Source organism: Achromobacter sp. MFA1 R4 (genome assembly GCF_900156745.1).
In the GTDB taxonomy this organism is placed as follows: Bacteria; Pseudomonadota; Gammaproteobacteria; order Burkholderiales; family Burkholderiaceae_B; genus Achromobacter.
In genome coordinates this window covers 508,115-564,892 of the sequence record NZ_LT707065.1, presented here as the reverse complement: position 1 = coordinate 564,892, position 56,778 = coordinate 508,115, and the positions used below count along the sequence as shown (strand labels likewise).

Here is a 56,778-nt window from a genome sequence, read left to right as displayed (position 1 = left end):
CGTCACGCAGCTGGACCTCGTAGCCCGGCACGGGCTTGCCCGTGGTGCCGTAGCGCAATTGACCCGCGCGGTTCGAGAGGAAGATGTGCAGCATTTCGGTGGACCCGATGCCGTCCAGGATTTCGCAGCCGAAGTGGCGCGTGAAGCGCTCGCCGATGTCGCGCGGCAAGGCCTCGCCCGCGGACGTGCAGATCCGCATCGCCACCTGGTCGCGCGGCGGCAGGGCGGGCGAGGCCAGCATGCTGGCATACAGCGTGGGCACGCCGTAGAACACCGTGGGGCGATGCCGAACCAGGCGCTGGAAAACCGCCTGCGGCGTGGGGCGTTCGGCCATCAGCACGACGGTCGCGCCGACCGACAGCGGGAAGGTCAGGCCGTTGCCCAGGCCATAGGCAAAGAACAGCTTCGCGGCCGAGAACACCACGTCGCTTTCGCGGATGCCCAGGATGGGTTTGGCATAGAGTTCGGCCGTGTGCCAGAGGTTGCCGTGCGTGTGCACCACACCCTTTGGCTTGCCGGTGGACCCGGACGAATACAGCCAGAACGCGATTTCATCAGACAGGGTGCGCACGGCCGGCGCGGGCGACGCCGCGGACAGCAGGGATTCGAATTCGTGGGCGCCGTCGGGCAGGTCCGTTCCCGGCTGCGAGACGACCAGGTGTTCCACGTCGGCCGGCGCCTGGGACAGCGCCGCCTGCAGGACGGGCAGCAGGGCGCCCGACACGAACACGGCGCGCACGCGGCTGTGCGCAATGATGTAGGCGTAGTCGTCGGCCGTGAGCAGGGTGTTCACCGCCACCGGCACGACGCCGGCGTGCAGGGCGCCCAGGAACACCACCGGCCAGTCGGCGGTGTCCTGCATCAGCAGCAGGATGCGCTCCTCGCGGCGCAGGCCCAGGCCGCGCAGCGCGCCCGCCATGCGGGCCACCCGCTGCGCCAGTTCGCCATACGTGAGCTGGCGGGTGTCGTCGATGTAGGCCGGCTTGGCGGCGCGAGGCGCGTTCAGCGCGGCCAGGTGGCTGGCGAAATTGAGTTCGGCGGGGCAAGGGTTCACGGTTGTCTCCTGGTGTCCTCGTGGGGCGGACGCCCTGCCTGTGTTTGTTGTGTGGCGGCAGGGCTTGCGAATGTCCGGACCGGTTGTCAGCCGGGGCGCGTGAATTCGATGGCCCCGCCGGGCAGCAGGTACAGCACCAGGGCGCGGCCCTGCGTCACGGTGGGGCTGTGGGCCGAGCCCGGTCCGTAGACCAGCCAGCCCGCGCCATGGCCGTCGAAGCGGGCGTCGCCGGTGAGCGGCATGATCATGTCGATCTCGCCGTTGGGGTGGGCGTGGTGCGGACCCGCCAGGTCGTCCATGTCGACCACGTCCACGGAACAGCCGCCCAGGTCGTCGGCAGGCTTGATCACGCGGCCGTACTTGATGCCGCCGCCTTCGCGGGCGCACATCCAGCCGTCGGCGACGCCCTGCCTACAGGTGGCGAAGATGTCCTGGAACAAGGCGCTGTGCGGCCCGGCCACGTCATTGAGCCGGGCTTGCAGCGCCGCATCCAGCGGCTGGCCGGCCGTCAGGCGCGTCACGTCGCGCATCAGGGCATGGAATTGGTCTGGCGTACTCACCAAGCGGCTCCTTTACACTGTCGGCGCTCCGGCAGTCCGTAGGTGGACTGCTGTTTTTTTGCACCGGGTCGGCTGTGGACTCGTTGGATGGAAAAATAGTGCTTCCTTTGATGTGGGTCAAGCACTATAGTGCATAAAAGAGCAGTAATCAGGGTTTTTGCGGAGTCAGTTGAACCATGAATCAAGCGCTAGACACGGCGCCCATCGAACCCCGGCGTGAGCCCTTCCTGGTGGCCCTGGGCGAGCGCGTGCGCCGCCTGCGCGCCATCCGGGGCATGACGCGCAAGGGCCTGTCCCAGGCGACGGGCGTGTCCGAACGCCACCTGGCCAATCTCGAGCACGGCGTTGGCAATGCGTCCATCCTGGTGCTGCTGCAGATCGCCCGCGCCTTCAACTGCGCGCTGGCCGAACTGGTGGGCGACGTGACGACGGAATCGCCCGACTGGCTGCTCATCCGGGAACTGCTGAGCGGGCGCACGGAATCCGACCTGCAGCGCGCGCGCGAGGCGCTGACCCAGCTCTTCGGGGTGGGCGCCGGCGCGCAGCGCCCCAACCGCACGCAGCGCGTGGCGCTCATCGGCCTGCGCGGCGCGGGCAAATCCACGCTGGGACAGATGCTGGCCGACGACCTTGGCTATCCCTTCGTGGAACTGAACCGCGAAATCGAGCGCGTGGCGGGCTGCGGCATCCTGGAAATCCACAACCTCTACGGCCCCAACGCGTACCGCCGCTACGAACGGCGCGCGCTCGAGGAAGCGGTGCAGATCTACCCGGAAATGGTGCTGGCCACGCCCGGCGGCCTGGTGTCCGAACCCGCCACGCTGAACCTGCTGCTGACCCATTGCTATACGGTCTGGCTGCGCGCCACGCCCGAAGAGCACATGGAGCGCGTCATGGCGCAGGGGGATTTCCGCCCCATGTCGGGCAACAACGAAGCCATGGCCGACCTCAAGCGCATTCTTGCCGGCCGCGAAGCCTTCTACGCCAAGGCCGACCTGACCTGGGTGACCAGCAACCTCGAGGTCTCCGAAAGCTTCGCCGGCCTGCGCACGCAGGTGCGCAAGGCCTGCGGACTGCCGCTGTAGACCCGATTACGCAGCGCGCCGCTCCCGCGCACGATTGCAAAAAGGCTGCCCGGTGCAGCCTTTTTGCTGGCCGGTCGACAGGCGCCGCACGTGCAGGCGTTCCCCTTGCGCCTGCACCGACCTGCATTTTTGTGCATCTTTTGCTTGACGCTCATTTTCTCCTGCACTAATCTGCATAATAATTCATGTCGTGCAGTATTTTTCCTGTCAGCGAACAGGGGTATGAGGAGACACACAATGAGCAGCCCCATCAACCGGGTCGATTTCCGCACCGATCCCGCCCAATACCGGCACTGGCGCCTGGCCTTCGACGGTCCGGTCGCGACGCTGGCCATGGACGTGGCCGAAGACGGGGGCCTGCGCCCCGGCTACAAGCTCAAGCTCAATTCTTACGACCTGGGCGTGGACATCGAACTGCACGACGCCCTGCAGCGCATCCGCTTCGAGCATCCCGAGGTGCGCAGCGTGGTCGTGACCAGCATGAAGGACCGCATCTTCTGTTCTGGGGCCAACATCTTCATGCTGGGGCTGTCCACGCACGCCTGGAAAGTGAACTTCTGCAAGTTCACCAATGAAACCCGCAACGGCATCGAAGATTCCAGTCGCCATGGCGGGCTGAAATTCATCGCCGCCCTGAACGGCGCCTGCGCGGGCGGCGGCTATGAACTGGCCCTGGCCTGCGACGAGATCCTGCTGATCGATGACCGTTCGTCCTCCGTGGCGCTGCCCGAAGTGCCCCTGCTCGGCGTGCTGCCGGGCACGGGCGGCCTGACCCGCGTCACCGACAAGCGCCGCGTGCGCCACGATCACGCCGATATCTTCTGCACCCTGGTCGAGGGCGTGCGCGGCCAGCGGGCCAAGGATTGGCGGCTGGTGGACGATGTGGTCAAGCCCGCCCGCTTCGAAGAAGCGGTCCGCGCCCGCGCGCTGGCGCTGGCGCAGGGCAGCGATCGTCCCGCGGGCGAGCAGGGCGTGGCCTTGACGCCGCTGGCGCGCACCGAGACCGCCGATGGCCTGTCCTACCGATACGTCGACGTGCGGGTCGACCGCGAGAAACGCCAGGCCACCTGGACCGTGCACGGGCCGCGGGCCGAGGTCGAAACGGCGCTGCCCGACATCCTTGCCGCGGGCGCCGCGTGGTGGCCGCTGCAGATGGCGCGCGAGCTGGACGACGCCATCCTGTCGATGCGCACCAATGAGCTGGACATCGGCACCTGGATCCTGCGGACCGAAGGGGACGCGCAGGCGGTGCTGGCGGCGGACGCGGCCATGGAACGCCACGCCGACCACTGGTTCGTGCGCGAGACCGCAGGCATGCTGCGCCGCACGCTCGCGCGCCTGGACGTCACGTCCCGCAGCCTGTTCGCGCTGATCGAGCCCGGCTCGTGTTTTGCCGGCACCCTGCTGGAACTGGCCCTCGCGGCCGACCGAAGCTACATGCTGGACGACGAGGACGTGCCCGCGCCGCCGCGCATCGTGGTGGGCGAGCGCAACTTCGGCGTCTACCCCATGGTCAACGGCCTAAGCCGGCTGCAGCGGCGTTTCCACGGCGAGACGCAACCGCTCGAAGCGGTGCGCGCGCAGGCCGGACGCAGCCTGTCGGCCGCCGACGCGCTGGACCTGGGCCTGGTCACCTACGCGCCCGACAGCATCGACTGGGACGACGAGGTGCGCATGGCGCTCGAAGAACGCCGCGCGCTCTCGCCCGACGCGCTGACCGGCCTGGAAGCCAACCTGCGCTTCGGCGGCCAGGAAACCATGGAGACCCGCATCTTCGGCCGCCTCACCGCCTGGCAGAACTGGATCTTCAACCGTCCCAACGCGGCCGGCGACAAGGGCGCGCTCAAGCTGTACGGCAAGGGCGAGCAGGCGGCATTCGACTGGAACCGCGTCTGAGCGGCCCCAATAGAACATCAGGAGAGAGACATGTCCGGCATCAACTACACCGATAAGATCCCCAACAACGTCAATCTGTCCGGCGACCGCACCTTGCAGCGCGCGCTGGAACACTGGCAGCCGAACTACCTGCAGTGGTGGCAGGACATGGGGCCGGACGGCTCGCACGGCTTTGACGTCTACCTGCGCACGGCGGTCAGCGTCGAGCCCGACGGCTGGGCACACTTCAACCACGTGCGCATGCCGGATTACCGCTGGGGCATCTTCCTGGCGCCGCAGGATGGACAGCGCAAGATCCACTTCGGCGAAAACATCGGCCGCGACGTGTGGCAGGACGTGCCCGGCGAACACCGCGCCAACCTGCGCCGCATCATCGTCACCCAGGGCGACACCGAGCCCGCGTCCATCGAACAGCAGCGCCACCTGGGCCTGACGGCGCCGTCGCAGTACGACCTGCGCAACCTCTTCCAGATCAACGTCGAAGAAGGCCGCCACCTGTGGGCCATGGTCTACCTGCTGCACCGCTACTTCGGCCGCGACGGGCGCGAGGAAGCCGACGCGCTGCTGCAGCGCAGCTCGGGAGATTCCGACAATCCGCGCATCCTGGGCGCCTTCAATGAAAAAACGCCGGACTGGCTGGCGTTCTACATGTTCACCTACTTCACGGACCGCGACGGCAAGTTCCAGTTGTGCGCCCTGGCCGAATCCAGCTTCGATCCGCTGGCGCGCACCACCAAGTTCATGCTGACCGAGGAAGCGCACCACATGTTCGTGGGGGAATCGGGCATTTCCCGCGTCATCCAGCGCACCTGCGAAGTGATGAAGGAACTCAAGACCGACGACCCGGAAGCCGTGCGCGCGGCCGGCGTGATCGACCTGCCCACCATCCAGCGCTACCTGAACTTCCACTACAGCGTCACCATCGATCTCTTCGGCGCGGACCAGTCGTCCAATGCGGCCATCTTCTATGGCTCGGGCCTGAAGGGCCGTTATGAAGAAAGCAAGCGCACCGACGACCACCAGCTCAAGAACGACACCTATCGGGTGCTGAACGTCAGCAACGGCAAACTCAGCGAAATCGAGGTGCCGATGCTCAACGCCCTGAACGAAGTGCTGCGCGATGACTTCATCCGCGACTCGGTGGCCGGCATCGGGCGCTGGAACAAGGTGATTGAAAAGAGCGGGCTGGCCTTTCGCCTGCAGGTGCCGCACAAGGCCTTCAACCGCCAGATCGGCACGCTCGCCGGCATCCGCATGTCGCCCGAAGGCGAGATCCTGTCCGAATCCCAATGGCAGGCCCACCAGCACAAGTGGCTGCCCACGCCCGAGGACCGCGCCTTCGTCGCGTCGCTGATGGGCCGCGTGACCGAGCCCGGCAAGTTCGCCAACTGGATCGCGCCGCCTGTCATGGGCATCAACCGCCAGCCGGTGAACTTCGAGTACGTGCGTTTCAACTAAAGGCCGCGCGGGCCGCAAGCCCGCGCGTAGGGAGGACGGCGATGAACGCCCCATTACCGGTGGAAGTCCTGAAGCAGCATCTGATCGATCCCGAGATCTGCATCCGCTGCAATACCTGCGAAGAGACCTGTCCGGTCGACGCGATCACCCACGACGCCAACAACTACGTGGTGGATCCCGACGTCTGCAACGGCTGCATGGCCTGCGTGCCGCCGTGCCCGACCGGGTCCATCGACAACTGGCGGCTCGTCGTGCGCGCCGAAGCCTATACCGTGCAGGAGCAGTTCGGCTGGGAAGAACTGCCGCAGGAGAAGTCCCTGCCGCTCGCCGTGGGCGCTTCGTCCGCGGCCGTTGACGCCGCAGGCGCTTCGCAGGTCGCGTCTGCCGGCATGGCCGCGATGCCCGCGCCGCCCGTGACGCCGCCGACGCCCGGCGCCGCCGTTCCGCCCTGGTCGGCCGCGCATCCCTACGTCAATCTCTACACCCACAAAACGCCCATCACCGCGACGGTGGTGGGCAACTACCGGGTCACGGGCGCCGATACCGAAAGCGACATCCACCACATCGTCCTCGACTTCGGCGAACAGCCGTTTCCCGTGCTGGAGGGCCAATCCATCGGCATCCTGCCGCCGGGGACCGACGCGCAGGGCCGGCCGCATCATGCGCGCCAGTATTCGCTGGCCAGTCCGCGCGACGGCGAGCGGGCCGGGTACAACAACCTGTCGCTGACCGTGAAGCGCGTCACGCAAGACCACGGCGGCGCCGCCGCGCACGGCGTCTGCTCCAACTACCTGTGCGACCTGGCCAGGAACGACACCGTGCAGGTGATCGGTCCGTTCGGCCACACCTTCCTGATGCCCAATCACCCCCGGGCCAACCTCATCATGATCTGCACGGGCACCGGCTCGGCGCCCATGCGCGCCATGACCGAACGCAGCCGGCGCCTGCTGGGCGCGGCAGACGTCGGCAAGCTCATGCTGTTCTTCGGCGCCCGCACCGAACGCGAGCTGCCTTATTTCGGCCCCTTGATGAAGCTGCCGCGCGACTTCATCGACATCAACCTGGCGCTCTCGCGCGAGCCCGGGCAGCCCAAGCGCTACGTCCAGGACCTGATCCGCGAACGGGCCGAGCCCGTCCGCCAGTTGCTGTCGGACCGCAATACCTGCATCTATGTCTGCGGCCTAAAGGGCATGGAAGTCGGCGTGCTGGACGCGCTGCGCGACGTGGTGGTGCAGTCGGGCGAGGATTGGTCTATCCTGCATGATGCGCTGCGCCGCGAAGGCCGGCTGCATTTCGAGACGTACTGATCCAACAACAGATGCGTGACGAACGGCGCGCCTGGGCGCGCCGTTATCGTTTTCGTCGCAGGGGAAAATACATGAAGTTCGCCGAATTCAAGGACGGCATGGTGATCAAGGCGGGACCGATCACCGTGACGGAGCCGGAGATCCTGGAGTTTGCCCGTAAATACGATCCCCAATGGTTCCACACCGATCCGCGGCGCGCCGCGGAAGGCCGCTGGGGCGGGCTCATCGCCAGCGGCTGGCACACCTGCGCGCTGGCCATGCGCATGGCGGTCGACGCCGCCCTGCACGATTCCGAATCCTTCGGCTCCCCCGGCCTCGGAGAAGTGCGCTGGCGCACGCCGGTGCGTCCCGGAGACACGCTGCGGCTGGAAGCGCGCGTGCAAGGCGCGCGACATTCGTCATCGCGCCCCGACCTGGGCATCATCACGTGGGCCTGGACGGTATTGAACCAGCACGACGAAAGCGTGCTGGAGATGGACGCGACCAGCTTGTTCGATCTGTCCGGCAACAACTAGGCTGCGTGCCTACCGCTTGCCGGCCTGCTTGACGATGGCCGCGGCCTCGGGGCCGGCGGCCGTTTTCCAGGCATTGATCGCGTCGGCCGAGGCGTCTTTCAACGCTTTGAGCACCGCCGGCGGCACCGCCGTGTTGATCGCGACGCCGTTCTTGCGCATGTTCGCGTAATTCTGCTGCAGGCGGCCCTCGATGCGTTTCCATTGCTCGGCCTCCGTCTGCGCCGCCGCCTGGTCAATGGCCTTGCGCGAGCGTGCATCCAGCGCCTCATAAGCCTTCAGGTTCATCGTCGCCACCGAAATCGGCATCGCGTAGTTGATCTCCGCGAAGTGGGGCAGGTATTCCCACAGCTTGCGGCCGGCGCCGCCGTCGCCGGAAGACAGCACGGCGTTGACCTCGCCGGATGCGATGCGCGGCATGGCATCCGCGAACGAGATGTTCTGCGCCTGGGCGCCCGCCCTGCGCATGACCTCCTGCGACGTCGCGTCGTAGGTGCGGATGTTCAGGCGCTTCAACGCGGCCACGCTGTCCAGCTTCTGTTTGGACCAGATGCCCGAGGCCGGCCAGGGGGTGGTGTAGAGCAGCTTCTGGCCGTGCGCGGCGAGCAGCTTCTCGTAGGCCGGGCGCGCCGCCTTGTTGAGATTGCGCGCCTTGGACAGCGAGTCCGCCAGGAAGGGCAGGGACGACACGCCGAACAAGGGATACTTGGCCGCGAGCGCGCCCGCGAACGCATCGCCCGCGTCGACCTTGCCGGCCTGGACCGCGTCGATCATGTCGCCCGACTTGATGCCCTTGGCCGCGTCGAAGCTGGTGTCGATCACCACATTGCCGGCCGACTTGGCGCGCACCAGTTCCGCGAAGGTGGACACGCCCTGGCCGGGCATGGAGGTGGCCGGGTATTCGGTGGCCATGGTGAGCGTCGTGGCGGCATAAGCGCCATGGCCGATGAAAGCCATGGCGATGCCTGCCGCGAGGCGCAAAGGGGTAATGCCGTGCATGCGCGACTCCTGGTGGGGGGTAAGCCGGGGCCGGGGATGGTGGGACGCTGCAATCGCTCGTCCGACCAGCGCCTGGCCAATGCCGTAAAGCGTACGAGGTGTACAGGCGTACGCCTAGTCGGGAATTCGGCAATGCGCGGCGCTGCGGGATCGGGCGTATGGCGTATTGCGGATGCCGCAGAGGGAACTGTCAAAGAAAACCACGGGTGCTTCCCGGCATTTCGGACAACCCCTAAAGCCTGAAGAAACGAATGTCTTTAACCTACCGTTGGACTTCCCGTTCAACGCAAGACAGACCCAAAGGAAGATGCATGGCACGTCCATCTTTTGCTCAAGCATGGGCAGCATCGCAACGAATCTACGACCCTGCCAACCCCGCGGCCAGGGTGGCGAAGGTAATCGGTGGAAAGGTCGCGCTAAACATAAACAGCCCCGATCCCAAGGGACGCTGGGAAAATACTTGTGCGGTGCGCTTGAGCTACATCCTGAATCAAGCGGGGCTGTCGATACCTTACAAGCCAGGTCAAACCGTGTCGGGCGCAGATAAGCGCTGGTATTTTTATCACGTCAAAAATTTAATCGCCTTTTTGGAAAGCAGGTGGGGGAAGGCTGAAATCGTGAGGTTTCCGCCTGCGGGAGGAGGCGCACTTGCAGGCAAGAAGGGGCTGATCTTGTTTGAGATTTCCGGGTGGACAGATGCCACTGGCCATGCAACCTTGTTCAACGGCAATTCCTGCTACGACCAATGCTATTTCAATGAGCCGGGAGCAAACTACCGAACGGATCGCGCGAACTTCTGGAGCCTGCCTTGAAGAGCAAGCTGATTCGCAGGCTATTGCCGGTCTTGGTACTTTTTGCGTCTTTCACGCATGCAAATGATGAAGTTCCAACCTCGCCGCAGGCGGCGACGCGAACTTATGCCCAGAACTTCAAGGACATGGTGCTTGCGGAGTGCCTCGCCACAGCATACAAAAAAGATCAACAAGCCTCTACGGATGCCGGCAGCAGCGTCAGCGCTCTGCGAGACTGGACTTACTACGATTGGGATAAGCACCCATATGTGGAGGTTATCCCTCCGCTGGTGGAAAAGTATTTGGCGCGCGATTACCGCAATCCCCTGGCCGAATCAGAGATCAAGGGAGTCCAATTTGATTTCCTGAAATGTCTGGACCTATATCACGGCAAGGAGCTGGATTCCGTGGTCAAGCGCGTTGTCATTCATCCCAATCGCACGTACCGGCAAGACAATCCACTCCCGAAAAGACCAGAGTAGGCTACGGCTATGTGGTCATAGGGCAGGACAGCGACGCCAACGGCCAGCCTATTTCTACGCCAGTCGGCCTGCCCGATGACCAGCTCGATAGAATCCAGCTCGAATTGCTGGTTGATAAACCTGGCGTATCTGGTTTCGGCGTAGTTCAGCGGAAATGCCGCACTGGAGTCATGGCATGAAAAAGGCCGCCCCTTTGAACTGACCCCCAGAAGTTGGACGTCAGAAGCTAAAGCCCGAAGGCCTGAGCTCGGTATTGCACCGGGCTCAGGCCTTTTAGCTTGAGCTTGATGCGATCGTGATTGTAGTAACGGATGTACTGTCGGATGCCGGCCTGCAACTGGTCGACGCTCTCGAAGCGGTTCAGGTGGAAGAACTCAGCCTTGAGCGTGCCGAAGAAGCTTTCCATGGCAGCGTTGTCCAGGCAGTTGCCCTTGCGTGACATGCTCTGGGTCACGGACCGGGCCGCCAGCATTCGCCGGTAGATGGGCTGCTGGTATTGCCAGCCCTGGTCAGAGTGCAGCACGGGACGCTCCGTCGGCCGCAGCCGCGCCAGCGCCTTCTTCAACATGCTGCCCACGAGCTTGAACACCGGCCGGCGGCTGGTCTCGTAGGCCACGATCTCGCCGTTATACAGGTCCATCACCGGCGACAGGTACAGCTTCTCGCCGCGCACGTTGAACTCGGTCACGTCGGTAACCCACTTCTGGTTCGGACGCTCCGCTTCGAAGTCGCGCGCTAGCACGTTGACCGCCACGTGGTGCGACTGGCCTCGGTAGGAGCGGTACTTCTTGGCGCGCACGAGCGACTTCAAGTCCAGCATCTGCATCAGCTTCTGCACCGTCTTGTGGTTCACCAGTTCGCCCGCCTGGCGCAGCTCCGCCGTGATCCGGCGGTAGCCATAGCGGCCCTTATGGCGTGCGTAGACCGCGCCGATGCGCTGCTTGAGCTCGGCGTACGAGTCCACGGCGGCCGACGCCTTCAAATGGTAGTAGAACGTGCTGCGCGAGAGCTTCGCCGCTCGTAGCAGCAGTTCGAGCGGATGCTTGGGCCTTAATCCTTGGACTACTTGCGCTTTCCAGCGAGCGCTTTGGTCTTTTCCGCTTCGATTAAGGCCTTCATTTTTTTTAGATAGTCGTTCTCCGCGCGCAGATACGCCAACTCCTTTTGGAGTTCTTCCAGCGTCATCTCTTCGGATACGGGTTCGGGCGGGGGCTTGTGCGGCATGGCCTTTCTTCTTTTCGACTTGGGCTCCAACGCGCCCATTCCGTGTCCATCATACTGAGTCCGCCACCTGCCTACAGAGCCAGCACCGCGAATGTCATAGAGCCCGGCCACCTCGCGATCGGACAACCCTTCTCGGCGGGCATGGCTCAAAACACGCAATTTGAACTGCGCGTCATAGTGGCTGTGCTTCCTTGCCAGACCGGCCTGCCCATGGCTCTGGAATGCCGCGATCCATCGCCGCAGGTGGGAATGGTCAATCCCCAATGAGGCAGCGATCGCCTTGCTGCCCCCCTCTTGCGCCAGGTATCTCCTAACCGCGTCCAATTTGAAATGCACGTCGTACTTCGCCATGTAAAAACCCCCGAAGGTTGGATCTACGTCCAACTTTCGGGGGTCAGTTCATCGGGCGGCCCATTCAGCTACATCACGCAGTCGATCAATAGAACGCCTGGATCCCCGTCTGCGCGCGGCCCAGGATCAGGGCGTGCACGTCGTGGGTGCCTTCGTAGGTGTTGACCACTTCCAGGTTCACCAGGTGGCGGGCCACGCCGAATTCGTCGGAGATGCCGTTGCCGCCCAGCATGTCGCGGGCCAGGCGGGCGATGTCCAGCGCCTTGCCGCAGGAGTTGCGCTTCATGATCGACGTGATCTCGACGGCGGCGGTGCCTTCGTCCTTCATGCGGCCCAGGCGCAGGCAGCCTTGCAGCGCCAGCGTGATTTCGGTTTGCATGTCGGCCAGCTTCTTCTGGATGAGCTGGTTGGCGGCCAGGGGGCGGCCGAATTGCTTGCGGTCCAGCGTGTACTGGCGGGCGGTGTGCCAGCAGGCCTCGGCGGCGCCGACGGCGCCCCAGGCGATGCCGTAGCGGGCCGAGTTCAGGCAGGTGAAGGGACCCTTCAGGCCGGACACGCCGGGCATCATCTGGTCGGCGGACACTTCCACTTCGTCCATGACGATTTCGCCGGTGATCGACGCGCGCAGGCCGACCTTGCCGTGGATGGCGGGAGCCGACAGGCCCTTCATGCCCTTTTCCAGGATGAAACCGCGGATCTTGCCGTCGAAGTCGCCGCCGACGCACTTGGCCCAGACCACGAACACGTCAGCGATGGGCGAGTTGGTGATCCACATCTTGTTGCCGGTCAGCTTGTAGCCGTCGGCCGTCTTGACGGCGCGGGTTTCCATGCCGCCGGGATCGGAACCGTGGTTGGGCTCGGTCAGGCCGAAGCAGCCGATCCATTCGCCGCGGGCGAGCTTGGGCAGGTACTTCTTCTTTTGTTCTTCGCTGCCGAATTCGTTGATCGGCACCATCACCAGCGAGGATTGCACGCTCATCATCGAGCGATAGCCGGAGTCGACGCGTTCGACTTCACGGGCGATCAGGCCGTAGCTGACGTAGTTCAGGCCGGCGCCGCCGTATTCGACCGGGATCGTGGCGCCCAGGAGGCCCAGTTCGCCCATTTCGGAGAAGATTTCCGGATCGGTCTTCTCGTTGCGGAAGGCGTTGAGCACGCGCGGAGCCAGCTTGTCCTGCGAATAGGCGTAGGCGGCGTCGCGCACCATGCGCTCTTCTTCGGTCAGTTGCTGGTCCAGCAACAGGGGGTCTTGCCAGTGGAATGAGGGGTTCGAGGACATGCTGGGTCTCCGCTATGGATTTCCGTGATCGGAATCTAGAAAGTTTAAACTTAAAATAATTCGGGCGGCAAGTTGGGGTTTGCACGGCGGTGCGCCTGGGCGCGCCGCCGGTTTTGCCGCCCGTGCAGGGTTCAGTGCTGGGCCTTCAGCGCCGCCTCGCGGATCTTTTCGAGGGTCGTGGAGGGGGTGATGGTTTCGGGGTCGATGAAGCAGTGCAGGATGGCCGGCTTGCCGCTGGCCAGCGCCCGCTCGAAAGCCGGGGCGAACTGTTCCGTGGTCTCCACCCGTTCGCCGTGGCCGCCGAAGGCGCGCGCGTAGTCGGCGAAATCCGGGTTCTTGAGCTGGGTCGCGGACACGCGGCCCGGGTAGTGCTTTTCCTGGTGCATGCGGATGGTGCCGTACATGCCGTTGTCCACCAGGACCACGATGATGGGCAGGTCGTATTGCACCGCCGTGGCGAACTCCTGGCCGTGCATCAGGAAGCAGCCGTCGCCGGCAAAGCACACGACGGTCTTGTCCGGCCAGACGCGCTTGGCGCCAACAGCCGCCGGCAGGCCATAGCCCATGGAGCCCGACGTGGGCGCCAACTGCGTGCCAAAGCGCGTGAAGCGGTGGAAGCGGTGCAGCCAGGTGGCGTAGTTGCCGGCGCCGTTGGTCATGATGGCGTCGGCAGGCAGCGTCTTTTCCAGATAGGCCATGACCTGGCCGAGCTGCAGCGCGCCCGGCGTGGTGACGGTTTCGGGGTCGCTCCATTTCAGGTACGACTCGCGCATCGTCTTGGTGGCTTCGGCCCAGACGGGCTTGGCCGGGGCCTTCAGGCCGGCCAGCGAGGCCGCAAAGGCGGACGGCGAGGTGTTGATGGCGAGGGTGGGGCGGTACACGCGGCCCAGCTCGGCGGTGTCGGGATGCACGTGCACCAGCTTTTGCTTGGGCACCGGGATGTCCAGCAGCGTATAGGCCTGGCTGGGGTTTTCGGACATGCGGCCGCCGACCAGCAGGATCAGGTCGGCGTCGGCCACGCGTTTGAGCAGGGCCGGATTGATGCCCAGGCCGACGTCGCCGATGAAGCAGGGGTGGTCCGCGGGGAACAGCATCTGGCGTCGGAACGACACGGCGGTCGGCAGCGCATGCAGCTGGGCGAAATCAGCGAACTGCTGCACGGCGCGGGCATCCCAGCGCGTGCCGCCCAGGATGGCGACCGGGTTCTTCGCATCGGCCAGCAGCTTTTCCAGGTCGGCGAGCTGGCCGGCCGTGGGGGCGGATTCGATCACTTCGTAGCGCGGGGCGTCGGCCACCTTGGCGGCTTCGACCAGCATGTCTTCGGGCAGGGCGATCACGACCGGGCCGGGACGGCCCGAGGTGGCGATGTGGAAGGCGCGCGAGATCAGTTCGGGAATGCGTTCGACCTGGTCGATCTCGGTCACCCACTTGGCCTGCGTGCCGAACACGGCGCGGTAGTCCATTTCCTGGAAGGCTTCGCGCTCGCGCATGCCGCGCTCGATCTGGCCGACGAACAGGATCATCGGCGTGGAGTCCTGCTTGGCGATATGCACGCCCGCCAGCGCATTGGAGGCGCCCGGGCCGCGCGTCACCATGCAGATGCCGGGCTCGCCGGTCAGCTTGCCGTGCGCGTCGGCCATCATGGCCGCGCCGCCTTCCTGGCGGCACACGGTCACCTTGATGTCGGCGTCGTGCAGGCCGTCCAGCACCGCCAGATAGCTTTCGCCGGGGACACAAAATACATGTTTGACACCCTGGGCGACGAGCTGGTCGACCAGGATGTGACCGCCAAGGCGGGAATCTTGCTGAGGCATGGTGGTGTCGTGATTAGCCTAGGTTAGGACTCCTGAGCATATGTTCCCTGGGCGCACAACGCAATTGATAAAATTGCACATTCTGTTGATCCGCCGGCACGTCCCGTCTGGTGCGCCGCAGCAAGCGGGCGCGCGGGCGCGAGCCGGCATTCAGGCGCCCCCCGTCCATGAGAAACGGCATTCCCAATCTGAGCGCCCTGCAGGCGTTCGAGGCATCGGCCCGGCTGGGCAGTTTTTCGCGCGCGGCCGAAGAGCTGTCGTTGACGCACAGCGCGGTTTACCGGCAGGTGGCCAGCCTGGAGGCGCGCCTGGGCGTGCAGCTGTTCACGCGGGTGCGGCGCCGCATCGTTCTCACCGATCACGGGGCGGAATACGCCGGCCGCATCCGCCACCATCTGGACCAGATCGAGAAAGACACCTTTGGCCTCGTCAGCCGGACCGGGATGGGGCGCAGCATCCACATCGCCGTGGTGCCCACGCTGGCGACGACGTGGCTGATTCCCCGGCTGGCCGATTTCCAGCGTGAGCATGGGGACATCACCGTCAGCCTGTCCGTGCGCACCTTGCCGTTCCAGTTCAAGGACCAGCCCTTCGACGGCGCGCTCTATCACGGGGACGGACTCTGGCCCGGCACGCAGGGCGGGCTGCTCTTTCCCGAACGCGAGCTCGTGCCGGTCTGCGCGCCGCAGCTGGCCGCGCGGGCGGCGCAGCAGGGCGGCGGCGCACTGTCCGGCATGACGCATCTGCACCTGGCCTCGCGTCCGGATGCCTGGCGCCAATGGTATGCGGCCAATAGCCACCTGTACGGGCCCCAGGCGGCCGGCGGGCCGCGCTATGAGCTGTTCACCATGGTCATGGCCGCCGTGCAGGCCGGGCTGGGCGTGGGGCTGATGCCGCGCTTTCTGGCGCAACCGGCCCTGGACCAGGGCGCGCTCGCCATGCCGGTGCCGCAGTCGCTGGCAGTCAGCCAGGGGTATTACTTCGGCTATCCGCAGCGCAGCGAACGGTCCGAGGCCTTGAAGGCGTTCGAAGCCTGGCTCAAATCCGCGGCCGCGGGCGTGGGGGAGCGCCTCGCCGGCCGCGCGTAGCGGGCCGCATCTGGCCGGCACACCGCCGGCAGAATCCCGCCCGCCGCGCCTCGCCGTAGAATTCCGCCATGTCCACCGCCCGCCAGCCGCTCGCCTCCCAGGCCGATATCGACGCCTTCATCGATGCCGTCTGGCTCGAAGACGGACTTTCCGCCAATACTCTGGCCGCCTACCGGCGCGACCTGACCGGTTTCGCCCGCTGGCTAGAAGACCCGCAAGCCTACGCCCGCGAAATGGCCGATCGCCACGGCGATGACGCGCGCGTGGCGCCCCTGCCGGCGGGCCCGCCCAAGCCGATCTGCGAGGCCCAGAAGGCCGACATCGACGCCTGGTTCGCGTTCCGCCACGAGGAAATCCGCGCCACGACCGCCAACCGGCGGCTGGCCGCGCTGCGCCGCTTCTACGCCTGGGCGCTGCGCGAGCACCGCGCCGAGCGCGATCCGTGCCTTACGCTGGTCGCGGCCAAGCAGCCGCCTCGCATGCCCAAGACGCTGTCCGAACAGCAGGTGGACGCGCTGCTGCGCGCGCCGGACGCGAGCCAGCCACGCGGCCTGCGCGACCGCGCCATGCTCGAAACGCTGTACGCCACCGGCTTGCGCGTGTCCGAGCTGGTGGGGGTGCGCGCCCTGGACGTCAGCCTGAACGAAGGCGTGGTGCGGGTGGTGCAGGGCAAGGGCGGCAAGGACCGCCTCGTGCCCCTGGGCGCCGAAGCCGCGCACTGGATCGCGCAGTACCTCGGATCGGCCCGTCCCGAACTGGCGGCCGGCCGCGTCAGCGACGCGCTCTTCATCACCGCGCGCGCCGAGGCGATGTCGCGCCAGGCATTCTGGCAACTGGTCAAGAAATACGCCGTGCTCGCCGGCGTGCATGCGCCGCTGTCGCCCCACGTGCTGCGCCACGCCTTCGCCACGCACCTGCTGAACCACGGGGCGGACCTGCGCGTGGTGCAGATGCTGCTGGGTCACGCCGACATTTCCACCACGCAGATCTACACGCATGTGGCGCGCGAGCGCCTGAAGGCGCTGCACGCGGCCCATCATCCGCGCGGCTAGCTGCCGCCCATCATCCTATTTTCCAACCGGCAACCCCATGAGCAAAGCCCGCCACGTTTCCGAGACGCCCGCCACCCAGTTCCTCAAGCAGAATAAGGTGGCCTACACCGAGCACACCTATGACTACGTCGACCACGGCGGCGCTGGCGAAGCCGCGCGCCAGCTCGGCCTGGACCCGCACGCCGTGGTCAAGACGCTGGTCATGGAAGACGAATCGGCCAAGCCGCTGATCGTGGTCATGCACGGGGACCGCGAAGTCTCCACCAAGAACCTGGCGCGCCAGGCCGGCCTGAAAAAGGTCGAACCCTGCAAGCCCGACGTCGCCCAGCGGCATTCCGGCTACCAGGTGGGCGGCACGTCGCCCTTCGGCACCCGCAAGAAGATGCCCGTGTGGGTGGAGGCTGAGGTGCTGGAATATCCGGTGGTTTACATCAATGGCGGCCGTCGCGGGTATCTGGTGGGAATCGACCCCAAGGTGCTGGTGGATCTGCTGGGCGCCCGTCCGGTGACGGTGGCGCTGGAGTAGGGCGGTATCCCGTTACCACCCGGACCGGCGTCCTCGCGGGCACAATGGGACAAGAACACCAAGAACCGGAGCCCGACCGCGGGCAAGCAACCGGACTCCACCCCCATTCCAAGGAGACAATCATGAGCAAACGACTGCTGATGCTGGTAGGCGACTACGCCGAAGACTACGAAACCATGGTGCCGTTCCAGACGCTGCTGACGGTGGGGCACACGGTGCATGCGGTATGCCCGGACAAGAAGGCCGGGGACACGGTGGCCACGTCGATCCATGATTTCGAGGGCGCGCAGACCTACACGGAAAAGCGCGGCCACAATTTCACGCTGAATTACGACTTCGACCGCGTCGAACCCGCGTCCTATGACGGCCTGGTGATCCCGGGCGGACGCGCGCCCGAATACCTGCGGCTGAACGAAAAAGTGCTGGATATCGTGCGTGAGTTCGACAAGGCCAACAAGCCCATCGCCGCGGTCTGCCACGGTGCGCAGATCCTGGCCGCGGCGGGCGTGCTGAAAGGCCGCACGTGCTCGGCCTATCCCGCCTGCGCGCCGGAAGTGCGGCTGGCGGGCGGCACCTATGCCGAAATCGCGGTCGACCAGGCCTACACGGACGGCAACCTGGTGTCGGCGCCCGCCTGGCCGGCCCACCCCGCCTGGATGGCGCAGTTCCTGGCGGTGCTGGGCACGAAGATCACGCTCTGACGTAAGGCGGTTCGGTAAGGCGGTTCGCCGGACGATGATCGGCGTGACAGATGCCCCGGGGAAATACCCGGGGCGGCAAGCGCCGCGCCGGGCGTCCGTCTTAGGGCGTCCGTCTTATTCAGGGCGCCTTGCCCTGCGCGGCCGGTTCAGGCGAAGTCCAGCACGATGCGGCCTTCGATCTGGCCCTTCTTCATGCGGTCGAACACGCTGTTGATGTTTTCCAGCGTTTCCGTGGCGACGGTGGCGTGGACCTTGCCTTCTTCGGCGAACTGCAGGGACTCCTGCAAATCCAGCCGCGAACCCACGATGGAGCCGCGCACGGTCACGCCATTGAGCACCATGTCGAAGATCGACAGCGGGAAGTCGCCGGGCGGCAGCCCGTTCAGCGAAATCGTGCCGCCCCGGCGCACCATGCCAAGCGCCTGCTCGAAGGCCTTGGGCGATACCGCGGTGATCAGCGCGCCATGCGCACCGCCGATTTCGCGCTTCAGGTAGGCGGCCGGATCGGTGTTCAAGGCGTTGACGGTGACTTCCGCGCCCAGCCGGCGCGCAAAGTCGAGCTTGGCGTCGTCGATATCCACGGCGGCCACGTTCAGGCCCATGGCCTTGGCGTACTGCACCGCCATGTGGCCCAGCCCGCCGATGCCGGAAATGACGACCCAGTTGCCGGGCCGGGTGTCCGTCATCTTCAGGCCCTTGTAGACCGTGACGCCCGCGCACAGCACGGGAGCCACGTCGATGAAGCCGACATTCTTGGGCAACAGGCCCACGTAGTCGGCAGCCGCCAGCGCGTATTCGGCGAAACCGCCGTTGACCGAGTAACCCGTGTTCTGCTGCTGCTCGCATAGCGTTTCCCAACCGCCCAGGCAGTGCTCGCAGTGTCCGCAGGCCGAGTACAGCCAGGGAATGCCGACACGGTCGCCTTCCTTGACGTGCGTCACGCCGGAGCCCACCGCCACCACGTGACCGACGCCCTCGTGACCGGGAATGAAGGGGGGATTGGGTTTGACGGGCCAGTCGCCCTCGACCGCGTGCAAGTCCGTGTGGCAGACGCCGCACGCTTCGATCTTTACCAGGAGCTCGCCCGGACCCGGGCGCGGTACCGCGACTTCTTCGATTGCCAGGGGTTTGCCGAACGCGCGAGCCACTGCGGCCTTCATGGTCTTTTCCATTACTACCTCCGAAGTCTGATCAGTTTCACTATGCTCGAACGCGACGGCGTTCCAGACCATGATTTATATCAACCGGCGTTGGATAGGGTCTATGGGAATCCGACTGCTTTCAGGGACGCCGCGCACCGGCGCGCGCGTCGGGGCCATATTGCCCGCGGCGCGCCTGTCGTCGTACAGTCGGTCTCAGGCGCGCCGGCCGGGCGGGCGTGTCGCCCATGCCCAGGAGCTTTCCATGTGTGAAATATTCATCCGCGCCAGCGAACATTCCTACGCCTGCGAAACCCGATCCCTGCGCCTGCATGGCGTGGCGACCAGCCTGAGGCTCGAAAACCTGTTCTGGCAGGTGCTGGAAGAACTCGCCGGCCGCGATGGCATGCGCGTCACGCAGCTGATCGAACGGCTGTACGACGAGCTGGTGGCGTACCGCGGCGAGGCCGCCAACTTCACGTCCTTCCTGCGCGTGTGCTGCCTGCGCTATCAGTTGCTGCAGGCCGAGGGCCGGATCCCGCTGGACGCCAGCGTGCCCATCCGCTCGCTCAACCCGCAAGCCGTCCTTGACGGGTTGCCCCCGTCGCTGTGCGACGCGCAACCGGTCCCGGCAAAGCGCCGCGCGGCCTGATCGGCCCGGCTGCGTCCAAGCAAGAAAAAAGGCCCGATGCGATCGGGCCCTTCACCTGGTACTGCGGGGTGTTTATTCCGGCGTCAGCCGCCCGCGCCCGTCGACGCCATGGCCACTTCGCTTTGCACGATGCGGCGGATGCGCACGGCATCGCCGATGCGCGACAGCTTGCCCTGCGAATCCAGCAGCACGATGGCCAGATCGCGGCCATTGATGCGCGCCAGCATCACCAGGCACTCGCCCGCTTCATTGATGTAGCCGGTCTTGGACACCTTGATGTCCCAGTCGGGCTTGCGCACCAGCAGATTGGTGTTGCGGAACGTCTGCGTGCGGTTGTTGATCTCGACCTCGTATTCCGTGTCCGTGGAGTAGCGGTGGATCAGCGGACGCTGCGACGCGGCGCGCAGCAGGCGCGCCAGGTCATGCGGCGATGACACGTTGTTGCTGGACAGGCCGGTGGGCTCGATGAAGCGCGTGCTGGTCATGCCCAGCGACTGCGCCTTGGCGTTCATGGCAGCCACAAAAGCGGGCAAGCCGCCCGGATAGTTGCGTCCCAGCGCATTGGCGGCGCGGTTCTCGGAAGACATCAGCGCCAGATGCAGCATGTCGCCGCGCGACAGCTTGGTGCCCACGCGCAACCGCGACGTCGTGTGCTTGAGTTCGTCGACGTCTTCGTCGGTGATCTCGAGCATCTCGTCCATCGGCAGGTTGGCGTCCACGACGACCACGGCGGTCATCAGCTTCGAGATGGACGCGATGGGGCGCACGACGTTTTCGTTCTTGGCGAAGATGACCGTGGATGTTTCGAGGTCCTGCACGTAAGCGGTGCTCGACCGCAGCGCGGCGGCTTCGGCGCGGGCCGAGGCGGCGGGCGGCGGCATGGCGGCGCTGGCGGCGGCCGCTGCGGCGACCCGACGGCCGCGCGCGGCCTTGTCGGCCTTGCCGCCCTTGCCATTCTTGCCCGACGCGCCTGCCTTCTTGGAGGGCGAGCCTTTGGCGGCAACCTGGCTGCCGCGCTTGGGCGGGGATTTCTTGGCCGACGAGGACTTGGGCGGCGACTTCTTGGCGGAGGGCGCGGCCTGCTTGGCCGCTGCGCTCTTGCCCGAGCCCGCCTTGGGCGCCGGGGCTTTCTTTGCTTGTTGCGCCTTGCAGGCCGACGACTTGGCGTTGGTCTTGCAAGGGTCGGAATTCTTGGCGGCTTGCGCCGTGGGGGGCAGGAGCGCGCACACCGCCAGCGCGGCAGGCGCCAGGGCTCTTGCTATTGCACGTGTCCAGGAAAAGGCCATGGTTGAGCAGGCTTGTCGGTCTGTGAACAAATATTTCTTAAGCCGGCGGTTTCGTCGGATCAGGAAAAGTCCAGATGAATTATGGGCTTACGCGTCGAATTTAAACAGTAATTTCAAGAGTCGCGCAAGGCGATTTACGACGGTTACCCAAAAAAATGTCCTTGGGGACCGACCGTGGCAGCAATTAGTCACATATCGGAAGTCGCAACGCTAACCGTGCGGCGCGCAAGAGCGTAGCCCGGATTAACCCTCATCTGGCTGAACGAGCGGAACTTGCGGGGGGAGAACGGCGCGCAGGCCGAGGCCGGACTGGCCTCGCCGGGTGGAATCGAACCACCAATTGACCCTTAGGAGGGGCCGGTTATATCCATTTAACTACGGCGAGCTGGAGTGATGTGCAAGGCGAGCCCGCCGCACTTGGCGGGCAACGGCGCGCCCCGACAGGGCGCGTCCGCGCATAAGGCCTTGATATTGCTGCGAATCGCGGGAGCGAAAAGTGTAGCACTGCGGTCGCGGGCTTCGAAGCAGGACGCAAGTCTATCAGCAGCCGGTGCAAGCCCCAAATCCGACGGTGCAGCGTTTGGTCCGATTTGGGGCGGGAGGCGCGAAGGGCGTTGCGCCAACCGGGTTATTCGCCGGTCCGCGCGACGACTTTGTATATGATGGTTGCGTCCGCCGTCGCGCCGGGCCGTCCCGAGGAGGGGACGCAACCCCCAAAAACAACCAGACACGGGTTTCATGTCTAGCCAAACCGATACGATTTCCGCACGCACCATTGCCTTGGGCACCCTGGTCGTGCTGCTTGCCATGGGCGTGCGCGCCACTTTCGGCCTGTTCATGCAGCCCATGGGCCTGGCGCATGGCTGGAGCCGCGAAGTGTTTTCCATGGCGTTTGCCCTGCAGAACCTGGTGTGGGGGCTGGCCTGCATTTTCATGGGCATGCTGGCCGATCGCTACGGTTCGGGCCGCACCATTGCGCTGGGCGCGCTGCTGTACATGCTGGGACTGATCGGCACGCGCTTCGCTACCGACGAAGCCACGCTGTACCTGACCGCGGGCGTGCTGGTCGGGTTGGGACAGGCGGGCACCACCTTCCCCGTGATCCTGCCCGTCGTCGCGCGTTCCGTGCCGCCGGCCTACCGCAGCACGGCGATGGGCATCGCCAGCGCGGGCGGCTCGCTGGGCCAGTTTGCCGTCGTGCCAACGGGCCAGTTGCTGATCAGCGGCCTGGACTGGACGGGCGCGCTGTGGGTGCTGTCGATGTTCGTGGCCTGCGCCGCGCCGCTGGCGTATTACCTGCGCGGCCGGCCGCAGGTCCATGCGGGCCCGCAGCAGTCGCTCTCGACCGCGATCAAGCAGGCCGTGCGCCATCCTTCGTTCCACTTCCTGTTCTGGAGCTATTTCGTCTGCGGCTTTCATACCGCGTTCATCACCTTGCACCTGCCGGCCTATGTGACCGACGGTGGGCTGACGGCAGGGCAGGGCGCCACGGCCATCGCGCTCATCGGCCTCTTCAACGTGCTGGGTTCCTTCTACGCGGGCAAGCTGGGCGGCAAGTACAGCAAGAAGCGCCTGTTGGCGGTGGTGTACTTCATGCGCGCGTTCGGCATCCTGCTGCTGCTCTGGATGCCGCTGTCGCCCTGGGTGCTGTACGCCTTTGCAGCGTGGATGGGATTGTTCTGGCTGGGCACGGTGCCGTTGACGCAGGGGTTGATCGGCCAGATCTACGGCCTGCGCTATGCGGCCACGCTGTCCGGCATCGTGTTCCTGGGCCACCAGCTCGGCAGTTTCATCGGCGTATGGCTGGGCGGCTATGCCTACGCCAAGACCGGCAGCTACGATCTGGTCTGGTGGCTGGGCGTGGCGCTCGCCGTCATCGCCGCACTGTTGTGCCTGCCCGTGCGCGAACAACCGGTGACGCCGGCGCAACCGGCCACGGCTTGATCACGGCAAACCGGAGCCCCGCCATGACCCACCGCCCGCATCCTGAAGCTCCTCGCCGCAAGGGCTGGCGCGCCTTCGGCGTGGTTGCGCTGGCGGCGGTGCTGGGCCTGGCATTCTGGGGCTATACGACGCCTGAGATGCAGATTCACTGGGAAAACCTGGCCGCGCTCTGCGGCTTTTAACCGGGATTTCAGACGCGCCCTATATCGCGGTGCAAGTCTCGCAAGTAAACAGGGGAAAGCGGAGGCTTATGTTTCGAATAAGCCCAGCGAGGTTGCCAGCCTGGTGGTAACCACAATGACGGATGCGGTCATGATCCTGGGTCGGGCGGAAGCCTTCTCTCGAGTCGACGTTTTGAAAATCAAGAAGGCGACTCGCATGAAGGCATGGCTCGCGGTTCTCTTTCTTGCGTTTCCTATGTTTGCTCGTGCGAACGGCTTCCCTGACGAGCCGTTCCGCACGCCTCCGGACGAGCGCTTTCTGGTGTCGGCAAACCCGTATTACCACCAGCCCGAGAGGGCGATCAAGAACCGGGTGGCGTACTTCAAGAAGCAGGATGGCACCAACCATTTTTGTCTCGTCGGATATAAGTGGCGGGACGGCAATACGCAGGTGTGGCTGTATTGGCTGGAAGAGGGCAGCCTGGTTCAGTGGGACGGCAGCCTGGACCGGGAAATTCGAGAGGCCAGTCTGATGGATACTACCGATGGCGTGCGTTTGGCCGATATCCCCGCCGACGGCGAGGATCCCGGCCTGGGCGGAGCGCGGGTGACCCGTGTTCGGGCCTGGCATCAGTTGGTTGACGACTGCGAGCGGCACGGCCAGAAGTATGTCATTGCGCCTTTTGCCCTGAGTGGCAAATAGGCGCGCACGCACCGCATTCGCGGTCCGGCTCGCGGTATCCTACGGCGGAGATTTTCTCCGCCTTTTTTATCCCTAAATTCGCGCAGCCGACCGCTGCCCCCGTGGGTGCCCATGCAGGACGCATCGCCTTCCTATTCCGATCTTTCGCTGCCCGAGATCGCCAGCCTGCCCGCCGCCGGCACGCTCGTGCTGACGGTGAACAACCGCCTGTCGCGCCGGCTCACGCTTGAACTGGCCGGGCTGCTGCGGCAGGAGCGCCAGGTCAGCGAACTGCCGCGCATCCTGCCGCTGTCCGCCTGGCTGGCCGAGTCCGCCAACGAACTCGCATTCGAGGCCGACGAAGGCGTGCCGGCTTACCGGCTGGACAGTTTCGCCACGCAGCTCGTCTGGACGGAAGCGATCCGCCTCGAAGAAGCCGAACGCGTCCTGCTGGACGCCAGCCAGGCCGCGCGGCTGTCCATGGACGCCGATCTGTTGATGGACGAATGGGCCCTGCAGGTGCCGTCCGGCGCCGACACCGACGAATACCGCGGATTCGCGCGGTGGCGCGAACGCTATCGCCGCACGCTTGCGGGTATCGACGCCGAGGACGCCAACCAGGGCTACGCACGCGTGTTGCGCGCGCTCGAGGAAGGCCGCTTGGCCACCCCCGCGCAATTGGTGCTTGCCGGATTCACGGACATCTCGCCGCGTTTCGAACGTCTGCTGCACGCCTTCCAGGCACAGGGCACGGATGTCGCGCAATGGCGTGACGCCCTGCGCGTGCAGGCCTTGCCCCGGCGATTCGAGGCCGCCGACCAGGGGGCCGAATGGCGCGCCGCCGCCGACTGGGCGGCCCGGCAATTGAAGTCCAATCCCACCGGCCGCTATGCCATCGTCTCGCCGCAACTGGAAGCGGAATCGCCGTTTGCGCGGCGGGTGCTGGGGCAGGCGTTGGCCGGCCGCGATGGCGCGCCTGCCTTTGCCTTCAACGTCGCGGTTGGCCGACCGCTCGACGAATGGCCCATGGCGCGTGCCGCGCTGGCCTGGCTGCGCGCGCTGGCCGAATGCGCGCCCGGCAAGGGCTGCGGCGTCGACGTGCTGGGCGCCGCGCTGCTCGCGGGCCACTGCGCCGGCGACGTGCGCGATCGCGCGCGCATCGCGTCGCTTGACGCACGTTGGCGTCGCCAGGGCCAATTGCATGTCGGGCAGCAGGAATGGCGCAGGCTGCTGGCAGACCTTCCCGCACTGGCGCAGGCGTGGGACCAGGCGATGGAAATCTGGACGCGGGGCGGCCGCCAGGCCACGTGCGACGTCTGGATGCTGCGCATGAAAGCCGCGTTGACCGCCCTGGGCTTTCCCGGCGAAGCGGCGCTCGATAGCGTGGGCTATCAGGTCATGGGGGCCCTGGGCGATGCGCTGGGAAGTTTTTCGGCGCTGGCGCCGGCCGCTGGCCGCCTGGGCGGCGTGGCGGCGGTGAACCTGCTGGAAAGCGTGGCGCGTTCCTCGTCGTTCCAGCCGCAGCGCGATCCGCTGGCGCGGCTGGACGTGCTGGGCTTGCTGGAAGCGGAGGGAGGCGCCTGGGACGGCCTCTGGCTGCTCGGGCTGACCGACGACGTGCTGCCTGCCTCGCCCAAGCCCAATCCGCTATTGCCGCTGGCTGTGCTGCGCCAGGCCAGGGCGCCGCGCGCCACGCCCGAGCGCGAGCGCGAATGGGCCGAAGGCATGTACGCGGCGCTGTGCCGCTGCGCGCCGCAGATCATCGTCAGCCACGCGCACATGGACGGCGAGCGGGAGTTGCGCCCGTCGCCCCTGATCGCAGCCCTGGACCTGACCGACTGGGCGCCCGCCCAGGCCCCGGCACAGCCGGCCTTGCCTCAGGAATCGCTGGACGACGCGCAAGGTCCGCCCCTGGCTGCCGGAAGCCGCGGCGGCGGCGGTCTGGACGTGCTGGACACGCAGGCGCGCAATCCGCTGTGGGCCTTTGTGCGCCACCGCCTGGGCGGCCGCGAACTCGCCCCCTATGCCGATGCGGCCACCGTGAACGTGCGGGGCCAATTCCTGCACAAGGCGCTGGAAATCGTGTGGGGCATGATGCCCGACCAGGAATCGCTGCATGAACAGCTTGCCTGCGGCCGGTTGCCCGCGCTGCTGGAACAGGCCGTGGCGCAGGCTGCCGATGAAGAACTCAAGGAGTACGCGCCTGCGCTGCGGGCCCTGGAATGCCAGCGCGCGCAGGGCGTGCTGGCGTCCTGGCTGGACCTCGAGGCGCAGCGCCTGCCGTTCGCCGTGGCGCAGGTCGAAAAGAATCACCAGTGGCAGCGCGGCGCGCTCAACCTGAAGCTGCGGCTGGACCGCATCGACACCCTGCCCGACGGCCGCAACGTCATCGTCGACTACAAGACCGGCGTGGCCGCGGCCAAGCCGGAGCCGGACTGGTCGCGCAACCGTCCCGTAAATGTGCAGTTGCCGTTCTACGCGTCCGTGCTGGCCGATGCCGCGGGCGGCGAAGCGGCGGGCCTGGTGCTGGCGCAGATCCACGCACGCCAGGTCGCCGCGCAGGGGCTGGCCGACGAAGACCTGGGCATTCCGGGCGTCACGCTGGCCAGTGAAAGCAAATACTTCGACGGCCTGACATGGCCCGAGATCCGCCAGCGCTGGCGCGCCGCGATCGAGGGGCTGGCCGATGAATATGTCGCGGGGTATGCGGCCAACATGGCCTACCGGCGTGACGACCTGAAATACTGCGATGCATTGCCGTTCCTGCGTTTGCATCTTGACGACGAGGACGCATAAGCCATGGCCGAAATAGTTCGCCCGCAGCAGGCCGACCGAGAGCCTCAGGATCATGCCGCGCGTGCGGCGGCGCTGGACCCGACGCGCTCCTTCCTGGTCCAGGCCCCCGCGGGGTCGGGCAAGACCGAGCTGCTGACCGATCGCATCCTGGCGCTACTCGCCACCGTCAACCGTCCCGAGGAAATCGTCGCCATCACGTTCACGCGCAAGGCGGCGTCCGAGATGCACGCGCGCGTGCTCAGCAAGTTGCGGCGCGGGCTGGACGCACCGCCCGAGGCCGCGCACGAACGCCGGAGCTGGGACCTGGCCCGCGCGGCGCTGGCGCGCAACGCCGAATTGGGCTGGCATCTGCTCGAGCATCCCGCGCGCCTGGCCATCCGCACCATCGACTCGTTCTGCGCGGGGTTGGTGCGCAGCATGCCGTGGCTGTCCGAACTGGGCGGCATGCCCGACATCACCGACGACGCGCGTACCCACTACGAGGCCGCCGCCCGCGCCACGCTGGATCTGGCCGATGAATACGAGGCCGTGCGCGTCCTGCTCAGGCACCTGGATGTCGACGTGCAGGCGGCAAAAGACGCGATCGCCGACATGCTGGGGCAGCGCGACCAGTGGCTGCCGCTGCTGCGGCACGGCTCCGATCGCGAGGCCCTGGAGGCCACGCTGGCCGAAGCCATCGGCGAAGACCTCGACGCGCTGTGCGCGGCCATGCCCTACGGCTGGTCCGAGGCGCTTTGCGGCCCGGCGCGCCTGGCCGCCGCCCACCTGCAGGACGGCGAGGGGGACAACAAGCTTGCGGCGTTGCTGGACTGGACCGAAGACCTGCAGCCCGACGCCGAACTGCTGGACGCGTGGCGCGCGGTCGCGCATCTGCTGCTGACCAGCACGGGGTCTTTGCGCAAGACCGTCACCAAGAACCTGGGATTTCCGCCCAAGTGCGCGCACAAGGAACCGTTCGTGGCATGGCTGGAAGGAGCGGACGCGCAGGCCGCGTGGGTAAGACGCCTGCATGCCGTGCGCGATATCCCGGCGCCGCATTTCACGGATGCGCAATGGGAAGTGCTGGGCGCCCAGCTCATGACGCTGGCGCTCGCCGTGGCGCAATTGCGGCTGCGGTTCGCCGACCAGGGAGAAGTCGACTTCATCGAAATCGCCCAGCGCGCCGCCGCCGCGTTGGGCAGCGCCGACGATCCTGGCGAACTGCTGCTCAAGCTGGACGCCTCGATCCGGCATCTGCTCATCGACGAGTTCCAGGACACCAGCCAGACGCAGCTCGACCTGCTGCGCACGCTGACCTCGGGCTGGCAGTCCGGCGACGGCCGCAGCCTGTTCCTGGTGGGCGATCCCATGCAATCGATCTACCGCTTCCGCAAGGCGGAGGTGGGCCTCTTCCTGGAGGTGGCGGACCTGGGCGTCGGCGAGGTCAAGCCCGACTTCCTGAACCTGACGGACAACTTCCGCTCCCAGGCCGGCATCGTGGATTGGGTGAACAAGTCGTTCGTGTCGCTGCTGCCCCAACGCAGCGACGCCGCGGCAGGCGCCATCGCCTACAGCCCGTCCACCGCCTTCCATCCGGCCTTGCCCGATCCCGCCGTGCGCTTTCATCCGGCCTGGTCGCGAGAGGGCGCGGCACCCGCCGAAGCGCAGGCCGAGGATATCGCGGTGGGCCTGGTGCGCCAGGCCCTGATCGAGCACAAGGGCGCCAAGCATCCGGTGGCGATCCTGGTGCGCGCGCGCAGCCACCTGGGCAATCTGACCCGCCGACTGGCACAGGAAGGCATCCGATGCCGCGCGGTGGATCTGGTGCCGCTGGCCCTGCGCCCGGTGGTGGCCGACCTGGTGCAGCTCGTGCGCGCCCTGTCGCATCCGGCCGACCGGCTGGCGTGGCTGTCCGTGCTGCGCGCGCCGTATTGCGGCTTGACGCTGACATCGCTGCAACGCCTGTTCGGCGACGACCACGTCACGCCGGTGCCGGTCCTGCTGGAACGCGCGCTACGCATGACGCCGCAGCCTGTCCTGGAGACAGGTGCGTCGGCCGCGGCGCCGCAGGGGTCGCTGTTCGACGCGCCCGCCGCAGAGCCCGACGCGCCGTCGGCCCAGGCTTTGCTCAGCGCCGACGAATTCGCCCGCCTGCGCCAGGTGGCGGCAGTCCTGCTCGACAAGCGCAACGCATCAGGCGCGATCCCGTTCGCCGCGTGGGTCGAGTCGCTGTGGCGCCGTTTGGGCGGACCCGGCCTGTATGCGGGACTGTCGGTCGCCAATGACGCGGAAAGCCTGTTCCAGCTCGTCGAGCGCCTGGCGCCGCACGGCAACATCGACGTATCCGCGCTGGACGCCGGGATCGCGCGCCTCTTCGCCGCGCCGGACGCCGCCGACGAGGATGAAGGCGCGGTCGAAATCATGACCATGCACAAGTCCAAGGGCTTGCAGTTCGAAACCGTGATCCTCTACGGCCTGCACCGCGCTCCCCGCGGCGACCAGGCGCCGCTGGTGCGCTTTGAACAAAGCGGCGGCCGCGTCCTGTTTGGTCCCGTCAAGCCGCGCGCCGAAACCGAAGCCGACCCGGTCTCGCGCTACCTGGGCGCCCGCGAAGCCCGCCGCGCTTCCTACGAAATCGACCGCCTGCTCTACGTGGCCGCCACGCGCGCGCGCAAACGGCTGCATCTGGTGGGCCACGTGTCGATCGACGACGCCACCGGCCAGGCCAAGACGCCCCCCGCCGCCAGCCTGCTCGGCCGCCTCTGGCCCTGCCTGACGCCGCCCGTGCCGCCGTCTTTGAACGAAGACACCGCGCAGGCGCAGGACGATGCCCCCGAATGGCAAGGCGAGCCCCTGCGGCGCATCGACAGCGCCGGCCTGGCGCACCTGCAGCGCCAATCCCAGGTCACCATGAGCGCGGGCTTCGCCACCGCAGCCCGCGGCGCCTGGGGCGAAGCCGCTGAACATCCCGCCTGGCAACTCGAAGCGGGCTACGACGCCGCCATCGGCACACTGGCCCACGCCTGGCTCGCCCGCATCGGCCAGGACGGCATCCAGGCATGGCCCGCCGAGGCCCTGGCCCCGCGCCTGCCCGCCATGCGCCGCCAGCTCACCCGCGCAGGCATCCCCGCCAGCCAGGCAGACGCAGCCGCCGAAGCCGTCCTCGACACCCTGCAAGCCACGCTCGCCGACGAGCGCGGCCTGTGGCTCCTATCCCAATCCGGCGCCCGCCGTGAATGGCCCCTCATCGACGCCGCAGGCAAGGTCTCGGTCATCGACCTCGCCCTCAGCACCGAAGACGGCTGGCTGATCGTCGACTACAAAACCGGCCGCCCCCATCCCGGCGAATCCCCCGACGCCTTCGCCACCCGCATGCGCCAACGCCACGGCGAACAGCTGCAACGCTACTGCACCCAAGTCTCCGCCCTGGACGGCCGCCGCGCCCGCGCCGCCCTGTACTTCCCCCGCGCAAAAGCATGGATAGATCTGCCCTAATGAGTGAAGCAACCCAAGCGAATTAAGCCAAGCGAAACAAGCCCAGCGAAATAAGCCACCCCCCCGCACTAAGCCGCCCTCCCGAAAGCCAGGCAAAGCGAAGCGAGCCAAACGGGCCAGCGAAGCGAAGCCCCCACCCCCTCCCCCTCGGGGGGAGGGCCGGGGAGGGGGCCCACATACTGCCCCTCGGGGCCCGCCAGTCGAGATTCGAGCGAGCGCGCGAAGCGCAGCTCTGCTAGAATCTCGACTGGCGGGCCCCTTCGCATGGTTCGACGGTGAACCTGGTCAGGTCGGGAACGAAGCAGCCATAGTCGTTTAGGGTCAGTGCCGGAGTAAGGCTCGCCAACCGGATTCTTCAAGGCAGGTAGCGTTTGCTACATCGCTTTCAAAGGGGACGGGGTTATTTTCCAAGGATTCAATCCACGGGAATAAGCCCGTCCCCTTTGCATTCCAGCCCGCTCGATCAACGGGTTCAACAATCAGGCTCTACAATCCAGCCATGACTTATCTGGTATTGGCCCGCAAGTGGCGGCCGCGATCGTTCGATACCCTGGTGGGACAGGATCACGTGGTGCGCGCGCTCACCCATGCGCTCGACACGCAACGCCTGCATCACGCCTGGTTGTTCACCGGCACCCGGGGCGTAGGCAAGACCACGCTCTCGCGCATCCTGGCCAAATCGCTCAACTGCGAAACCGGCATCACCTCCAAGCCTTGCGGCGTCTGCCGCGCCTGCACCGAAATCGATGCCGGGCGCTTTGTCGACTACCTCGAGCTGGACGCCGCGTCCAACCGCGGGGTCGAAGAGATGACCCAGCTCCTGGAGCAGGCGGTCTACGCGCCGGGCGCGGGGCGCTTCAAGGTCTACATGATCGACGAAGTCCACATGCTGACCGGGCATGCGTTCAACGCCATGCTCAAGACGCTGGAAGAGCCGCCGCCGCACGTCAAATTCATCCTGGCCACCACCGACCCGCAGAAGATCCCGGTGACGGTCCTGTCGCGCTGCCTGCAATTCAACCTGAAGCAGATGCCGGCCGACTCCATCGTCGGCCACCTGCAGGCCGTGCTGGGCCAGGAAGAGGTCGGTTTTGAAGTGCCGGCCCTGCGCCTGATCGGCCAGGCCGCGTCGGGTTCGATGCGCGACGCCTTGTCGCTCACCGACCAGGCCATCGCCTACAGCGCGGGCAACCTGACCGAGGACGCCGTGCGCGGCATGCTCGGCACCATCGACCAGCGCCATCTCGTCCGCCTGCTGGACGCCCTGTCAACGGGCGACGCCAAGGGCGTGCTGGCCGTGGCCGACGAGCTCGCGATCCGCGGGTTGTCCTATGCCGGCGCGCTGGCGGATCTGGCCGTGCTGCTGTCGCGCGTGGCCATCGAGCAGCGCGTGACCGGCGTCACGGCGGCCGAAGACCCGCTGGCGGCCGACATCGCGCGTCTCGCGCAGGCGCTGCATCCAGACGCCGTGCAACTGTTCTACTCCGTCGCGGTGCATAGCCGCGGCGAATTGACCCTGGCGCCGGATGAGTACGCGGGCTTCATCATGGCGTGCCTGCGCATGCTGTCGCTCAACGGCGATGCCGGGCCGCAAACCGCGCTGGAAGCGCCTGCCGCGCCCGCCCGCCAGGCCGCGGCCGAACCGGCGGTGGCCGCCGCCTCGCACGCCAACGCTGCGGCGGGGGCTGCGGCGGGAGCTGACGCGGATACGGCAACGCGCGCCCCGGCAATCGCCGCGCCGTCCTCCCACGCGTCCACGGGCAATGGCGCCCCAAGCCATGCCGCCTCGGGCAATGCGGCGGCCAACCAGGCTGCAGCAGGCGATGCGGCTGCGCCCAGCGAGGGCGGGGCAGCGCATGACGCCCGAGCCGATGCGGCCACGTCCGCTCCCGTGGTGCCCGCAGCCGCAGCCGCAGAAACACCGGCAGCCACAACTACACCCGCAGCCACAGCTGCCGCCGCACCCGCAGCCGAACCCACAACCGCGCCCGTCGCCCCCGCGTCCGCCACTCTTGCAGCCGATCCCCAGGTCGCCAACGCCCCGGCCGCTGCCAGCGTTGCGCCCGACCCGGCGGCCGCCAGCCTCGCGTCCCGTGCACCGGCCGATCCTGCCGGCGTCCCGCAGGCGCAACCCCCGGCCACCCCCGCGCCCAGCCCGCAACCGGCTGGCAGCCACGGCGTTCCCCCATGGGAAGACTTGCCCGCTGACGCTTCCGATGCGCCCACCGGCGCCGCGGCTGCCAAGGCACAGGGCTCGGCCGCGCTGGCGGTGACGCCCGCCGCGGCAGCCATCGCGGCGTCGCCGGCCATGGACGACGCCGACGGTCCGCCGGCCTGGGTCGACGAAGAAATACCCTTTGAAGCCGAAGGCGGGTTCGTGCCCGACGGCGGCTTCACCTCCGATCCGGACGACGATTTCGAAACGCTGGCCACCACGCCCTCGACGGCGCCGGTGGCGCCTGCCCCCAAGCGTGCAGGCCCGGCGCCTGGCCGCAAGCGCGCGTCGCGCGCCCGCCTGTCCGACATGGATTCGGCGTCATGGCCCGAGCTGGCCGCCCGCCTCCCCGTGACCGGCCTGGCCGCCGAACTGGCGCGCCAGAGCGAATGGGCCGGTGTGCAGGGCGATGCGATCGTGCTGCGCGTGGCGGTCAAGACCCTGGCCGAAAGCGAAAGCCGCGTGCGCCTGCAAACCGTCCTGTGCGAACATTTCGGGCAAGGCATACGGCTGGACGTGCAGGTCGGCGTCACCGGCGACGCCACGGCCCATGCCGTGGCCAAGGCCGAGACCGCGGCGCGCCAGTTGGCCGCCGAGAACGCCGTGGCCGAAGATCCCTTCGTGCAGGCGCTGTTGGCGGATTTCGGCGGTCATGTCGTGCCCGGCTCGATCCGCCACGTAGATTCCCCGGCCGCCGCCTAGGGGGCGGCGGCCCCCCCTCATTCCCCTCGTTCAAGGAAGCTCCCATCATGATGAAAGGACAACTCGCCGGCCTGATGCGCCAAGCGCAGCAGATGCAGGAAAACATGAAGAAGGCGCAGGACGCGCTGGCCGACATCCAGGTGGAAGGCGCCTCGGGCGGCGGCCTGGTGAAGGTCACCATGAGCTGCCGTCACGACGTCAAGCGCGTCGAGATCGACCCGTCGCTGCTGGCCGACGACAAGGACATGCTGGAAGACCTGGTCGCCGCCGCGTTCAACGACGCGCTGCGCAAGGCCGAAGCCACGTCCCAGGAAAAGATGGCCTCGGTGACCGCCGGCATGCCGCTGCCCCCGGGCATGAAGCTGCCCTTCTGATTGCCGCTGCCGTAGGCTGAGATGGATCCTTTGCTGCCTGAACCCGAGCCGCTCGTCACGCTGATCGAAGCGCTGCGGCGGCTGCCTGGCGTGGGCGTGCGCTCGGCCAGACGCATGGCCTATCACCTGTTGCAGCATGACCCGCAAGGCGCGGACATGCTGGGGCGGGCGCTCGCGGGCGCGGTGCGGGACCTCAAGCACTGCGCGCGCTGCAACAGCTTCTCGGAAGACGAGGTCTGCGCCACCTGTTCCAACGCCAAGCGCGATCCCACGCTGCTGTGCATCGTGGAAACGCCAGCCGACCAGAACATGATCGAGTCCAGCCACGGCTACCGCGGCCTGTACTACGTGCTGATGGGCCGGGTGGCGCCGCTGGAAGGCATCGGTCCGCGCGAACTGGATTTCGATCGCGTGATCAAGCGCGCGACCGACGGTGTGGTGCAGGAGGTCATCCTTGCCACGAACTTCACCGCGGAAGGTGAGACCACGGCCCATTTCCTGGGCGAAGCGCTGGGCGAGCGCGGCCTGCGGGTCACGCGCCTGGCGCGTGGCGTGCCCGCCGGCAGCGAACTGGAATACGTCGACGCGGGCACCATCGCCTGGGCCCTGATGGAGCGCAAGACCACCTGACGCTCGCGGTATCAGAACGCCCTGCGGCTACGTATCGCCAGGGCCAGAAATGTGAGGAAGACAAGCCATGTCAGCGCTGACCGGACTGAAGGTCCTGGAACTCGGCACGCTCATCGCCGGCCCATTCGCCGCGCGCATCTTCGGCGAATTCGGCGCCGACGTCATCAAGGTGGAAACCCCGCACGGCCCCGACGGCACGGGCGGCGGCGACCCCATCCGCAGCTGGCGCCATCTGCACGAGGGCAATTCCCTGTGGTGGACGGTGCAGGCCCGCAACAAGCAATCCATCGCGCTCAACCTGAAAGACCCGCGCGCCCAGGAGATCGCCCGCAAGCTGGCGCTGGACGCCGACGTGGTGGTCGAAAACTACCGGCCCGGCGTGCTGGAGAAGTGGGGCCTGGGCTACGAACAGCTGCGCGCCATCAACCCCGCCCTCATCATGGTGCGCCTGTCCGGCTATGGACAGACGGGCCCCATGAAAGACCAGCCAGGCTTTGGCGCCATCGGCGAATCGATGGGCGGCCTGCGCTATGTGTCCGGCCACCCGGACCGACCGCCGCTGCGTGTCGGCATTTCCATCGGCGATTCCATCGCGGCCCTGCATGGCGTGATCGGCGCGATGATGGCGCTGCGCCATCGCGATGCCACCGGCGGCCGCTGGAACGGCAAGACGGGCGACGACTGCCAGGCGGGGCAGGGGCAGATGGTGGACGTGGCGCTGTACGAAGCCGTGTTCAACATGATGGAAAGCCTGGTCCCCGAATACGACGTGGCCGGCGTGGTGCGCGAACGCACGGGCGGCGCGCTGCCCGGCATCGTGCCCTCCAATACCTACACCACCCGTGACGGACAGAACATCGTCATCGCGGGCAACGGCGACGCGATCTTCCATCGCCTGATGCGGGCGATCGGCCGCGACGATCTTGCCGAGGACCCGGAGCTGGTGCGCAACGACGGCCGTGCGCGGCGCGTCGACGAGATCGACGGCGCCATCCAGCAATGGTGCGACGGGCGCGGCATCGATGCGGCGCTGGACGCGCTCAAGCGCGCCGACGTGCCGGTGGGCAAGATCTACAGCGTGGCCGACATGTTCAGCGATCCGCAGTTCCTTGCGCGCCGCATGATCGAGCAGCACCGCCTTGCCGACGGCAGCCCCGTCAAACTGCCCGCCGTGGTGCCCAAGCTGTCCGAAACGCCCGGCCAGACACGCTGGGTGGGCCCGAAATTAGGGGAACATACCGAGGAAGTCCTGAAATCGCTGGGGTATGATTCAGCGGCTATCGACGAGCTGGCGAAGACCGGCGCTATCGGCAAACCCGACAACCAGGAGACAAACCAATGACAGTCACCCGCCGTGAACTGCTCAAGATGGCCGGCGCTGCCGGCGTCATGGGCATGGCCCCCGCCATCGTGCGCGCGCAGAAGCTCGAAAAGACCAAAGTCCAGATCGCCGTCGGCGGCAAGCCGCTGATCTATTACCTTCCGCTCACTATCGCGGAAGTGCGCGGCTACTTCAAGGACGAAGGGCTGGACGTCAGCATCGCCGACTTCGCCGGCGGTTCCAAGGCCTTGCAGGCGGTCGTGGGCGGCAGCGCGGACGTGGTGTCCGGCGCGTTCGAGCACACGCTGTCCATGCATTCCAAGGGCCAGGCCTATCGCGCCTTCGTGCTGCAGGGCCGCGCGCCGATGATCGGCGTGGGCGTCTCCAAGAAGAACCTGCCCGGCTACAAGAGCGCGGCCGACCTGAAGGGCAAGAAGATCGGCGTGACCGCGCCGGGTTCGTCCACCAACATGGTGGTCAGCTTCTTCCTGGCCAAGCATGGCCTGAAGGCTTCCGACGTTTCGTTCATTGGCGTGGGCGCCGGCGCCGGCGCGGTCACCGCGCTGCGCAGCGGCCAGATCGACGCCATTTCCAACACCGACCCGGTGGTCTCGATGCTGGAGATGCCCGGCGAGATCCAGATCATCGTCGACACCCGCACGCTCAAGGACACGCAGGACATCTTCGGCGGCAACATGCCGGCGGGCAGCCTGTATGCGCCGCAGGCCTTCATCGACGCCAACCCCAACACCACGCAGGCGCTGACCAACGCCATCGTGCGCGCGGACAAGTGGATCCAGAAGGCCGGCCCCGAAGAAATCGCCAAGGTCGTCCCGGAAGCCTACCTGCTGGGCGACCCGGCGGTTTACAAGGCGGCGCTTGCCAAGAGCATGGAAGGCCTGTCGCCCGACGGCATGATCCCCGAAGACGGCGCCGCGACCGCACTCAAGGCGCTGGCTGCGTACCAGGCTGAATTCAACGCCTCGAAGGTCGACGCCTCGAAGGTGTGGACCAACGATTTTGCGCGCCGCGCCAACGAGAAGTACGCCAATGGCTGAAGCTGCACTGTCGCTGGAAAACATAAGTTGCACCTTTGTCTCGCGTGATGACCGTTCGCAGCGCTACACCGCCGTCAGCGACACGACCCTGGCCATCGCGCCAGGGGAGTTCGTGTCGGTGGTGGGCCCGACCGGTTGCGGCAAGTCCACGTTGCTCAACGTCAGCGCCGGTCTCCTGGCGCCGTCCTCGGGGCAGGTGAAGGTTTTCGGCCAGCCCCTGGCCGGCATCAACGAACGCGCGGGCTACATGTTCCAGGGCGAGGCGCTGCTGCCCTGGCGCAGCGCGCTGGACAACGTCATCGCCGGCCTGGAGTTCGCCAACGTGCCGCGCGCCGAGGCGCTGGACCGCGGGCGCGAATGGATGCGCCGCGTCGGGCTGGGCGGCTTCGAGGGCCGCTATCCGCACCAGATGTCGGGCGGCATGCGCAAGCGCGCCATGCTGGCGCAGACGCTGATTCGCGATCCCGACATCATCCTGATGGACGAGCCGTTCTCCGCGCTGGACATCCAGACGCGCCAGCTCATGGAGAACGAGGTCCTGGACCTGTGGATGGCCAAGCGCAAGGCCGTGCTCTTCATCACCCACGACCTGGACGAAGCCATCGCGATGAGCGACCGCGTGATCGTGCTGTCGGCGGGTCCGGGCACCCATCCCATCGGAGAATTTGCAATCGATCTGCCGCGTCCGCGCGACGTGGCCGAAGTGCGCATCGACCCGCGTTTCGTCGAGCTGCACGCCGCCATCTGGGGCGTGCTGCGCGAGGAAGTGCTCAAGGGCTATGCCCAACAGAAGCGAGCCTGAGCCATGCCCAAACTGATCAAATCCGGTTCCGGCAGCCTGCGCGTCTGGCAATTGCTGCTCCTCGTCATCATCCTGGGCGTCTGGCATTTCGCGTCGCGTGATCCCAAGGTTGCCTTCTTCTTCGGCGAACCGCTGAAGGTCTGGGGGCGCATCTGGGCCTGGTTCGTCACCAATGCCGATATCTACGGCCACCTGGCCGTGACGCTGACCGAGACCGTGCTGGCGTTTTTCATCGGCACCATCGCGGGACTTGCCTTCGGGCTGTGGCTGGGACTGTCGCCGCGCGCCAGCGCGATCCTCGATCCCTACATCAAGGCGGCCAATTCGATGCCGCGCGTCATTTTGGCGCCCATCTTCGGCATGTGGTTCGGCCTGGGCATCTGGTCCAAGGTGGCGCTGGCGGTCACGCTGGTGTTCTTCATCGTCTTCTTCAACGTCTACCAGGGCGTGCGGGAAGTCAGCCCCACCTTGCTGGACAACGCCCGCATGCTGGGCGCGCGCAAGCGCCAGTTGCTGCGCCACGTCTACCTGCCATCGGCCACGAGCTGGGTGTTTTCCAGCCTGCACACGTCCGTGGGCCTGGCTTTCGTGGGCGCGGTCGTGGGCGAATACCTGGGGTCGGCAAGCGGCGTGGGCTACCTGATCCTGCAGGCGGAAGGCACGTTCGACGTGAATACCGTGTTTGCCGGCATCATCGTGCTGACGGCCTTCGCGCTGATCCTGGACACCATCGTCGGGGTGGGCGAAAAGCGCCTGATGAAGTGGCAGCCCAAGTCGGGCGAAACCGAAAAGCTGTAGCGGACTTTGCGCCGCGCTGCCGGCCTCAGGCCCGCAGCGCGCGCTGGCTGCGCAGCCAGCCGGTCAGGCTGTCGAAGGCGTCGCGGGCGCCTTGCAGCGCCTGCGGCTCGTGGCCCAGCGCGCCCGCCTCGCTGTCCAGGTGCAGCAAAAACGCCTTCCACAACGGTCCCAACTGCTCGCCATAACCGTGCAGATAGCGCTGGGGCAGGTCGGGCGCCACTTCTTGCAGCCGCTTGGCCAGGAACCGCCCGCCCAGTTGCGATCCTTCCACCACGTAGGCCACGCCCAGCGCATAGGCGTCCGGCGCCGCTACCGCGGGCGGATGCGCGCAATGCAGGACGGGCGTGGCGTCGCCGGCCATCTTCAGGTCTTCGTACAGCCAGGCGCTCTTGCCGGCGCGCTCGGATGCGCGCAGGGCTTCGGGCCAGTCCAGTTGCCAGAGCCGCTGTTCCAGCGGTTCCAGCCAGCCCAGAAGGGCGCGCAGGTAGGTCAGGTAGTCGTCGCGGTCGACATGGCTTTCGGCCAGCGCCAGGCCCTGGTCCAGCGTCTCGTGGCGATCGCGGGTGCCCTCGCGCAGCACCTGGTGAACGGGAGAAATCATGCGGTCGGCTCGCTAGGCGGAAGAGGCGGCCGGCAAGTGCAGGGACCAGCAGCGGTCCTGGCGTTCCAGCCGCCAGCCCGCCGCGGTGGCAAGAAGCTCGACCTCCTGGGGGTTGAAGGCCATCGGCTGCTCGGCGCCGCCGCCTTCGGGCAGCCGCGCGCGCCATACGCCGGGCTCCGACGCATCCAGTTCGAGATGCGCGTCGGCAGGCACCATCGGCAACAGGCACAGCAGCCACGCCAGCACCAGGTACCGGGTGCTGAAGACCGGCACGTCGGCATGGACCACCTGCTCGGGCCAGCGGATGCCGTGACGTGACAGCAGCAGATGCGAGAACATCAGCTTGCGGCATTCCTGCAGCAGATCGCCGCAGGGGGTCGTGGCGCCGGCGTCGCTCAGCCATCCCTCCAGCTCGCGCACCACGCCCACGCTTTCTTCGAGCATCTCGGCAAGATCGCCGGCAAGCCGTTCGCAGCGTTGCTGGACGGCTTCATTGCTGGCGCCTTCGGGCGCCTGCCGCAGCATGGCGGCAGCGAGCGAGGCGCTGGACAGCGGGCCCAGGACTTCGTGGCGCAGCACGGGAAAGATCTGGCAGAACACCTTGAGCTGCACGCCCTTCACGGCCAGCAGGCCAAGGGTGTCGGATTGCGTCATGAAAAAACCGTCAGTTGGCCTCGTGCAGAATGGCCAGCAGCGCGTCGGGATCCGCGGGCTTTTCGATCCATCCGGTGAAGATGTTGTTGATGGCGTCCTGCCGCTCGTGCCGCGCCAGCCCGCTCAGGGCGTAGATGCGGGGCGGGTTGGGACGCTCGCGCAGCCGCTTGGCCAGCTCGTAGCCGTCCATGTCGGGCAGCAGGATGTCCAGCAGCACGGCATCGGGCGCGAACGTGTCGACCAGTTCCAGGGCTTCGCCTCCGGTGGCGGCGCACCGCGTCTCCAGATTGGAAAGCGCCAGGAACTCGGCCAGCAGTTCCGATCCCATTTCGTTGTCGTCCACCAGCAGGACGCGCATGGCGCGCACTTCGTTCAAGTTGTGTCTCCCAGGTTCAAGCGTGTTTGGTGTCGGGCATGCCGCGCGGCAGCGTTACCGTGAAAATGATAAGCCCGTCGCGGCATTCGACCGCGATGTCGCCCCCGTGGTCGCGTACGACCTGCTCGGCGATGTACAGGCCAAGCCCCAGGCCGGAGCGGTTGCGCGACTGGCCCACCGATTCCGGCTTGAACGGCGAAAACAGGTGTGCGAGCACGTCATCGGGGATCGGCTCGCCGTAGTTCGTGACGCTCAGCGTGATGAGGTCGTCGGAGACCTCGGCCTTGACCAGGATGGGCTGGCGCGGCGCGCCATGCTGGCGCGCGTTGCTCATGAGGTTGGTCACGACCTGCGCGATGCGGTCGGTGTCGGCCATGAGGGTGAGGCCGGCGGGCAGGTCGGGCTCGATGCGCAGTCCCGGGTAGGCCTGGCGCTTTTCCTCGATCAGGCCGTTCACCAGGGCCGACAGATCGCACGGCCGCTTTTCGATTCCCAGGCCCAGCCCGCCTTGCAGGCGCGACAGGTCCAGCACCTGCGAAATCAGGCGCTGCATGCGGCCGCTGGAATAGCGGATGCGCTCGCCCATGCGCGCTCCCGTGTCCGTCCTGGACAGCAGGGTGGCGGCCATGGAAATGGACTGCAGGGGGTCCCGCAGGTCATGGCCCAGCATGGCCAAGAGGGCGGTGCGCGCCCGGTCCACGTCGGCGGCGCGGCTGGTCGAGATGTGGGAAAGCTCGTCGCGCAGGCCATCCACGGCCTCCAGCTCGGAAGGCAGCCAGGACGTGCTGACCCCGCGCACGACTTCGCGCCACGCCTCGAACGAGCCGCGCGGCGTCAGGCGCGGGCCCAGGCTGCCCACGGCGTATTGCTTCTCGGGCCGGCCGCCCCAGACCAGGGTTTCGATCTGTTCCTTGCGCAGCCAGATCAGCCAGCCGTTGTTCATGGGGTCGAACTTGCAGGCCAGCAGGCCCGCGTACGGCACCAGGTCGGTCTGCAACTCGGGGTAATCGCGCGCGATGTTGGTGGTATGGACCAGGCGCTGGCCGCTTTGATCCAGCGCGCACAGGATGCCGGCCAGTTCTCCGCGTGGCGCGATGCCGCCGAACACGGTCACGCTATTGCCCCACAGACAGAGCGCGGCGTCGTTCGGCACGAGCGATGCCGGGGTCTGGTCGCCGCGCGACAGGGCCTGGTGCACGTTTTCGGTCGACGACACGCGTTCGGCAAGGTAGCTGACCAGCGCGGCGCTCTTGCGGGACTGCTCCGCGCGCTCGTTGGCTTCGATGCCGGACACGGTGGCGGACACCACCTGGGCCATCGCTTCGCACGCCAGGCGGGCCGGATAGGGAACGGCCCGCGGCGAGTGGTGATGACAGGCGATCATGCCCCACAGGCGGCCCCCGATCACCAGCGACAGGCTCATCGACGCGCGCACGCCCATGTTCGCCATGTATTCGAGGTGGATGGGCGACACGCTGCGCAGGACGGAAAAGCTCATGTCCAGCGGGCGGGGATCGGGCGAGGGCGCGCTCAGGACGCGCACCGGCTGGTAGGTGGCGTCGGCGATCAGGCGCAGGGTGTTGACCGTGTACAGGCGGCGCGCCTGCGCGGGGATATCGCCCGCAGGGTAGCGCCGGCCCACCCAGTCGTCCAGGTCGTCGCGGCGCTGTTCCGCCACGATCTCGCCGCTGTCGTCCGGATGGAAGCGATACGCCATCACGCGATCGAAGCCCGTGGCGCGCTGCACTTCGCGCACCATGCTGTCCAGCAGTCCCGGGATGTCGCGTTGGCGGCGTACCCGCTCGATGCTGCGGTAGATGCGCTCCGGCGCGGCAATGCCGACGCCGTCGCCCCGGCGTTCCAGCTCGACGATGGTCAGTCCGTCGCTGTTGCGGTGGCCGATCACGTCATAGGTTGCGCGGTCCTGCGTGATGGTCAGGGGATCAAAAATGGGGTCAGGGTTGCCCAGCCAGGAAGACAGGCAGTGGGCCAGGCCCGGCGGCAACGTTTCATGCGGGCAGGGCTGATCCAGCGTCAGGCAGGTGTCCAGGATCCGTGCGGCGTTTTCGCTGGCATAGCGCAGCGTGCCATCCGAGTCGAATGCGAGCAGCGCCCCCAACGGTTGGATGGCGCCCGGAATATGTATCGGTTCGCTGTCGCAGTTCGCGAGAGTGAATGGAGGGTAGGATGTGGTCGGCGCATTCATTCGTGCGAGGTACCGTAGACGCGCAGGGTTGCTGCCATTATGTCAAAGATATTGTGAGAATGTGTGCATTTGCTGCCCTTCAATATGTCAGGAGTTCGCATGGCCCGCCTGTCCTACGCTGATTTGACTCATCCTGAAGCACGGCCTCTGGTCGATCGCATCGTTGCGGAACGCGGCAGCGTGCTGCACCTGTATCAGATGCTGCTGCACAGTCCCGCCGTGGCCGGCGGCTGGCTGAACTACCTGACGTCCATCCGGCAGCTCAGCAGCCTGCCCGGGGATCTCCGGGAGCTGGTGATCATGCGCGTGGCGGCCATCAATGGCGCGCCCTACGAGGCCGACCAGCATGCGCCGATCGCCCTGAAAGAAGGCGTGTCTCAGGAAAAGCTCGATGCGCTGGACGCCTGGGAAGGTTCCGGGCTGTTCAGCGAACGCGAGCGGGCGGTCCTGGCCTACACCGACGCCATGACGCGCCAGGTGCAAGTGCCCGATGCGGTGTTTGAGGCCGCGCGGGCAGCCATGGGGTCGGAAAAACTGGTCGTCGAACTCACGGCGACGGTGGCGGCCTACAACATGGTATCGCGCTTTCTGGAAGCGCTGCAGGTGCACTCCCACGATAGCCGCTGACCAGGCGGCCCGGCGGCCCGGCGGTCCGGCGGCGCGGCGGCGCGGCGAGCGGCGCCGCGCCGGCCGGCTTCAGCCTCGTTGCGCCTCGATCAGCGCGTCCAGCTTGATGGCGTCGGCCACAAAGAGGCGGATGCCCTCGGACAGCTTCTCGCTGGCCATCGCGTCATCGTTGAGCAGCGTGCGGAACGTCACTTCGTCCGCGCCCAGGCGCGCAACCTCGCCTGCGCCGTCGCTGGCGCGAAGCTGCGCGGGGGCATCGCCCTCGGTGGCGGCCAGCTTGTTCAGCAGTTCCGGGCTGATCGTCAGCAGGTCGCAGCCCGACAACGCAAGGATCTGGCCGACATTGCGAAAGCTCGCGCCCATGATTTCGGTGGGAATGTCGAAGTGCTTGTAGTAGCGGTAGATCGCGGTGACGGATTGCACGCCGGGATCCCGCGCGCCGGCATTGTCGTCTTCCACCCAGGCCGCGCCGGCCGATTTCTTGTACCAATCGTAGATCCGGCCGACGAACGGCGAGATGAGCTGCACGCGCGCATCCGCGCAGGCGACCGCCTGGGGCAGCGAGAACAGCAGCGTCAGGTTGCAGCGGATGCCTTCGGACTGCAGCGCCCGGGCGGCCTGGATGCCCTCCCAGGTGGATGCAATCTTGATCAGCACCCGCTCGCGCGGGATGCCGGCGGCCTCGTACAGGGCAATCAGGCCACGGGCGCGCTCGATGGTGGCGCGGGTGTCGAACGACAGGCGGGCGTCCACTTCGGTCGACACGCGGCCCGGCACGATGTCCAGGATCGCGCGGCCGAAGGCGACCAGCAGCCGGTCCATCAGTTCGGGGGTGGACGCGCCGCGGTGCTCGCGCGCGGTCTTTTCCAGAAGCGGACGATAGGCGTCCTGCTGGACGGCCTTGAGAATAAGGGACGGGTTGGTCGTGGCGTCCGTCGGACGCAAGGCCTTCATGGCTTCGAAGTCGCCGGTGTCGGCGACGACGGTGGTGTGGTCACGCAGGGCGTCAAGTTGGCTGGGCATGGACTGATACGACTCGCAACTGGCTAGGGTTGAAGGTGCTGCTAGCGTATCACCGACGCCGCCACGACGCTGTCGGCCGCAAGGGCGAGGCCGTCGCCGCAAAGGGGCGCAACGGCGCGGCCGAAACCGCCAAAATCCCGGTTTTGGCCTTATTTGGCGCGGTTCCCCGGGAAAAACGGCCGGTCAAGGTATAATCCGAAGGTTTGATTATCGATTCTAAAACCGGGGTTTACTGTGCTGCCGCAACTCTTTCCCGAGGGGATCAACCGCTTCCCTCCTGCAATTCTGGCTCTGGCGGACGGTACCATTTTTCGAGGCGTGTCGATCGGTGCGCCTGGCCATACCGTTGCCGAAGTGGTGTTCAACACCGCGATGACCGGGTACCAGGAAATTCTCACCGATCCGAGCTACAGCGGTCAGATCGTCACGTTGACCTATCCGCACATCGGCAACACCGGCGTCAACGCCGAAGACGTGGAAGCGAACCGCGTCTATGCCGCCGGCCTGGTGGTCCGCGACTGTCCCGCCCGCGTGTCGAACTTCCGTTCCACGCAATCCTTGCCCGAGTACCTGTCCGAGCAGGGCATCGTTGCCATTTCCGGCATCGACACCCGCAAGCTCACGCGCATCCTGCGCGAAAAGGGCGCCCAGGGCGCGTGCATCTTCGTGGGTTCCGACGCCGAGCGCGCCGTTGAACTGGCCCGCGGCTTTCCCGGCATGACCGGCCAGGATCTGGCCAAGGTCGTGTCCATCAAGGAAAGCACCGGCTGGACCCAAGGCACCTGGCAACTCGGAGAAGGCTACACGTCGCCCGACCAGTCCAAGTTCCACGTGGTCGCCTACGACTATGGCGTCAAGAGCAACATCCTGCGCCTCCTGGCCGACCGCGGCTGCCGCATCACGCTGGTGCCGGCGCAGACCAGCGCCGAAGACGTCTTCAAGCTCAATCCCGATGGCGTGTTCCTGTCCAACGGCCCCGGCGACCCCGAGCCCTGCGACTACGCCATCGATGCCACGCGCGCGTTCCTGGACAAGAAGCTGCCGGTGTTCGGCATCTGCCTGGGCCACCAGATCATGGGCCTGGCGGTGGGCGGCAAGACCGTCAAGATGAAGACCGGCCATCACGGCGCCAACCACCCCGTGCAGGACCTGCAGTCCAAGCGCGTGTTCATCACCAGCCAGAACCACGGTTTCGCGGTCGACGCGGCCAGCCTGCCTGCCAATGCGCGCGTGACGCACGTCTCGCTGTTCGACGGCACGCTGCAAGGCTTCGAGCTCACCGACCGCCCGGCCTTCTGCTTCCAGGGCCACCCTGAAGCCAGCCCGGGTCCGCACGACATCCTGGAGCTGTTCGACAAGTTCATCAGCCTGATGTCCGGCCAAAAGTAAAGATTGCATCATGCCCAAGCGTACAGACCTAAAAAGCATTCTCATCATCGGCGCCGGCCCCATCATCATCGGGCAGGCCTGCGAATTCGACTACTCCGGCGCGCAGGCGTGCAAGGCGCTCAAGGCCGAGGGCTTCCGCACCATCCTGGTGAACAGCAACCCGGCCACGATCATGACGGACCCGGAAACGGCCGACGTCACCTACATCGAGCCCATCACCTGGCAAGCCGTCGAAAAGATCATCGAGCGTGAAAAACCCGATGCGCTCTTGCCCACCATGGGCGGCCAGACCGCGCTGAACTGCGCGCTGGACCTGGCCCACCACGGCGTGCTCAAAAAGCACAACGTGGAACTCATCGGCGCCAACGAGCACGCCATCGAAAAGGCCGAAGACCGCCAGAAGTTCAAGCAGGCCATGACCGACATCGGCCTGGAATCGGCCAAGTCGGGCGTCGCCCACAGCATGGACGAAGCCTGGGAAGTCCAGCGCCGCATCGCGGCTGAGGTCGGCACGTCCGGCTTCCCCGCCGTGATCCGCCCCAGCTTCACGATGGGCGGTTCGGGCGGCGGCATCGCCTACAACGCCGAAGAATTCGAAACCATCTGCCGCCGCGGCCTGGAAGCCTCGCCCACCAGCGAACTCCTGATCGAAGAGTCGCTCCTGGGCTGGAAGGAATTCGAGATGGAAGTGGTCCGCGACAAGGCGGACAACTGCATCATCGTCTGCTCCATCGAAAACCTGGACCCGATGGGCGTGCACACGGGCGACTCCATCACCGTGGCGCCGGCGCAAACGCTGACCGACAAGGAATACCAGATCATGCGTAACGCATCGATCGCGGTGTTGCGCGAGATCGGCGTGGATACGGGCGGCTCGAACGTGCAGTTCGCCGTCAATCCCAAGAACGGCCGCATGATCGTTATCGAGATGAACCCGCGCGTGTCGCGTTCGTCGGCGCTGGCGTCCAAGGCCACCGGCTTTCCCATCGCCAAGGTCGCCGCGCGCCTGGCCGTGGGCTACACGCTGGACGAGCTCAAGAACGAAATCACCGGCGGCGCCACGCCCGCCTCGTTCGAACCCTCGATCGACTACGTCGTCACCAAGGTGCCGCGTTTCGCGTTCGAAAAATTCCCCACCGCCGACGCGCGCCTGACCACCCAGATGAAGTCCGTGGGTGAAGTCATGGCCATCGGCCGCACCTTCCAGGAATCGTTCCAGAAGGCCCTGCGCGGCCTGGAAGTCGGCGTCGACGGCCTGAACCAGAAGACCACCGACCGCGAAAAGCTGCAGGTCGAGCTGGGCGAACCCGGTCCGGAACGCATCTGGTACGTGGGCGACGCCTTCGCACAAGGCTTCACGCTGGACGAAGTGCACAACATCACGCACATCGACCCGTGGTTCCTGTCGCAGATCAAGGAAATCGTCGACATCGAACTGGCGCTCGAGCAAAAGACGCTGGCCGACCTGGACTACGCCACGCTGTTTGAACTGAAGCGCCGCGGTTTCTCCGACCGCCGCCTGGCCTTCCTGCTGGATTCCTCGGAATCCGAAGTGCGCAAGCTGCGTCACCAGTTGAACGTGCGTCCGGTCTACAAGCGCGTGGACACCTGCGCCGCCGAATTCGCCACCCGCACTGCCTACATGTACTCCACGTACGAAGAAGAGTGCGAAGCCGCCCCCACCGATCGCAAGAAGATCGTGGTGCTGGGCGGCGGCCCGAACCGGATCGGCCAGGGCATCGAATTCGACTACTGCTGCGTGCATGCCGCGCTGGCGCTGCGCGACGACGGGTACGAGACCATCATGGTCAACTGCAACCCGGAAACCGTCTCCACCGACTACGACACGTCCGACCGTCTCTACTTCGAGCCGCTGACGCTCGAAGACGTGCTCGAAATCGTCCACAAGGAAAACCCGGTCGGCATGATCGTCCAGTACGGCGGCCAGACCCCGCTGAAGCTGGCGCGCGCCCTGGAAGCCAACGGCGTGCCCATCATCGGCACCAGCCCCGAATCCATCGACGTCGCCGAAGACCGCGAGCGCTTCCAGAAGCTGCTCAACAAGCTCGGCCTGCGCCAGCCGCCCAACCGCACCGCGCGCACCGAAGGCGAGGCCCTGGCCCACGCCGCCGAGATCGGCTATCCGCTGGTCGTGCGTCCCAGCTACGTGCTGGGCGGCCGCGCCATGGAAATCGTCCACGAGCAGCAAGACCTCGAACGCTACATGCGCGAGGCCGTGAAGGTCAGCAATGACTCGCCCGTGCTGCTGGACCGCTTCCTGAACAACGCCACCGAAGTCGACGTGGACTGCCTGTCCGACGGCGAAACCGTCTTCATCGGCGGCGTCATGGAACACATCGAGCAGGCCGGCGTGCACTCGGGCGACTCGGCGTGCAGCCTGCCGCCGTACTCGCTGTCGGCAGATGTCATCGCCGAGATCAAGCGCCAGACCACCATGATGGCCAAGGCCCTGAACGTCAGCGGCCTGATGAACGTGCAGTTCGCCATCCAGGGCGGCGACGTCTACGTGCTGGAAGTGAACCCGCGCGCCTCGCGCACGGTGCCCTACGTGTCCAAGGCCACCGGCCTGCAACTGGCCAAGATCGCCGCGCGCGCCATGGCCGGCCAGACCCTGGCCGCGCAAGGCATCACGAAGGAAGTCGTGCCGCCTTACTTCTCGGTCAAGGAAGCCGTGTTCCCGTTCGTGAAGTTCCCGGGCGTGGACACCATCCTCGGCCCGGAAATGAAGTCGACCGGCGAAGTGATGGGCGTGGGCATGAGCTTCGGCGAAGCCTTCGTCAAGTCGCAGCTGGCCGCCAGCGTGCGCCTGCCGGAATCCGGCACGGTGTTCATCAGCGTGAAGAACCAGGACAAGCCCCGCGCCGTCGAAGTGGCGCGCGGCCTGCACACCCTGGGCTTCAAGCTGGTTGCCACGCGCGGCACGGCCGCTGAGATCGAAGCCGCCGGCATCCCGGTGCAGGTGGTCAACAAGGTCAACGAAGGCCGTCCGCACATCGTCGACATGGTCAAGAACGGCGAGATCTCGCTGGTCATCAACACCGTCGAAGAGCGCCGCAACGCCATCGCCGACTCGCGCACCATCCGCACTCAGGCGCTGGCCGCCCGCGTGACCTTCTTCACCACTATCGCCGGCGCCCGCGCCGCGGTCGAAGGCATGCAATACCTGCGCCAGGGCCTCGGCCTGCAGGTCTACCCGCTGCAAGAGCTTCACGCTTCCCTGCACGGCTAAGCCGCAAGTCGACGTTAGGGCACGCGAGAGCGTGCCCTAATTCTTTGCAACGCCACAACCGCTTCGGGCAATCATGGACAGAGTCTTCATCACCGGGGCCAGCAGCGGCCTGGGACGCGCCCTGGCGCAGCAGTACGCGGCCTCGGGCGCGACGCTGGGCCTGTTGGGCCGGCGCGAGGACGCGCTGCGCGAACTGGCGGCAAGCCTGCCCGGCGCGCATCGCTGCTATGCCGTGGACGTGCGCGACCGCCAGGCCCTGCATGCCGCTGCGCAGGACTTCATCGGATTCTGTCAGGGCAGGGTGAATGTGGTCATCGCCAGCGCGGGCATCAGCGCGGGCACGCTCACGGACCACGGCGAGGACTTCGACGTCTTCAAGGCCATCGTGGACACCAACCTGTTGGCCACCGTGTCCACCTTCGAACCCTTCATCGCGCCGATGCGCGCGGCAGGTGCGGGCCGGCTCGTCGGCATCGCCAGCGTGGCCGGCGTGCGCGGGCTGCCGGGCGCGGGCGCCTACAGCGCCTCCAAGTCCGCCGTGGTGACCTATTGCGAAAGCCTGCGGCTGGAACTGGCTGCGCAAGGCATCCGTGTCGTGACGATCGCGCCCGGCTACATCAAGACGGCCATGACGGCCCACAACCCGTATTCCATGCCCTTCCTGATGGAAGCGGACGCCTTCGCCCAGCGCGCGCGGGCGGCGATCGACCGGGGCACGACCTACACGGTGATTCCATGGCAGATGGGCGTGGTCGCCAAGCTGATGCGCCTGCTGCCCGACGCCGTCTACGACCGGCTGGCGCGCAACGCGCCGCGCAAGCCGCGCAAGACGGGGTAGATCCGCCGGTGTCTGGCACCGGCACCGCGGTCAGTACCTCAAGGCACCACGTCGTCGCCCACTTCAGCGGCAATGTGCGTCACGTCGCCCCAGTCCAGCACTTCCCACTTGCGGCCTTCAACGCCGACCCGGTTGATGCTGACATTGAGCAGCGCCGCGTCGCGCGGCGCGTTCAGCGGCACGCCCGATGCGTGGCGCCAGATGATGTCGAGCACGCCGCCGTGGGTGAACAACAGGATCCGCTCGCCTTCGTGGCGGCTGGCGATATCGTCGACCGTGGAAATCACGCGCGACTGGAACTGACCCAGCGCTTCGCCGCCGTCCAGCGGCCGCAGTGGATCGCGGCTCTTCCAGGCCGCGGCGGCCTCGGGCGCCAGGACGTCGATGCGCTCGTGGTCCAGGCCTTCCAGCACGCCGAAGCCGCGTTCGCGGATGCCGGGCTCCACCCGCACGCGCAGGCCCAATTGCTCGGACACGGGCACGGCGGTCGCGTGCGCGCGTTGCAGGTCGCTGCTGTAGATGGCATGGATGGGCGTATGCCGGGCCTCTTCGCGCAGGCGCGCGGCCAGCAGGCTGGCCTGGTTGACGCCAAATTCGTTCAGGGGGATGTCTTGCCAGCCTTGCAGGCGCCGCTGGCGATTCCAGTCGGTTTCGCCGTGGCGGATGAACCAGATTTCAGTCATTGCAATACTTGTTGCGGGGATTGAGCCTCATGCCTGGGCGGACGCGATGGGCGCACGCGGCTTCCAGATGGCTTGAATGATCGAGCTTAACGCGACCAGCGCGGGCTCGCTAGCGCGTTCGTAGGGCAGCATGAAGCCCAGCACCGCGTCGACCCGCGCCTGGCCCCACACGATGAAGTCGCTGGAGGCCGCGCCCGCCAGCGCGGTTTCCTCGCGCAGCAGCGCGCAGCCGGCGCCCGCCCGCACCAACGCGTCCAGGTTGGCCTGGTCGTCGTTCTGCATCACCACGCGCGGCGACAGGCCGTGGCGTTCGAACATGTCGCGCAGCAACAGGTGGGTGTGGCTGCCGGAAGGTCCGTCCAGCCATGGCAACTGCGCCACCTCCCGCCAGCCGCCGCGCTTGAGCACGGCGGCATGTTCGGCGGGCATGGCAATGCGGTAGCGCACGCTGCGCAGCGGCTGCCACAGCACGCCGCGCGGCGCGTTGGCCGCGATGGTCAGCGCGGCCGGCAGCCGTCCGGTGCTGACCTGTTCCGCCAGCGCCGCGGCGGGCTGCGTCTGGGTCTTCAATTCCACCAGCGGCAGGCGCTGCGTGACCGCGGAAGCCAATTCCCCCAGTCGCAGGAAATCGGGCTTTTCACTGGGCACGCCCAGTTCCACGACGCCATGCAGATTGCCTTGCAACTGCTGGGCCTCGGACTTGAATTGCGCGCCCAGGACCAGCAACGATTCGGCCGTGGGCAGCAGCACTTCGCCCGCCTTGGCCAGCGCCAGCCGGCCGCCGCTGCGGTCGAACAGCGCCACGCCCAGGCTCTGCTCCAGCGCCTTGATCTGCGCGGTCACCGCGGGCTGCGTCAACGACAGCGCTTCGGCCGCCTTCGTCAGGTTGCCCAGCCGGGCGACCGTGACGAACGCGCGGATCTGATAGATTTCCATGGCGGGCAGTGTAGGTCAGGCCGCGAGCAGCCGCACCTGGGTGGGTTCCAGTCCGACCGACACCGGCGCCCCCGCCGGAAACGGCGACAGCCCGGCCAGGTGCGCCTGGTCCGCCGTCAATCGCTGTTCGCCTACCTGCACCTGATAGCGCGTGAACTCGCCCAGGAATTCGCTGCTTTCCACGATGCCCGGCAGCCACACGTAGCGCGCGTCGCCCAGCCCGTCCGCCATTTCGATCTGCACCGTGTGCGGCCGGAAACTCGCCGCCAGCCGCGAGGCCGCGGGCGCGTCGCCCGTCAGCGGCAGCTGCAGGTCGCCCACGCCGTCCACCGCCAGCGTCAGGCTGCTGCTGGTGCGCTCGCGCACGTTCCCCTCCAGCACATTCATCGTGCCCACGAAATTCGCCACGAAGCGGTTCACCGGGTAGTCGAACAGCGTGCTGGGCGCGCCGATCTGCTGCACCACGCCGTGGTCCAGCACCGCCATGCGGTCGGCCGTGGTCATGGCTTCTTCCTGGTCGTGCGTCACGAAGATCGTCGTGATGCCCAGGCGCCGTTGCAGGCTCAGCAGATCCTGGCGCATCTGCACGCGCAGTTTCTTGTCCAGGTTCGACAGCGGCTCGTCCAGCAGCAGCACCTGCGGTTCGATGACGATGGTGCGCGCCAGCGCTACGCGCTGCTGCTGCCCGCCCGACAATTGGTTGGGACGCCGCTTGGCGTACTGGGACAGGCCCACCAGGTCGAGCGCGGCCTCGACCTTGGCGCGGATCTCGGCGCGCGGCAGCTTGCGCTCGACCAGCCCGAACGCCACGTTGTCCCACACCGTCATGTGCGGCCACAGCGCGTAGTTCTGGAACACCATGCCGATGTTGCGATGCCAGGGCGGCGTGCCGCTGATGTCCTTGCCGTCCACCAGCAACTGGCCCGCATTGTGCCGGTTAAAGCCCGCGATCAGCCGCAGGAGCGTGGATTTTCCCGATCCGGATGGGCCGAGCAGCGCAAAGAACTCGCCCGGCTCGACGCTGATGCTGACGTCCTTGAGCACTTCGGTCTTGCCGTAGGAAAGCTGGATGTTGCGGCATTCAACGCTGACTTTCTTCATGCGGATTCCCCTTCATTGCGCGCCGGCCGCTGGCGCGCCGAGGCGCGATCCACCAGCAGGTGCGAGATGTATGTGCCGATGCCCACGGCGACCACCGCCAGCACGCCGAGCGCGGCGCCCGGCCCGCGGCCCGCGGCGCTCTGCATGTACAGATAGATGCCGTAGCTCATGGGCGCCTGGCTGTCTTTGGTGACGAGCATGATCGTGGCGGACAGCTCCACGGCGGCGGTGACGAAGCTGGTCACAAAGCCCGCCAGCATGCCGCCCGCCATCAGCGGCACGACCACGCGGCGGACGGTGCTCATGCGCGGCGCGCCCAGGGATTGGGCCGCTTCTTCGAGCGACACATGGATCTGCTGCAGCGCCGCCACGCACGAGCGCAGCGCATACGGCAGCCTGCGCACCGAGTACGCCAGCATGATGATGATCCACGACGAGGTCAGCAGGGTGCCCGTGCCCGGCAGTTCGATGCCGCGGAACGTGCGCAGAAAGCCGATGGCCAGCACGATGCCCGGTATCGCCAGCGCGGCGGACGCCAGGAAGTCCAGCCACTGGCGCGCGGGCAACCGGGTGCGCAGCATCAGGTAGGCAATGGCCGTGCCCACGATCACGTCGATGCCGGCCGCCAGGCCGCAGTACAGCAGCGTGTTGGCGATCATGCCCTGCGACTCGGAGAACACCGCCGCATAGTGCGCCAGCGTGTACCCGTCGGGCAGCGGGGCATAGCTCCAGACGCTGGCCAGCGACAGCAGCAGCACGCCGATGTGCGGCGACAGCACCAGCAGCAGCACCAGGATGATCCAGCCATACGCCAGCACGCTTTCCACCGGCCCCAGCTTGCGCTTCTGGATCGAATTGCCGCCCTTTTGCAAGGTGGAATAGTCGCGCCCCTTGAGCACCCGCGCCGACAGCCACAGCGCCAGGATCGAGAAGCCCACCATGATCACGCTGATCACATAGCCCAGCGGATCCTCCAGCCCGACCTGCGTGATGCGCAGGTACGCCTGCGGGGCCAGCATGTTGGTCGTGCCCAGCACCAGGGGCGTGCCCAGGTCGTCGAAGACCTTCACGAAGACCAGGGACGCGCCGGCCACGTAGCCGGGCAGGGCCAGCGGAAAGATCACGCGGCGGAACAGCCGGAACCCGCGCGAGCCCAGGTTGAACGCCGCTTCCTCCATCGCCCCGTCGATGTTGCGCAAGGCCACCACCAGGTTCATCAGGATGAACGGGAAATAGTGGATGGCTTCCACGAAGATGACGCCGTTCAGGCCCTCCATGAACGGGATCGTGAAGCCGAACCAGTCGTTGAGCAGCAGGTTCACGCTGCCCGAGCGGCCGAAGATGAGCTGCATCGCCACCGCGCCGACGAAGGGCGGCATGATGAGCGGCAGCACCCCGAGCGTCTGGATCAGCAGCGCCCCGCGAAAGTCGAAGCGCACCGTGAAGTACGCCAGCGGCACCGCGATCAGCGACGCCAGCAGCGCGGACCAGCCCGCCACGTACAGGCTGTTGAAGAACGCTTCCCGCATCAGCGGCTGGTTGAAGAAAGCCCCGAAGTGGCCGGTGGTGAAGCTGCCGTCGGCGTTGACGAAGGCGCTGTGAAACACCGTGCCCACGGGCACGAGCAGAAACAGCAGCAGAAAGCCCAACACCAGCAGCGCCGCCATGACGGGGCCGGCGGGCAGGCGCGAGTGGCCCGAATGATTCATCGAGATTCCCGAAATCGTTTGCCAGGAAAGCGGCGCGAAACGCGGCGGGCGGGTCACGCCCGCCCACCGCGCTCCACGCTGCCGATCAGAGCGCGGCGGCCTGCCGTGCGAGCTTTACGGCTTCTTCGTAGTTGGCGCGCGCGCGGCCATTCCACTCGCCTTCGAGCTGCGTGATCTGCTGGTTGACGGCGGCGTCCTTCTTGTTGCCGGCGAAGATCGCCAGGAAGGCGGGGTCGGCTGCCTTCTTGCTGTCGATCAGCGGCGCCCAGGCCAGCTTGCGCGCCTGGTCCAGCAGTTCGGCCGCCTTGCCGGTCTTGGCCTTGTCACCCAGCTTGGCCTCGGCTTCGTAGATGGCCTTGGTGGCCGCCTGCAATTCCTTCAGCCGGAACGTGACGGTCTGGTCATACAGGGACTGCACGACGTAATAGCGCGACTGCGACAGGTCGGCATCGAAATGCACCTTGCTGCGCTTGGCGATTTCCGCCGGATCGGGATAGCCCGGCGGGATCTTGCCGGCCAGCGCCGAATACGGCAGCACCGGCAGGCGCGAGATCTTCGGCTCCAGCAGCAGCTCCTGGCCGGCCTGGCTCAGGGTGAAGGCGATGAACTTCTTGCCTTCCTCGGTGTTCTTCGCGCCCTCGATCAGCGCAATATTGGCCGGGACGATGGCCGTCTCGGACGGGTAGACGAACTCGACCGGGAACTTGGAATACTTGCTCGACAGGCCAAAAAAGTCGATCACCGGGCCCGCGCCGAACTGGCCGTTGTTCACGCCGTCGGGCACGCCGAAAGACCGCTCGGTCACGGCGCTGCTGTTGCCGGACATGCGCAGCAGCGTGCGCCAGCCCTCATCCCAGCCTTCGCCCTGCAGGATGGTCTCGACCGTCAGGTGCATCGTGCCCGAGCGCGACGGCGAGGTGATGCCGACGTGGCCGAACCACTTTGGCGACAGCAGATCCTTCCATTCGGCGGGCGCCGGGATCTTGTGCGCCGCGATGTAGCGGGTGTTGTAGATGATGCCGTAGCCCGCCAGCGCCTGGCCCAGGTACATGCCGCCCGGGTCGTTGATGGGGTAGCTGCCGATCTTGTCCGGCACGTCCTTGTTCGCCACGTCGGCCGACCTGGCCAGCAGCTTGTCGCGGCCCAGCACTTCGAACGCATCCGGCGCGCTGGCCCAGAACACCTCGGGGCGCTGCCCGGCCGGCGTTTCGCGCACGTACGCAATGCCCGACACGGTGTTCTTGTTCAGGATTTCCAGGGTGATGCCCGGGTTGGCTTTCTCGAACGCGGTCTTGTAGGCCTGGGTCAGATCCTTGGGGAACGACGTGATCACCGTGACGGTGCCGGCCAGGGCCGGCGCCGTGCAGGCGGCCAGCAGCGCCCCGGCCAGGGCTGTGCGCATAGCGTGCATGGTTTGTCTCCGTGGTTTTAGATTTGTCTGGAGACAGTACCGGCTGGTCCCACCAGCGTCCAATCAGAAATTTTGATGCGCGCCATCAGGGATGGCGCCGCCGTGCGGGTCCCGGTCAGGCAGTGGCGGACACGCCGCCCTGGGCCGCGCGCGCCTGCTGCGCCAGGACCTTCGTGATCTGGCCCTGGATCTGCACCGCCTGGGCATTGAGCGCCATGACCTGCTGCGCCTTCATCTCGGCCGACATGCCGCTCGCCTGGACCTTGGCGATCTGATCCATGATGCGTTTGAGCTGCTTCTGCAACTCCTTGATCTGGCGGGTGTATTCGTCTTCGTTGTCGGTTTCTTCGGTCGCCTGCGCGTTGGCGACCTTGGCGGCGCCCGGGTTGTTGACGCGGATCTTGCCCTCATCGGTCACGGACACGGCGTCCTGGCCGGACGCGTTCTTGGCTTCCTTGTTGGCCTGGATCTTCTCGGCCCACAGGTCGGCAAGGCTGCCGATCCGGGACGTGCCGCTGATGCTGTTGATCGCCATGACTGCTCCTGTTGCGTCGGGATTTCGGGTTTTCCATTAATACGGCAACCGGAGCCCGAAACTTAAACGTTGCCCGGTCTCGATGGCCCCCTTTACACTGGCGCCCGCTCGCAGTCCGAAACCCTAATCCGTACCATCCCCCGGGGAATCCATGTCCAATTCCTACTTTCCGCGCTGGCGCCTGGCAGATGATGCCGAGCCCGGCGTCATCATCGCGCCCGACGAACGGCTTTCCTGGCCCAAGAACGTGGCCATGGGCGCCCAGCACGTCGTCGCGATGTTCGGTTCGACCGTCCTGGCGCCGTTGCTCATGGGATTCGACCCCAACGTCGCGATCCTCATGTCGGGCATTGGCACGCTGATCTTCTTTCTCTTCGTCGGCGGTCGCGTGCCCAGCTACCTGGGTTCCAGCTTCGCGTTCATCGGCGGCGTCATCGCGGTGACCGGCTACGCCGGCGCGGGGGCGAATGCCAATATCGGGGTGGCCCTGGGCGCGATCATCGCCTGCGGCCTGGCCTATACGCTGATCGGGGTGATCGTCTGGATCGTCAACGCCCGCGCGGGCGGCGGCGCCAACTGGATCGACACCCTCATGCCCCCCGTCGTGACGGGCGCGGTCGTCGCCGTCATCGGCCTGAATCTCGCGCCCATCGCCGCCAAGGGCGCCATGGGCGCCTCGGGCTTTGACAGTGTCATGGCGATCGTGACGATCGTGTGCGTCGGCGGCATTGCCGTCTATACGCGCGGCATGGTGCAACGCCTGCTGATCCTCGTCGGCCTGATCCTCGCCTGCGTCGTGTACGCGGTCCTGGCCAATGGGCTGGGTCTGGGCAAGCCCATCGACTTCTCGGCAGTTTCCGCGGCCGCGTGGTTCGGCCTGCCGAAATTTTCCGCGCCGGTTTTCAAGGCCGAGGCCATGGGCCTGATCGTGCCGGTCGCCATCATCCTGGTGGCCGAAAACCTGGGCCACGTCAAAGCCGTCAGCGCCATGACGGGACAGGACCTGGACCGTTACCTGGGCCGGGCGTTCGTCGGCGACGGCGTCGCCACGATGGTCTCGGGCGCGGTGGGCGGCACGGGCGTCACCACGTACGCCGAGAACATCGGCGTGATGGCCGTCACGCGCATCTACTCCACGCTGGTCTTCGTGATTGCGGCCCTGATCGCCATCGTCCTGGGCTTCTCGCCCAAGTTTGGCGCGCTCATCCAGACGATTCCCGGGCCCG

Annotated in this window: 48 protein-coding genes, 1 tRNA gene and 1 other RNA gene (2 of these 50 only partly in view); 30 read left to right on the top strand and 20 right to left on the bottom strand. The window is 66.6% G+C overall.

Going from position 1 to position 56,778, the window contains the following annotated elements; genetic code table 11:
• Together BXA00_RS02570 and BXA00_RS02565 are read right to left on the bottom strand one after the other, a co-directional pair.
• Positions 1-1,054, bottom strand: the 5' portion of a protein-coding gene (locus BXA00_RS02570; RefSeq protein WP_076515937.1) for a benzoate-CoA ligase family protein. It extends 506 nt beyond the left edge of the window; the window shows 1,054 of its 1,560 coding nt (coding positions 1-1,054); the start codon lies at positions 1,052-1,054; the stop codon falls past the left edge of the window.
• An 86-nt stretch (positions 1,055-1,140) separates the two neighbouring features.
• Positions 1,141-1,614, bottom strand: a complete 474-nt coding sequence (locus BXA00_RS02565; protein ID WP_076521755.1) for a DUF4863 family protein — start codon at positions 1,612-1,614, stop codon at positions 1,141-1,143.
• Between the two features lie 176 nt (positions 1,615-1,790).
• On the opposite strand from BXA00_RS02565, the gene BXA00_RS02560 reads away from it, so the two are divergent.
• From BXA00_RS02560 to BXA00_RS02540, 5 genes are all read left to right on the top strand, one after another.
• Entirely contained in the window at positions 1,791-2,699 is a 909-nt protein-coding gene (locus tag BXA00_RS02560; protein ID WP_076515935.1) for a helix-turn-helix transcriptional regulator, read from the top strand.
• Between the two features lie 237 nt (positions 2,700-2,936).
• Positions 2,937-4,595 (top strand): 2,3-epoxybenzoyl-CoA dihydrolase, encoded by a 1,659-nt coding sequence (boxC, locus tag BXA00_RS02555; protein ID WP_076515934.1) that lies wholly within the window; start codon positions 2,937-2,939, stop codon positions 4,593-4,595.
• 30 nt (positions 4,596-4,625) lie between these two features.
• The gene (boxB, locus tag BXA00_RS02550; protein WP_076515932.1) at positions 4,626-6,053 is read left to right on the top strand and encodes a benzoyl-CoA 2,3-epoxidase subunit BoxB; all 1,428 of its coding nucleotides are present in this window, start codon (positions 4,626-4,628) and stop codon (positions 6,051-6,053) included.
• 41 nt (positions 6,054-6,094) lie between these two features.
• Positions 6,095-7,360: a benzoyl-CoA 2,3-epoxidase subunit BoxA gene (gene boxA / locus BXA00_RS02545; protein ID WP_076515930.1), complete on the top strand. Its 1,266-nt coding sequence runs from the start codon at positions 6,095-6,097 to the stop codon at positions 7,358-7,360.
• A gap of 71 nt (positions 7,361-7,431) precedes the next feature.
• Positions 7,432-7,875, top strand: a complete 444-nt coding sequence (locus BXA00_RS02540) for a MaoC family dehydratase (protein ID WP_076515928.1) — start codon at positions 7,432-7,434, stop codon at positions 7,873-7,875.
• Between the two features lie 9 nt (positions 7,876-7,884).
• Here the strand turns inward: BXA00_RS02540 and BXA00_RS02535 are convergent, their stop codons facing one another.
• Positions 7,885-8,871 carry a TRAP transporter substrate-binding protein gene (locus BXA00_RS02535; RefSeq protein ID WP_076515927.1) on the bottom strand — a complete coding sequence of 329 codons (987 nt, stop codon included), beginning with the start codon at positions 8,869-8,871 and terminating at the stop codon, positions 7,885-7,887.
• Between the two features lie 311 nt (positions 8,872-9,182).
• On the opposite strand from BXA00_RS02535, the gene BXA00_RS02530 reads away from it, so the two are divergent.
• Positions 9,183-9,683 carry a T6SS effector amidase Tae4 family protein gene (locus BXA00_RS02530; RefSeq protein WP_076515925.1) on the top strand — a complete coding sequence of 167 codons (501 nt, stop codon included), beginning with the start codon at positions 9,183-9,185 and terminating at the stop codon, positions 9,681-9,683.
• Positions 9,680-10,144: a type VI secretion system amidase immunity protein Tai4 gene (locus BXA00_RS02525; RefSeq protein WP_369825591.1), complete on the top strand. Its 465-nt coding sequence runs from the start codon at positions 9,680-9,682 to the stop codon at positions 10,142-10,144. Before BXA00_RS02530 ends, BXA00_RS02525 begins: the two co-directional genes overlap by 4 nt.
• A 226-nt stretch (positions 10,145-10,370) precedes the next feature.
• On the opposite strand, the gene BXA00_RS28675 is transcribed toward BXA00_RS02525, so the two are convergent.
• The 3 genes from BXA00_RS28675 to BXA00_RS02500 form a co-directional block, all read right to left on the bottom strand.
• Positions 10,371-11,719, bottom strand: a protein-coding gene (locus tag BXA00_RS28675) for an IS3 family transposase (RefSeq protein ID WP_369825590.1) whose coding sequence is annotated in 2 segments (ribosomal slippage) — positions 10,371-11,236 and positions 11,236-11,719 — 1,350 coding nt in all. Because the reading frame shifts where the segments join, the coding sequence is not laid out codon by codon here.
• An 85-nt stretch (positions 11,720-11,804) separates the two neighbouring features.
• A complete protein-coding gene (locus tag BXA00_RS02505; protein ID WP_076515918.1) occupies positions 11,805-12,998 on the bottom strand; it encodes an acyl-CoA dehydrogenase in 1,194 nt (397 codons plus the stop codon).
• A 131-nt stretch (positions 12,999-13,129) separates the two neighbouring features.
• On the bottom strand, positions 13,130-14,812 hold the full coding sequence (locus tag BXA00_RS02500; RefSeq protein WP_076515916.1) for a thiamine pyrophosphate-binding protein: 1,683 nt from the start codon (positions 14,810-14,812) through the stop codon (positions 13,130-13,132).
• Positions 14,813-14,979: 167 nt separating this feature from the next.
• Between BXA00_RS02500 and BXA00_RS02495 the strand changes: the two genes are divergently transcribed.
• The 4 genes from BXA00_RS02495 to BXA00_RS02480 all read left to right on the top strand — a co-directional run bounded on the left by BXA00_RS02495 (position 14,980) and on the right by BXA00_RS02480 (position 18,179).
• The gene (locus BXA00_RS02495; RefSeq protein ID WP_076515912.1) at positions 14,980-15,900 is read left to right on the top strand and encodes a LysR substrate-binding domain-containing protein; all 921 of its coding nucleotides are present in this window, start codon (positions 14,980-14,982) and stop codon (positions 15,898-15,900) included.
• 68 nt (positions 15,901-15,968) lie between these two features.
• Positions 15,969-16,952 carry a site-specific tyrosine recombinase XerD gene (gene xerD, locus BXA00_RS02490; protein WP_076515910.1) on the top strand — a complete coding sequence of 328 codons (984 nt, stop codon included), beginning with the start codon at positions 15,969-15,971 and terminating at the stop codon, positions 16,950-16,952.
• A 37-nt stretch (positions 16,953-16,989) separates the two neighbouring features.
• A complete protein-coding gene (ybaK, locus tag BXA00_RS02485) occupies positions 16,990-17,478 on the top strand; it encodes a Cys-tRNA(Pro) deacylase (protein ID WP_076515908.1) in 489 nt (162 codons plus the stop codon).
• 122 nt (positions 17,479-17,600) lie between these two features.
• Complete coding sequence (locus tag BXA00_RS02480) at positions 17,601-18,179, top strand: DJ-1/PfpI family protein (protein ID WP_076515906.1); 579 nt, start codon at positions 17,601-17,603, stop codon at positions 18,177-18,179.
• A gap of 146 nt (positions 18,180-18,325) precedes the next feature.
• Here the strand turns inward: BXA00_RS02480 and adhP are convergent, their stop codons facing one another.
• A complete protein-coding gene (gene adhP, locus BXA00_RS02475) occupies positions 18,326-19,351 on the bottom strand; it encodes an alcohol dehydrogenase AdhP (protein WP_076515904.1) in 1,026 nt (341 codons plus the stop codon).
• Positions 19,352-19,583: 232 nt separating this feature from the next.
• Here adhP and BXA00_RS02470 point away from each other — a divergent pair, with 232 nt between their 5' ends.
• Complete coding sequence (locus BXA00_RS02470) at positions 19,584-19,970, top strand: ribbon-helix-helix domain-containing protein (protein WP_076515902.1); 387 nt, start codon at positions 19,584-19,586, stop codon at positions 19,968-19,970.
• Positions 19,971-20,053: 83 nt separating this feature from the next.
• Here BXA00_RS02470 and pbpG read toward each other — a convergent pair whose 3' ends face one another.
• Positions 20,054-21,256, bottom strand: coding sequence for a D-alanyl-D-alanine endopeptidase (pbpG, locus tag BXA00_RS02465; RefSeq protein WP_076515900.1), 1,203 nt, complete (start codon positions 21,254-21,256; stop codon positions 20,054-20,056).
• 310 nt (positions 21,257-21,566) lie between these two features.
• A tRNA-Arg gene (locus BXA00_RS02460) sits at positions 21,567-21,641 on the bottom strand.
• Between the two features lie 353 nt (positions 21,642-21,994).
• Here BXA00_RS02460 and BXA00_RS02455 point away from each other — a divergent pair.
• From BXA00_RS02455 to BXA00_RS02400, 13 genes are all read left to right on the top strand, one after another.
• Positions 21,995-23,200, top strand: a complete 1,206-nt coding sequence (locus BXA00_RS02455; RefSeq protein ID WP_076515898.1) for an MFS transporter — start codon at positions 21,995-21,997, stop codon at positions 23,198-23,200.
• A 23-nt stretch (positions 23,201-23,223) separates the two neighbouring features.
• On the top strand, positions 23,224-23,382 hold the full coding sequence (locus BXA00_RS29030) for a hypothetical protein (RefSeq protein ID WP_172805845.1): 159 nt from the start codon (positions 23,224-23,226) through the stop codon (positions 23,380-23,382).
• Between the two features lie 115 nt (positions 23,383-23,497).
• Positions 23,498-24,064: a hypothetical protein gene (locus tag BXA00_RS02450; RefSeq protein ID WP_231952194.1), complete on the top strand. Its 567-nt coding sequence runs from the start codon at positions 23,498-23,500 to the stop codon at positions 24,062-24,064.
• Between the two features lie 111 nt (positions 24,065-24,175).
• Positions 24,176-26,839, top strand: a complete 2,664-nt coding sequence (locus tag BXA00_RS02445; protein ID WP_076515896.1) for a PD-(D/E)XK nuclease family protein — start codon at positions 24,176-24,178, stop codon at positions 26,837-26,839.
• 3 nt (positions 26,840-26,842) lie between these two features.
• Positions 26,843-30,313 (top strand): exodeoxyribonuclease V subunit beta, encoded by a 3,471-nt coding sequence (locus BXA00_RS02440; RefSeq protein WP_076515894.1) that lies wholly within the window; start codon positions 26,843-26,845, stop codon positions 30,311-30,313.
• Between the two features lie 249 nt (positions 30,314-30,562).
• Positions 30,563-30,660: signal recognition particle sRNA small type (ffs, locus tag BXA00_RS02435), an RNA gene on the top strand.
• A gap of 152 nt (positions 30,661-30,812) precedes the next feature.
• Positions 30,813-33,230: a DNA polymerase III subunit gamma/tau gene (gene dnaX / locus BXA00_RS02430; RefSeq protein ID WP_076515892.1), complete on the top strand. Its 2,418-nt coding sequence runs from the start codon at positions 30,813-30,815 to the stop codon at positions 33,228-33,230.
• A 47-nt stretch (positions 33,231-33,277) separates the two neighbouring features.
• Entirely contained in the window at positions 33,278-33,604 is a 327-nt protein-coding gene (locus tag BXA00_RS02425) for a YbaB/EbfC family nucleoid-associated protein (protein WP_076515890.1), read from the top strand.
• Between the two features lie 21 nt (positions 33,605-33,625).
• On the top strand, positions 33,626-34,234 hold the full coding sequence (recR, locus tag BXA00_RS02420; protein ID WP_076515888.1) for a recombination mediator RecR: 609 nt from the start codon (positions 33,626-33,628) through the stop codon (positions 34,232-34,234).
• 67 nt (positions 34,235-34,301) lie between these two features.
• Entirely contained in the window at positions 34,302-35,576 is a 1,275-nt protein-coding gene (locus BXA00_RS02415; protein ID WP_076515886.1) for a CaiB/BaiF CoA-transferase family protein, read from the top strand.
• The gene (locus BXA00_RS02410; RefSeq protein WP_076515884.1) at positions 35,573-36,613 is read left to right on the top strand and encodes an ABC transporter substrate-binding protein; all 1,041 of its coding nucleotides are present in this window, start codon (positions 35,573-35,575) and stop codon (positions 36,611-36,613) included. The genes BXA00_RS02415 and BXA00_RS02410 overlap by 4 nt, the downstream gene beginning before the upstream one ends.
• On the top strand, positions 36,606-37,415 hold the full coding sequence (locus BXA00_RS02405; protein WP_076515882.1) for an ABC transporter ATP-binding protein: 810 nt from the start codon (positions 36,606-36,608) through the stop codon (positions 37,413-37,415). The genes BXA00_RS02410 and BXA00_RS02405 overlap by 8 nt, the downstream gene beginning before the upstream one ends.
• Before the next feature lie 3 nt (positions 37,416-37,418).
• Complete coding sequence (locus BXA00_RS02400; protein ID WP_076515880.1) at positions 37,419-38,213, top strand: ABC transporter permease; 795 nt, start codon at positions 37,419-37,421, stop codon at positions 38,211-38,213.
• 25 nt (positions 38,214-38,238) lie between these two features.
• Here BXA00_RS02400 and BXA00_RS02395 read toward each other — a convergent pair whose 3' ends face one another.
• The 4 genes from BXA00_RS02395 to BXA00_RS02380 are packed head-to-tail and all read right to left on the bottom strand — an operon-like array spanning position 38,239 to position 42,050.
• Positions 38,239-38,814, bottom strand: a complete 576-nt coding sequence (locus BXA00_RS02395; RefSeq protein WP_076515878.1) for a biliverdin-producing heme oxygenase — start codon at positions 38,812-38,814, stop codon at positions 38,239-38,241.
• Between the two features lie 12 nt (positions 38,815-38,826).
• Entirely contained in the window at positions 38,827-39,468 is a 642-nt protein-coding gene (locus tag BXA00_RS02390) for a hypothetical protein (RefSeq protein ID WP_076515876.1), read from the bottom strand.
• Between the two features lie 10 nt (positions 39,469-39,478).
• Positions 39,479-39,835, bottom strand: a complete 357-nt coding sequence (locus BXA00_RS02385; RefSeq protein WP_231952261.1) for a response regulator — start codon at positions 39,833-39,835, stop codon at positions 39,479-39,481.
• Positions 39,836-39,860: 25 nt separating this feature from the next.
• Entirely contained in the window at positions 39,861-42,050 is a 2,190-nt protein-coding gene (locus BXA00_RS02380; protein ID WP_076515871.1) for an ATP-binding protein, read from the bottom strand.
• A 99-nt stretch (positions 42,051-42,149) separates the two neighbouring features.
• Between BXA00_RS02380 and BXA00_RS02375 the strand changes: the two genes are divergently transcribed.
• Positions 42,150-42,677 carry a carboxymuconolactone decarboxylase family protein gene (locus tag BXA00_RS02375; RefSeq protein ID WP_076515869.1) on the top strand — a complete coding sequence of 176 codons (528 nt, stop codon included), beginning with the start codon at positions 42,150-42,152 and terminating at the stop codon, positions 42,675-42,677.
• 69 nt (positions 42,678-42,746) lie between these two features.
• On the opposite strand, the gene tal is transcribed toward BXA00_RS02375, so the two are convergent.
• Entirely contained in the window at positions 42,747-43,700 is a 954-nt protein-coding gene (gene tal, locus BXA00_RS02370; protein ID WP_076515867.1) for a transaldolase, read from the bottom strand.
• A 234-nt stretch (positions 43,701-43,934) separates the two neighbouring features.
• On the opposite strand from tal, the gene carA reads away from it, so the two are divergent.
• The 3 genes from carA (at position 43,935) to BXA00_RS02355 (ending at position 49,177) form a co-directional block, all read left to right on the top strand.
• Entirely contained in the window at positions 43,935-45,089 is a 1,155-nt protein-coding gene (gene carA / locus BXA00_RS02365; RefSeq protein ID WP_076515865.1) for a glutamine-hydrolyzing carbamoyl-phosphate synthase small subunit, read from the top strand.
• Positions 45,090-45,099: 10 nt separating this feature from the next.
• A complete protein-coding gene (gene carB, locus BXA00_RS02360) occupies positions 45,100-48,339 on the top strand; it encodes a carbamoyl-phosphate synthase large subunit (RefSeq protein WP_076515863.1) in 3,240 nt (1,079 codons plus the stop codon).
• 73 nt (positions 48,340-48,412) lie between these two features.
• Positions 48,413-49,177, top strand: coding sequence for an SDR family oxidoreductase (locus BXA00_RS02355; RefSeq protein WP_076515861.1), 765 nt, complete (start codon positions 48,413-48,415; stop codon positions 49,175-49,177).
• A gap of 38 nt (positions 49,178-49,215) precedes the next feature.
• On the opposite strand, the gene BXA00_RS02350 is transcribed toward BXA00_RS02355, so the two are convergent.
• From BXA00_RS02350 to BXA00_RS02325, 6 genes are all read right to left on the bottom strand, one after another.
• Positions 49,216-49,860 carry a histidine phosphatase family protein gene (locus BXA00_RS02350; RefSeq protein ID WP_076515859.1) on the bottom strand — a complete coding sequence of 215 codons (645 nt, stop codon included), beginning with the start codon at positions 49,858-49,860 and terminating at the stop codon, positions 49,216-49,218.
• A gap of 27 nt (positions 49,861-49,887) precedes the next feature.
• A complete protein-coding gene (locus tag BXA00_RS02345; protein WP_076515857.1) occupies positions 49,888-50,796 on the bottom strand; it encodes a LysR family transcriptional regulator in 909 nt (302 codons plus the stop codon).
• 15 nt (positions 50,797-50,811) lie between these two features.
• The gene (locus tag BXA00_RS02340) at positions 50,812-51,897 is read right to left on the bottom strand and encodes an ABC transporter ATP-binding protein (RefSeq protein WP_076515855.1); all 1,086 of its coding nucleotides are present in this window, start codon (positions 51,895-51,897) and stop codon (positions 50,812-50,814) included.
• On the bottom strand, positions 51,894-53,606 hold the full coding sequence (locus BXA00_RS02335; RefSeq protein WP_076515853.1) for an iron ABC transporter permease: 1,713 nt from the start codon (positions 53,604-53,606) through the stop codon (positions 51,894-51,896). Before BXA00_RS02335 ends, BXA00_RS02340 begins: the two co-directional genes overlap by 4 nt.
• An 85-nt stretch (positions 53,607-53,691) precedes the next feature.
• Positions 53,692-55,017, bottom strand: a complete 1,326-nt coding sequence (locus BXA00_RS02330; protein ID WP_076515851.1) for an ABC transporter substrate-binding protein — start codon at positions 55,015-55,017, stop codon at positions 53,692-53,694.
• A gap of 115 nt (positions 55,018-55,132) precedes the next feature.
• Positions 55,133-55,552, bottom strand: coding sequence for a FlxA-like family protein (locus BXA00_RS02325; RefSeq protein WP_076515849.1), 420 nt, complete (start codon positions 55,550-55,552; stop codon positions 55,133-55,135).
• A gap of 151 nt (positions 55,553-55,703) precedes the next feature.
• Between BXA00_RS02325 and BXA00_RS02320 the strand changes: the two genes are divergently transcribed.
• Positions 55,704-56,778: the 5' portion of a solute carrier family 23 protein gene (locus BXA00_RS02320; RefSeq protein ID WP_076515847.1), read on the top strand. 236 nt of this gene lie beyond the right edge of the window; only the first 1,075 of its 1,311 coding nucleotides appear in the window; the start codon lies at positions 55,704-55,706; the stop codon falls past the right edge of the window.

Excerpts from the sequence above, each read along its gene's own strand:
- BXA00_RS02560 (WP_076515935.1), top strand. The coding sequence starts at position 1,791 with ATGAATCAAGCGCTAGACACGGCGCCCATCGAACCCCGGCGTGAGCCC.
- boxC (WP_076515934.1), top strand. The coding sequence starts at position 2,937 with ATGAGCAGCCCCATCAACCGGGTCGATTTCCGCACCGATCCCGCCCAA.
- boxB (WP_076515932.1), top strand. The coding sequence starts at position 4,626 with ATGTCCGGCATCAACTACACCGATAAGATCCCCAACAACGTCAATCTG.
- boxA (WP_076515930.1), top strand. The coding sequence starts at position 6,095 with ATGAACGCCCCATTACCGGTGGAAGTCCTGAAGCAGCATCTGATCGAT.
- BXA00_RS02540 (WP_076515928.1), top strand. The coding sequence starts at position 7,432 with ATGAAGTTCGCCGAATTCAAGGACGGCATGGTGATCAAGGCGGGACCG.
- BXA00_RS02535 (WP_076515927.1), bottom strand. The coding sequence starts at position 8,871 with ATGCACGGCATTACCCCTTTGCGCCTCGCGGCAGGCATCGCCATGGCT.
- BXA00_RS02530 (WP_076515925.1), top strand. The coding sequence starts at position 9,183 with ATGGCACGTCCATCTTTTGCTCAAGCATGGGCAGCATCGCAACGAATC.
- BXA00_RS02505 (WP_076515918.1), bottom strand. The coding sequence starts at position 12,998 with ATGTCCTCGAACCCCTCATTCCACTGGCAAGACCCCCTGTTGCTGGAC.
- BXA00_RS02500 (WP_076515916.1), bottom strand. The coding sequence starts at position 14,812 with ATGCCTCAGCAAGATTCCCGCCTTGGCGGTCACATCCTGGTCGACCAG.
- BXA00_RS02495 (WP_076515912.1), top strand. The coding sequence starts at position 14,980 with ATGAGAAACGGCATTCCCAATCTGAGCGCCCTGCAGGCGTTCGAGGCA.
- xerD (WP_076515910.1), top strand. The coding sequence starts at position 15,969 with ATGTCCACCGCCCGCCAGCCGCTCGCCTCCCAGGCCGATATCGACGCC.
- ybaK (WP_076515908.1), top strand. The coding sequence starts at position 16,990 with ATGAGCAAAGCCCGCCACGTTTCCGAGACGCCCGCCACCCAGTTCCTC.
- BXA00_RS02480 (WP_076515906.1), top strand. The coding sequence starts at position 17,601 with ATGAGCAAACGACTGCTGATGCTGGTAGGCGACTACGCCGAAGACTAC.
- adhP (WP_076515904.1), bottom strand. The coding sequence starts at position 19,351 with ATGGAAAAGACCATGAAGGCCGCAGTGGCTCGCGCGTTCGGCAAACCC.
- BXA00_RS02470 (WP_076515902.1), top strand. The coding sequence starts at position 19,584 with ATGTGTGAAATATTCATCCGCGCCAGCGAACATTCCTACGCCTGCGAA.
- pbpG (WP_076515900.1), bottom strand. The coding sequence starts at position 21,256 with ATGGCCTTTTCCTGGACACGTGCAATAGCAAGAGCCCTGGCGCCTGCC.
- BXA00_RS02455 (WP_076515898.1), top strand. The coding sequence starts at position 21,995 with ATGTCTAGCCAAACCGATACGATTTCCGCACGCACCATTGCCTTGGGC.
- BXA00_RS29030 (WP_172805845.1), top strand. The coding sequence starts at position 23,224 with ATGACCCACCGCCCGCATCCTGAAGCTCCTCGCCGCAAGGGCTGGCGC.
- BXA00_RS02450 (WP_231952194.1), top strand. The coding sequence starts at position 23,498 with ATGACGGATGCGGTCATGATCCTGGGTCGGGCGGAAGCCTTCTCTCGA.
- BXA00_RS02445 (WP_076515896.1), top strand. The coding sequence starts at position 24,176 with ATGCAGGACGCATCGCCTTCCTATTCCGATCTTTCGCTGCCCGAGATC.
- BXA00_RS02440 (WP_076515894.1), top strand. The coding sequence starts at position 26,843 with ATGGCCGAAATAGTTCGCCCGCAGCAGGCCGACCGAGAGCCTCAGGAT.
- dnaX (WP_076515892.1), top strand. The coding sequence starts at position 30,813 with ATGACTTATCTGGTATTGGCCCGCAAGTGGCGGCCGCGATCGTTCGAT.
- BXA00_RS02425 (WP_076515890.1), top strand. The coding sequence starts at position 33,278 with ATGATGAAAGGACAACTCGCCGGCCTGATGCGCCAAGCGCAGCAGATG.
- recR (WP_076515888.1), top strand. The coding sequence starts at position 33,626 with ATGGATCCTTTGCTGCCTGAACCCGAGCCGCTCGTCACGCTGATCGAA.
- BXA00_RS02415 (WP_076515886.1), top strand. The coding sequence starts at position 34,302 with ATGTCAGCGCTGACCGGACTGAAGGTCCTGGAACTCGGCACGCTCATC.
- BXA00_RS02410 (WP_076515884.1), top strand. The coding sequence starts at position 35,573 with ATGACAGTCACCCGCCGTGAACTGCTCAAGATGGCCGGCGCTGCCGGC.
- BXA00_RS02405 (WP_076515882.1), top strand. The coding sequence starts at position 36,606 with ATGGCTGAAGCTGCACTGTCGCTGGAAAACATAAGTTGCACCTTTGTC.
- BXA00_RS02400 (WP_076515880.1), top strand. The coding sequence starts at position 37,419 with ATGCCCAAACTGATCAAATCCGGTTCCGGCAGCCTGCGCGTCTGGCAA.
- BXA00_RS02395 (WP_076515878.1), bottom strand. The coding sequence starts at position 38,814 with ATGATTTCTCCCGTTCACCAGGTGCTGCGCGAGGGCACCCGCGATCGC.
- BXA00_RS02390 (WP_076515876.1), bottom strand. The coding sequence starts at position 39,468 with ATGACGCAATCCGACACCCTTGGCCTGCTGGCCGTGAAGGGCGTGCAG.
- BXA00_RS02380 (WP_076515871.1), bottom strand. The coding sequence starts at position 42,050 with ATGAATGCGCCGACCACATCCTACCCTCCATTCACTCTCGCGAACTGC.
- BXA00_RS02375 (WP_076515869.1), top strand. The coding sequence starts at position 42,150 with ATGGCCCGCCTGTCCTACGCTGATTTGACTCATCCTGAAGCACGGCCT.
- tal (WP_076515867.1), bottom strand. The coding sequence starts at position 43,700 with ATGCCCAGCCAACTTGACGCCCTGCGTGACCACACCACCGTCGTCGCC.
- carB (WP_076515863.1), top strand. The coding sequence starts at position 45,100 with ATGCCCAAGCGTACAGACCTAAAAAGCATTCTCATCATCGGCGCCGGC.
- BXA00_RS02355 (WP_076515861.1), top strand. The coding sequence starts at position 48,413 with ATGGACAGAGTCTTCATCACCGGGGCCAGCAGCGGCCTGGGACGCGCC.
- BXA00_RS02350 (WP_076515859.1), bottom strand. The coding sequence starts at position 49,860 with ATGACTGAAATCTGGTTCATCCGCCACGGCGAAACCGACTGGAATCGC.
- BXA00_RS02345 (WP_076515857.1), bottom strand. The coding sequence starts at position 50,796 with ATGGAAATCTATCAGATCCGCGCGTTCGTCACGGTCGCCCGGCTGGGC.
- BXA00_RS02340 (WP_076515855.1), bottom strand. The coding sequence starts at position 51,897 with ATGAAGAAAGTCAGCGTTGAATGCCGCAACATCCAGCTTTCCTACGGC.
- BXA00_RS02335 (WP_076515853.1), bottom strand. The coding sequence starts at position 53,606 with ATGAATCATTCGGGCCACTCGCGCCTGCCCGCCGGCCCCGTCATGGCG.
- BXA00_RS02330 (WP_076515851.1), bottom strand. The coding sequence starts at position 55,017 with ATGCACGCTATGCGCACAGCCCTGGCCGGGGCGCTGCTGGCCGCCTGC.
- BXA00_RS02325 (WP_076515849.1), bottom strand. The coding sequence starts at position 55,552 with ATGGCGATCAACAGCATCAGCGGCACGTCCCGGATCGGCAGCCTTGCC.